This window comes from Candidatus Terasakiella magnetica, assembly GCF_900093605.1.
GTDB lineage: Bacteria > Pseudomonadota > Alphaproteobacteria > Rhodospirillales > Terasakiellaceae > Terasakiella > Terasakiella magnetica.
Genome location: NZ_FLYE01000004.1, coordinates 1 through 57,671, shown reverse-complemented (window position 1 = coordinate 57,671; position 57,671 = coordinate 1). Strand labels below are relative to the sequence as shown.

The window sequence follows — 57,671 nt, the reverse complement described above, 5'->3', positions numbered from 1 at the left end:
AAGGGCGTGCAGCACTTCAAGAAGCTTGCGCACATCATCAAAATGCAAGCCCGTTGTGGGCTCATCCAGAATATAGATGGTTTTACCCGTTGCGCGGCGCGATAGCTCTTTTGCAAGTTTGACCCGTTGGGCTTCCCCGCCAGACAGGGTGGTGGCCTGTTGCCCCAGATGGATATAACCCAGACCAACGCGCTGTAGGGTGACCATCTTATCGCGGATGCTGGGTACTGCTTTGAAGAAATCAACTGCTTCTTCAACGGTCATATCCAACACATCCGCAATGGATTTCCCGCGAAATTTGACTTCCAGTGTTTCGCGGTTATAGCGTTTGCCTTTACAGACATCACATTGCACATAGACATCTGGTAAGAAGTGCATTTCAATCTTGATGACCCCATCGCCTTGACAGGCCTCACAGCGCCCGCCCTTGACGTTGAAGGAGAAACGTCCCGGCTTATAACCGCGTGTTTTTGATTCTGGCAGGGCTGCAAACCATTCACGAATGGGTGAAAAGGCCCCTGTGTAGGTTGCCGGATTTGAGCGTGGTGTACGTCCAATGGGGGATTGGTCGATATCAACGATCTTGTCGATAAACTCGATACCTTCAAGTTTTTTATGTTCCCCGGGGTGCAGGCGTGCGCCATGGAGCTTTTTGGCAAGCGCTTTATAAAGTGTTTCAATGACAAGAGAGGATTTCCCCCCACCAGAAACACCCGTCACACAAGTAAAGGTGCCAAGGGGAATTTCCGCATTTACATTTTGCAGGTTATTGACCGTAGCACCTTTAATTTTGATGGATTGGCCTTTACGCCCTTTGCGACGTTTGGCAGGCAAGGGGATTTGTTCCATGCCTGTGAGGTACTGCCCGGTCAGGCTGTCTGGATTTGCCATCACCTCATCAGGTGTGCCTTCTGCCACCACCATACCACCATGTAAACCTGCACGTGGCCCCATATCAATGAGGTAGTCGGCAGAGCGAATGGCATCTTCATCATGTTCCACCACAATGACCGTATTATCAAGCTCGCGCAGGCGCACAAGCGTTTCAAGCAGGCGGTCATTATCACGTTGATGAAGACCGATTGAGGGCTCATCCAACACATAAAGCACACCAGTGAGGCCTGAGCCGATCTGGGACGCAAGGCGAATACGCTGGCTTTCGCCACCCGATAAGGTGCCGGAAGAACGTGAAAGCGTGAGATATTCAAGCCCGACATTGACCAAAAAGCCAAGGCGTTCGTTAATTTCGCGCAAAATACGCCGTGCAATTTCCTGTTCTTTTTGACCAAGCTTTTCTTCAAGCCCGCCGTACCATTTTGCGGCTTCATCAATGGAAAAGGCTGTAACTTCACTCACATGCAGCCCATCGATTTTAACAGCCAAAGCCTCAGGGCGCAGGCGGTGCCCACCGCAATCAGAACAGCCTGTGACCGTTTGATATTTGGACAGTTCATCGCGCACCCACGAGCTATCGGTTTCACGCCAGCGACGTTCCATATTGGGGATGACGCCTTCAAAGGGTTTGGTCACCTGATAGGATCGTTTGCCATCATTATAAGCAATTTCGATCTCTTCTTTGCCAGAACCATAAAGCACCACATCGCGTACCTTTTTGGGCAGCTTGGCAAAGGTTGTTTCAATCTCAACTTGATAATGTTTGGCAATGGCCTTTAGGGTCTGACCATAATAGACACTGGACGAATTTGCCCATGGCGCAATGGCTTTTTCCATAGGGTCACTATCGTTGGGGACAACCAGTTCGGGGTCAAAATACATTTCTGTGCCCAAGCCATCACAAGACGGACACGCCCCAAACGGGTTGTTAAAAGAAAACAGGCGCGGCTCAATCTCATCAATGGTAAAGCCGGAAACCGGGCAGGCGAATTTGGCAGAAAATGTATGGCGCTCACCAGACTTTGCATCTTCGGCAAATAAAAGCCCATCGGCCAGTTCCAAGGCGGTCTCGATACTATCGGCAAGGCGGGGTTCCACGCCTTCGCGCACAACAAGGCGGTCCACCACTACTTCGATGTCATGCTTAACTTTTTTATTAAGTTCAGGCACCCCATCAACGTCATAAAGCTCGCCATCAACTTTCACACGTTGAAAGCCTTTTTTCTGAAGCTCGATAAATTCTTTGCGATATTCCCCTTTGCGACCGCGCACGATGGGGGCAAGGATATAAAGGCGGGTGGCCTCTTCCAGTTCCATAATGCGATCAACCATTTGGGAGACCGTCTGGCTTTCAATGGGAAGGCCTGTTGCCGGGGAATGGGGCACACCCACACGCGCCCATAAAAGACGCATGTAATCATAAATTTCAGTTACGGTGCCAACGGTTGAACGCGGGTTTTTTGAGGTTGTTTTCTGCTCAATGGAAATGGCAGGTGAGAGCCCCTCGATATGATCCACATCCGGCTTTTGCATAAGCTCAAGAAACTGGCGGGCATAGGCTGATAAAGATTCCACATAGCGGCGTTGACCTTCGGCATAGATGGTATCAAAGGCAAGGGAGGATTTACCAGAACCGGACAAGCCCGTGATGACGGTCAGGGAATTTTTGGGGATATTTACATCCACATCACGCAGGTTATGTTCACGCGCACCGCGTACCTGAATTTCATCAACACTCATGTCTATCTATCCATAAGATCAAAAGGAGAACATTTGAATGTTCACAGATAGTGCGATGTGGGCCAGATGTAAAGCCTAAAAGCCAAAAAAGCCGTTTCTGATTTTATTATAGCCGCCATTTGCCTTAAGCGCGGCAAGACCCGTATTAAACTCAGACAGAAACTTCTCGCTATTTGGCAGCACGCGAGAGGCGGCAATATGCTGGTCGTTAGTGGAGATAGCAGGCTCCAGAATAACAGATTGATTGACGTTAAACTGGTCTAGTTTTGTAATTGCACTGTGATATTGATCCACATTTACAGCAAAGAGCTCTATGCGCTTGTGGAAGAGGAGCTGGATGCCTTTGGGTTCGTCATTGACGGTTACTTTTGTAAGTCCTGTATGGGATTCAAATTCTTTAGAATAAGCCCATTTGCGTCCAACGCCGATGAGGTAGGGAGAAAGCTCATTTAAGCTACTATATTGTTTGCTTTTGAACTGTTCTTTCAAGCCGACAAAAACCATTTTCGTGGTGTTGAGCGGGGCTGAAAAATGAAATGATTTCGCGCGCTCATCATTATAAAAAGCACTTAACAGGCCATCATACTTGCCTTGGGAGGCTTCTGCCAAAGCACGTGCCCAAGGGCGATATGTAATCGTCATCTCATGACCGCGCAGCTTTAAGGCTTGGCGGGCAACCTCAACAAGGAAACCGCCTTTTTCATGATCAGGATTGGTAAAAGGCTTAAAGGGGGCGGTTACCAAATTAAAAGTCCCTGCAAAGGCAGGGGCTGATAGAAATAAGGAAGTCAGTAAGACGGCAGTTGTAAGTTGTTTTTTCATCGTTCAATGCATGTGTATTCAACCAATTTAAAAAGCATATTAGCGTATTATATTAGGGAACCAAAGTATCTTTGTGGATAAATTTGTTAAAATTTTATCTATTTGAGAGGAAAAGGAAGTGCTGGTATCTTTTCTACAATGCTAGTATGTTCGGGCAAATTTGAAAAGATAACCGCGAAAGCAGTGAGGAGTTTCCATGGCGGGTTCAGTAAATAAGGTAATTTTGGTTGGTAATCTGGGCCGTGACCCCGAAGTTCGCTTCACAAATGACGGTGCGAAAATCGTCAATATGTCTATTGCAACTTCTGAAACATGGAAAGACCGTCAGTCTGGTGAGCGTCGCGAACGCACAGAATGGCACCGTGTGGTGATCTTTAACGAACGCCTTGCTGATGTGGCTGAACGTTTCTTGCGCAAGGGCTCTACGGTTTATCTTGAAGGTGCTTTGCAAACTCGTAAATGGACAGATCAAAGCGGTGTTGAAAAATACACAACAGAAGTCGTCTTGCAACGTTTCCGTGGTGAGTTGACCATGTTGGGTAGTCGCCCGGGCGGTGGTGAAGGTGGCTACTCCGGTGGGGGTGATGATTATAGTCAAGGTTCCGGCAATTCTGGCGGCTTTGGCGGCCAAGCTGACCCACAAGGCGGCAGCACGGGCCCAGAATGGAATTCTGGTGGTGGCCAACAAGGTGGCGGTGGCACTGGCGGCGGTGTCCCTGGTGGTGATCTGGATGATGAAATCCCGTTCTAGGACAGAATGAAAAAATATGAATGAAAGCCTTTGTTAGATGTTACTTCTGCAAAGGCTTTTTTCTTGGGTTTTTTAAGAACCGAAAATAATGCAAAGAATTAAAGAGGCATAAAGATGAAAAATAAACAGTATTTTGCAGTGGCTTGCCTCTTTTTACTGAGTGCGTGCCAGACCGATGGTTATAGTCTAAAGGGGGAGCAGTATCTTGAGGATACTTCTGGTCCGGGGCCCAAAGTGACTGGTGGCTATCTTGTCGATTACCAACATTGTAATATTGGTTCAGACCTATTTGCAATTAAGGGGTCGGGTAAAAGAGATCGGGTACATTTAGGGATTGATATTAAAAGTGATATTTTTGTTCCCATTATTGCAGCCGCACCTGGGGAAATCGTAAAAATTATCCGTGATGATGACAGTGATGAAGCTGTTTCAAATGGCGCACTTATTTTATTGCGCCATGGTAATATCGTTTCGACCTATGTTCATTTGGAACAAATCCCTAAAGAGTTAAAACTTGGCAGTGAAGTTAAGCGGGGGCAAGTAATCGGCTTAAATGGGTTAACAGGTCGCACACAATATCCTCATGTTCATTTTTCCACCCATTATTATGATGGCTCAAAAGGGTTTAAACGGGGGAGTTTTATCAATAGCCACTCACTTTGGTATGTTGAGGAAGAAAAAATAAAAGCCAAAACAGTAACGATACCGTTTTTTGATAAATCCCGATCCTATGACGATGATCAGAAAATGACTTTTCCCATGCGCAGTGAGGATTGTGGGAAGGAATGGGTTTCTCGGGATCATCCAACGAAACCATGGCGTGCGAGATAAATTAATAGGTCCTGACCCTAGGATAAATAGGGCCTGAATTACCTGTCTTTATAGAGGTATACTTTTGCATCTAAGTATCCATACGGGTTTTTGACCGCTTGGTCAGTCCTTATATCTTCTTTATAAGAATGAAGAGGATATTGCCGATGCATCATTTTAAAAATGTTATGATTTTTGGGGTTTCAGGCGGGTTGGGAAATGCGTTACTTGAAAGGATACTCAAAATTGATAGCGTTGAGAGGGTCTATGCAGGGGCGCGCAGTGTTTTTTCTCACGCCTCTCCCAAGGTAACACCCTTCTTATTTGATTATGATGATGAAGGTAAAATAAAACAGGTTATTGAAGTAGCCGCCATGCAAAGGCCCTTGGATTTAATCCTTGTGGCGACGGGGATTTTAAAAGAAGGCAATAGTGTTGTTCCAGAGAGGAACTTGAAGGAATTGGAATGGGAAAAATTATTAAACTATTTCCATATAAATTCCGTTGGGCCCATGCTGGTGGCAAAACATGCCATCCCAAAGCTCAACAATAAGAAAACCAGCATTTTTGCGGCGATGTCATCACGCATTAGCTGTGTTTCAGATAATCAAATGGCGGGCTGGTATGGTTATCGCGCCTCTAAAGCGGCGTTAAATATGATGATCAAATGCGCTGCAATTGAGGCCGCTCAAAATAATCAAAAGGCTGCTGTGATTGGCTTGCACCCAGGGGGCGTGGATACGGCCTTTTCCAAGCCTTATCAAGAAAATGCGGTACAAGGTGGTCTCTTTACCCCCACATATGCGGCAGGAAAGCTCATGGATGTTCTTGGCGGTGTCTGTGCAAATGACAGTGGGCGCGTGCTGGCATGGGATGGAAAAGAGATTGAGGCTTAAAGAAGAGTAGTTTAATCTTGAAAAGTCCCTGAGGCCTCACAAGATATCTTTTTATGACGCGTAACGTGAGAAAAACGATTTATCTGAGCATTGGCTGGTTCTTTACTGGCCTTGGCTTTGTGGGTGCTTTTTTACCGATTTTACCGACCACGCCTTTTTTGTTGGTTGCCGTTTGGGCCTTTAGTAAAAGTTCACCACGTTTAAAACGCTGGCTCTTTACCCATCCGAAATACGGTCATCATATCCGCAACTGGTTTGAACATGGAGCCATCGCACCAAAAGCGAAGATTCTATCTTTGTCGCTGATGACCGTTTCTGTTGGATTCTCATTACTCATGAGTGAGAATATATATGTTCCCATATCACTTGGGGTTATAATGGTTGCGGTTGCAACTTTTATTTTATCGCGTCCTAGTCCTTCAGCTGTTGCAATAAAGTCACAGTAGATAAATCGGAGTTGTAATACCACTTTATTGCAGGGCAGCATAAAAAATCGCTGTTTTCTGCGCCTTTTAGAATGCTTCGAAGCTAAGAGACCCCCTCAAAAAGCATGTCAATATTATATTTTTATAATGTTGCGCCGCATACAAAAATGCAGGGTTCGACTAATGAAGGACTTGCGGTTACTGGTATGACCAAGGCATAAAGCTCGGGTAATAAGTGAATGCAGCGTATTTTGTTTTCCGTTGGGGCTAACCAACGGAGGGCAAAGTGCGCATTACATTTCAAAGCATTTAGCTGAGAAGACCACTGACATAAACGGATAACCTCAAATGAATCGAATGAAATACTGGAGGATTTATGGATAACGGACAGATTATAGGAACGCCTAAAGAGCTTTTCCAAGGAGAAGCGCGTGTTGCAATGACGCCAGAGTCCGCTACCCAGCTTCAGAAGCTTGGATATCGCTGTGCTGTTCAATCTGGTGCGGGTGTATCGGCAGGCTTTTCTGATAAAGCTTATGAAGAGGCGGGTGTTGAGATTGTAAAAACAGCGAAAGCCCTTTGGGAAAAAGCTGACATCATTGCCAAAGTGCGCGAGCCTGAAAAAGCTGAGCTCAAGCATCTGAGCAAAGAAAAGACTCTGATCTCTTTCTTTAATCCGGCAGGTAACGAAGACGGTATGGAAGCTGCAAAAGCCTCCGGTGCCAATGTAATCGCCATGGAAATGGTCCCGCGTATTTCGCGTGCACAAAAAATGGATGCCTTGTCGTCCATGGCAAATATCGCTGGTTATCGTGCGGTTATTGAAGCGGGTAACAACTTTGGTCGCTTCTTTACAGGCCAGATTACGGCTGCGGGTAAAGTACCCCCGGCAAAGGTGATGGTTGTGGGTGCTGGTGTGGCTGGTCTTGCTGCCATTGGTGCTTCTGTTTCTTTGGGTGCGATTACCTATGCATTTGACGTTCGCCCAGAAGTGGCAGAACAAGTTGAATCTATGGGTGCTGAGTTTGTTTATCTTGATTTTGAAGAAGAGCAACAAGACGGCGCCGCCACAGGTGGCTATGCCTCTGTTTCTTCCCCAGAGTTTCGTGAAGCACAGCTTGCAAAATTCCGCGAGCTGGCCCCAGAAATCGATATCGTTATCACAACAGCCCTGATCCCCAACCGTGAAGCCCCAAAACTGTGGCTTGAAGACATGGTTGGTGCCATGAAAACCGGCTCGGTTATTATTGACTTGGCAGCAGAGCGCGGCGGTAACGTTGAAGGCACTGTTAAGGATGAGAAAGTTGTGACTGATAATGGCGTTACCATTATTGGCTATACAGACTTCCCTTCACGAATGGCAGCGCAGTCTTCTAGCCTGTATTCCACAAATATCCGTCATATGATGACAGACCTGACACCAGAAAAAGACGGTCAGGTTAACCATGATATGGAAGATGATGTGATCCGTGGTGCGACCGTGACCTTTGAAGGTGAAATTACCTTCCCGCCACCACCGCCAAAAATTAAAGCCATTGCCGCGCAGAAAAAACCAGAAGTCAAAGAACTGACACCGGAAGAAAAGCGTGAAAAAGAAAAGGCTGATTTCAAGGAAGCAACTAAAAAGCAGGTGATAATGCTTGGCGCAGGTGGCTTGTTGATGCTTGTTGTTGGGGCGTTTGCACCAGCCAGCTTTATGCAGCATTTCATTGTTTTCGTCCTCTCCTGTTTTATTGGTTTCCAAGTGATCTGGAATGTCTCACACGCTTTGCACACGCCATTAATGGCCGTGACAAACGCGATTTCAGGGATTGTTATTCTTGGTGCTGTTTTACAGATCGGTTCCAGCAGTAGCCTTGTGCTGATTATGGCGACGATTTCGGTCTTGATTGCGACCATTAATATCGTCGGCGGCTTCCTCGTAACGCGTCGCATGCTTGCCATGTTCGAGAAGTCCTAAGGAGAAATGAAACAATGACTTTTGGTGTTTTGACTGCTGCTTATATTGCAGCATCCGTATTGTTCATCCTTTCTCTGGGTGGTCTTTCAAACCAAGAAAAAGCCAAACGCGCCGTTTGGTACGGTATCGTGGGTATGGCTGTTGCCGTCTTAATGACGGTCTTTAGCCCAGATAGTGGCAACCATGCTTGGTTAATTGGTGCCATCGCCGTTGGTGCATTTATCGGTCAATATGTGGCTGGACGTGTCCAAATGACGGAAATGCCACAGCTTGTGGCAGCCCTTCATTCCTTTGTCGGTCTGGCAGCTGTCTTTATTGGGCTGAATGCTGAATTGGAACTTCAATCTGTTCTTGCCATGGATGAGTCTGTGCGTGATGCCTTAAAAGGTTTTGCCAAGAAACTTGCCCATAAGACAGAAGTAGAAATTTCAATTTTAAAGGTTGAAGTCTTCCTCGGTATCTTTATCGGTGCAGTGACCTTTACAGGCTCTGTTGTGGCCTTTGGTAAGCTGGCAGGTAAAATTGATGGTAAGCCGATTAAGCTTCCCGGCGGTCACGTCTGGAATGCGGCAAGCCTGCTCATCTCTATCATCCTTGGGATCATGTATTGTAACGATTTTGGTATCTGGACAATGGTTCTGGTCACCATCATCGCAGGTTTCATCGGCTGGCACCTGATTATGGGGATCGGCGGGGCGGATATGCCTGTTGTGGTTTCCATGCTGAACTCTTATTCCGGTTGGGCAGCAGCAGCAATTGGTTTCACGCTCGGCAACGATCTGTTGATCGTAACCGGTGCGCTGGTTGGTTCTTCTGGGGCGATCCTGTCTTACATCATGTGTAAGGCTATGAACCGTCACTTTGTTTCCGTAATCCTTGGTGGTTTCGGTGGCGATGGTGGCCCAGCCATGGAAGTTGAAGGCGAGATGATCGCAATTGATGCTGATGGCGTGGTTTCTGCCCTTGAAGATGCTGATAGCATCATCATCATCCCAGGCTACGGTATGGCGGTTGCACAAGCTCAACAGTCTGTGTCTGAGCTGACCAAGCGTTTGCGTGCACAGGGTAAAGAAGTGCGTTTTGCCATTCACCCGGTGGCAGGTCGTCTGCCCGGTCATATGAACGTTTTGTTGGCAGAAGCCAAAGTGCCTTATGACATCGTGATGGAAATGGACGAGATCAATGACGATTTCCCTGAAACAGATGTGGCGATCGTGATCGGTTCAAACGATATCGTGAACCCGGCTGCACAGGAAGATCCAAACTCGCCAATCGCTGGCATGCCTGTTTTGGAATGCTGGAAAGCGAAACAGGTGTTTGTTTCTAAGCGTGGTCAAGGTACGGGGTATTCCGGTATCGAAAACCCACTGTTCTATAAAGAGAATACACGTATGTTTTATGGTGATGCGAAAGCATCTCTGGATACGCTCTTGCAGAGCATTAAATAAAATAGGGTTGAGTTCAGTCAGCTCTTGGCTAAGTGAATTCATCCTGTTTATAGTAAGGGGCCGCTTCAATTGGAGGCGGCCTTTTTCTTTTGGTAAGGGTTATGGGTAATGGACCTAGATGCAACAACAGCTTTAGTGATTGTCGATGTGCAACAAGCACTTAATGAACCTGAAATGGGGGAGTTGAACAATCCTGAATTCACCACACGCATTTTGGACCTGCTCACATTATGGCGGGCGCGTCATTGGCCTGTTTTTCATGTTAAGCACACTTCTCATGAGCCAACCTCGCCTTACTTCAGCCTGTCGCCTTCTTGTGAGTTTATTGAAAAGAGCGCCCCTGTGGCGGGTGAGCCTGTGGTGGGTAAGGAATATGGCAGTGCGTTTTTAAACACGGCGCTGGGCTCCATGTTGCGCATGGATGGCTGCGAAAAGCTGGTTGTTTGTGGTGCCTATACCCACAATACCGTGGATGCCACCGTGCGTCACGCTGCAGGCTTGAAGTTTGACACCTATGTGGTCAGTGATGCCTGTTCAGCCGCCAGCCAAGTGGATATGCTTGGACGTGAATGGAAAGGTGAAGACGTGCATCAGCTGGCTTTATCTGTGCTTAATGGGGATTATGCCCAAGTTGTTTCTATGCAGGACATCTTTGCCTGTATTTAAGTCTTGAGCAGGGTCAAGTGCGAAAAATCGGAAAACTGTTATAAAATCGTTCAACTTTTGAATATGGGGAAAAGTGATGACCCGTTTGAAATGGAAAGACGAATATAGCGTTGGTGATGGTGAGATTGACCGCCAGCACCAGAACCTTTTCAGCCTGATTGATCGCTTGGAAGATCATGATCTTGATGCCAGTGCTTTGGCAATTACCTTTGATAAGCTTGACCTTTATGTAGGTGAGCATTTCGCTGATGAGGAAGAAAAGCTCATCGCGTGTAATTATGATGATCTGGATGCCCATATCCGCCAACATAATGAATTTCGTGATTGGTTAAATACAGCCAAGGAAAGCTTTAAAAGCGCCAATGAAGCGAATATGAGCATTGGCTCTAATGTGCATGATTTTTTGCGCGACTGGCTCTTATCGCATATTCTGACGGCCGATCAGGCCTATAAGGACTGGATTAATAAATAATCCGTGACGCTGTCATAATCTGAAAATAAAAAAAGGCGAAAGCTGCTGATGAAAGCGCTTTCGCCTTTTTTGAAGGGTAAATGAGGTGCGATTCGAAGAGACGAACCACAAGCCCACATCACCACCTTTCAAGTAGTAATAGTGTCGAATATCCCTTCAGGCATGAAAGATATCCGATAGAAAATATAGTCAGTTAAACACGGTTTTTCCCAAAATTGAGAAAGGGTGTTTAGAAGCCTTCACGCTCTAGGCGTTTGCGCTCAAGCTTACGGGCACGACGTACAGCTTCTGCGTCTTCACGAGCTTTTTTCTCAGATGGCTTTTCATAGTGACGGCGAAGTTTCATTTCACGGAAAACGCCTTCACGCTGCATTTTCTTTTTAAGTGCTTTAAGTGCCTGGTCGACATTATTGTCGCGAACTACTACCTGTACGATGGTCAGGGCCTCCTTCTCATAAATAACAACTGGGCCATATGCCCATTCCTTTGACAAAGATGTAAAAGGAAGCGGGTCTGTAGCATATGATTCATATGGCGTAAAGTAGATTCAGGCAAATTCCCCTTTGGGGACGATCTTTTTTATTGTTGGAAAGCGGCTTGAAGAGTATATCAAGAGGACTGAGTTAACCCCTTATCTTAAAGGTAACTGCTGTGATCTTGAAAATCGCGCGTATGGGCCATCCGGTCTTAAAAACAATCGCAGCCCCGGTTGAAGACCCAACAGCGCCTGAGATTGAACATCTGGTTTCAGATATGATTGAAACCATGGAAGATGCCACAGGCGCAGGATTAGCCGCCCCACAGGTGCATGTGCCCTTGCGCGTGGTGATTTTTCATGTGCCGCGCGGACGCGACGTTGCAGAAAGTTCTGAGGATGAGATCGGTCTTACGGTCTTGATCAACCCTGAAATTGAACCCATGGGTGAGGAAAAAGAAGCTGGCTATGAGGGGTGCCTTTCTATCCCAACTATGACGGGTAAAGTTTCTCGTTACAGCAAGATCAAATATCGCGGCTATGGCCTTGATGGGGAGCTGATTGAGCGCGAGGCAACTGGATTCCATGCCCGTGTTGTTCAACATGAATGTGACCATCTAGACGGTATTTTATATCCGCAACGCATGGACGACATGGGCAGTTTCGGCTATGTTGAAGAAATGCAAAAAGCAGCAAGTCAGGATTAAAGGCAATGCAGGACATTAAGGTTAAGGACGAAATCCTTCTAGGCACTTTGCCCAATGTGATTTTTGATGGCTGGACGGATAGCGCGGTTGAAGAGGGTGCGATTGAAGCTGGTTATGATGCGTCTATGGCTGTGCGTGCTTTTCCTTATGGGATCAGTGATGTGCTCGCCCATTTTGCCGATTATATCAATCGCCAGATGGCGGCAAAGCTGGAAGAAACCGATCTTGAAAAAATGGGTGTGGGCCAACGCCTAGAAGCCGCCATGCGTATCCGCCTTGAAATTGAAGGCCCGTACCGTGAAGCTGTGCGCAAGGCCATGTCCCATTACGCCCTGGTGCAAAATGCACCTGAAGGTGTTGCTGTGGTGTGGAAAGCGGTGGATGAGATGTGGTGGTGTTGTGGTGATGAGTCCGTTGACTTTAATTATTATACCAAGCGTGCCTCACTCGCGGCTGTATATAGTGCGACCATGGTCTTCTGGCTTAATGACGAGTCGGAAAATGCAGAAGAAACCATCTTGTTTTATCGCCGCCGTTTAATGGATGTGATTGCGGCGGTCAAAACCCGCAAGAAAATCTTTTCAAAAATTGAAGATGTCTTTTGTAAGCTTACAGGCCACGGCGGTGCAGCGGGCCTGATGAAACGTTAATTCGCTCAATTTTGTGAACTCCTTCACAGCGCTGGTTTTTGATTTGCCTTATAAGACACCCTCAACCATATAAGGCGCGATCATAATGGAAAAGAAACAGACGACGGGCGAGTTTATTGCGCTGATGGCATTTCTCATGTCGTTGGTGGCTTTGGCCATTGATGCGATCTTGCCGGCTTTTCACGCCATTGCGGCGAGTTTTGAGATCAAAGACGCCAATGAGGTTCAGCTGGTTGTCGGGATTGTGTTTTTGGGGATGGCAATTGGGCAATTGTTCTATGGCCCTCTTTCTGATTCCATCGGGCGCAAACCTGCCACTTATATGGGGTTGGTTCTGTTTATCATCGGCTCTTTAATCTCCGCCTTTGCCCCGACCTATGATGTGATGCTGGCAGGGCGGTTCTTGCAAGGCTTTGGTGTGGCTGGGCCACGCACGGTCTCCATTGCCTTTGTGCGCGACCAATATGCCGGGCGTGAGATGGCGCGCATCATGTCTTTTGTCATTACCATCTTTATCCTCATGCCTGCACTTGCGCCTACCTTTGGGGCTTTGATGCTGGTTTATAGCAGCTGGGAAAGTATCTTTTATCTCTTTGCCGTGCTCGCTTTTGTTAATCTCATCTGGCTTTATACCCGCCAACCGGAAACCCTGCCCAAAGACAGGCGTATCCCTTTTTCCTTGGCTTCGGTCCTGCGTGGCACCATTGAGGTGCTGAGAAACCGTTTTTCCGTGGGCTATATGATTATTGGCGGGATGGCTTTTGGCTGTCTGGTCACTTACCTCAATACCGCCAAGCTGCTCTATTTTGATATCTATGGCATTGATGAGATGTTCCCATTGTATTTTGCCATGCTGGCCTTGGCCGTGGGGGCATCCTCATTGGTTAATGGCAAGATTGTCATGAAATATGGGATGCGTGCTTTGATGCAATCTTCCTTGGCCTTGATGATCATTTCAAGTGGGACGTTTTTGACCTATTTGCTCATGGTTGAGGGGCATCCGCCCTTTGCCCTGTTTATGGGGGCGATGATCGTCATCTTCTTCTTTATGGGGATTTTATTTGGCAATGCCAATGCCATGGCGATGGAGCCGATGGGCCATATTGCAGGCATTGCCTCTTCCATCATTGGCGCAGGCACGACCTTTACCTCAATGACGCTGGGCACCATTATCGGGCAGCTTTATGACCAGACGCTTGTGCCGCTTGTGGGTGGTTTTACGGTTCTGGCTTTAACGGCTTATTTGCTGATGATGTGGGTTGAGAAGAAATAGACGGATGTATCTATTCTTTGGGGAGTTCACCAAGGGGGTAGACCAGATTAACATGACCCATCTTGCGCCCGCGCCGTGTGGAGGCTTTACCGTATAGGTGTAGCTTGGCATTGGGTTCGTTTAAATAATCCGGCCATTTTTCAACGTCAAAACCAATGAGGTTTTTCATCACCAGATCATTGCGGCGCTCAACTGAGCCCAGTGGCAGACCACAGACCGCGCGCACGAACTGTTCAAACTGGTCTGAATAACAGGCATCCTGCGTCCAGTGACCGGAGTTATGCGGGCGTGGTGCCACTTCATTAACGATCAGCTGGTCATCTTTGGTATGGAACATTTCCACAGCCACAAGGCCGATGATTTCCATTTTTTCAGCCAGTGTAACCGCAATACGCACGGCTTCTTCAATCAACCCGTCCGGAATATGCGCAGGTACCGTAGAAGTATCTAAAATACCATCCACATGAATGTTTTCAGCAGGCTCAAATGCGGTCCATTGCCCACAGGCACTGCGCGCCACCACAACGGAAATTTCACGCTGGAAATCAACAAAGCCTTCTAAAACAGAAGGGGCATTTGCCATAGATTCATAAGCGGTTGCAAGGTCTGTTTCAGGGCGGATCAAGGCTTGGCCTTTACCGTCATAGCCCATGCGCGTGGTTTTTAAGATGCTGGGGCGGCCCAATTCGTCAACTGCTTTTTCAAGGTCAGCAAGTGAGTCCACACCTTTAAAAGGCGCTGTGGCAATGCCGCATTCATTGATGAAAGTTTTCTCAATCAAGCGGTCTTGGGACAGGTGCAAACAGTTCCAGCCCGGGCGCACATCCACATGTTCTGTCAGCAGTTGCACACTTTCATGGGGGATGTTTTCAAATTCAAACGTCACCACATCACAGGCATCGGCAAAGGCGATCAGGGCGTCACGGTCATCATAATCTGCCACTGTGGCTTTATGGGCGACCTGTTCAGCCGGGCTATCTTCACCCGGGCCAAAGACATGGCACATATATCCAAGGCGTGCGGCAGCCAGTGCTGTCATGCGGCCTAACTGTCCGTTACCGATAATACCAATGGTGCTACCCGGTGGGAGTTGTTTATATGCGTTCATGTCATTTGACCTTAATGTTTTAGTCAACAGGTTCTTCTGCAACAGATGCTGTTTGTTTGGCGCGAAACTCATCTAATTTGGCAGCCACAGCTTCATCTTGCAAGGCAATGATGCTGGCTGCCATGATCCCGGCGTTTTTAGCACCCGCATCGCCAATAGCCAATGTACCAACAGGTACGCCACCGGGCATTTGTGCAATTGAATAGAGGCTATCAATACCGTTTAGGGCACGACTTTTAACCGGAACACCAAGGACGGGGAGTGGCGTCATCGCCGCAGCCATACCCGGGAGATGGGCAGCCCCGCCAGCCCCTGCAATGATAACCTGCAGGCCACGTGATTTGGCATTATTGGCATAGTCATAAAGACGTTGCGGTGTGCGGTGCGCGGATACGATGCGTTTTTCGTAAGAAACGCCCATTTCTTCTAACATATCTGCTGCGAGTTTCATGGTTGGCCAATCTGACTGGCTGCCCATAATGATACCGACACAAGGTGCTGCACTATCCATAGCGTTTTTCCCAAACAAGGTCTTAAAAAAGGGGCGTATTATATGGATGTAGGGGGGAATCGCAAGGTTTTTGCGCATAATTAGGAAAAAGATAATATTTACAGTATACTATAAGGCAGTTGAGAAAGAGAGTTGAGAGGCTATTATGCCTGTAGATGACATCAAACGTTCTGAAGGCCTGAAGCCTTATGTGGGCAATGAGCAGGAACAAAGCTCACACCGCCCGGCCTATGGTCGTTTTCAGGGAAAACGTAAATACCCCGCACCACGGCGCGGGATTAATGATGTAACCTCTTTCATGAATATTCCAGAAGGTGAACTTACCCCTGCTGTTACCGATGCCATCATTGTGTTGATGGAGGAAATGGAAGATTTGCGCGAAGAACTTGCCATGACCCATCATCTGGAAATGAAATTGTCCAGCTCGGTTGATAAACATTCGGACCTTCCCGTACTTACCCGCCATGCCTTGGCGCGCGAAATATCCGTCATTGCATCGCAAATTCAGCGCTCAGGCAGTGCGGCGACCTTTGTATATTTTCAAATCAGTAATTTTAGCGTGATTAAAGAACGTTTTGGCCTGTTGGCAGGTGAAACAGTTATTCGCGAAGCCGCAGAAATTCTTAAAACTCAACTGCGCGAAACAGACCGCATTGGCACGCTAGGCGGGGATGGTTTTGGTATTGTGATGGCACTGAGTGATGAAAAATCAGCTTTAGAGAAAATCCGTCATTTGGAAAAACGCGTTAAACAAGGCCCGATTATGTATGACGGTCATATTCTGGATGCAGAGGTTGCTTATGGGCTGCATAGCTTGCATCTCACCGAAGAAGTCGATGTGGTTTTAAAAGAAGCAGATAAAGACTTACATCGCCGTTTTGTTAGGCGATAATATCGGGGAGAATCATATTCTCCAGCTTGATGATCTGGTCTTTTAATGTCAGCTTTTTCTTTTTAAGACGTTGTAATCGAAGCTGGTCATAAGGTGGATTTTCAACCATGCGATCGATGACATCGTCCAGATCGCGGTGTTCGGTTTGTAAAATCGCGAGCTTGATGTGGAGTTCACGGGTTTCAGGCATTTTTTTCCCGACTTGTTTTGATCTTATTGAAACATTAGGCTGGGATCATAACATATAAACGCCTGTAAATAATAAAAAAGGAAGACAGATGGCTAAAAAACGTATCGGTATTCTCACAAGCGGTGGGGATTGTGCAGGATTGAACGCGGCTATTCGCGCCGTTACCCGTCGTGCTATTGACGGGTTTGGCTGGGAAGTTGTCGGTATTCGTAACGGTACATTGGGGCTTATTTCTGAGCCAATTGAGGCAGAAATACTGGATAAACAAACTTTTAGCGGTGTTTTACTGCGCCAAGGCGGGACCTTTTTAGGATCGTCAACAAAGGGCGACCCATTTGCCTTTAAAATGCCAGATGGCAGTGTGAAAGACCGCTCCATGGAATTTGTTGAAGGCTTTCGAAGCCTTAATCTGGATGGGTTGATTGGGATTGGGGGCGATGGCTCCATGAAAATCCTCAATCGTTTATGTGAGCTGGGTGATATCCCCTTTATCGGTATTCCCAAAACCATTGATAATGATGTGGCCTTAACCGAATTTACCATTGGCTTTACAACCGCGGTTAATGTGGCGGTGGATGCGCTGGATCGATTATTGCCCACAGCTGCCAGCCACCATCGTGTCATGGTGTTGGAGGTTATGGGCCGTGATGCAGGCCATATCGCCCTTCATGCTGGCATTGCAGGCGGGGCCGATGTGATTTTGCTGCCTGAAATTGCCTATGATATGGACAAGGTGGCTGAAAAAATTCGTGATGTGTATGAAAATGAAAAACGCAGCCACGCACTTGTTGTCTGTTCAGAAGCGATTAAGACAAGTCAGGGGCAAACCGTCATGCATGCCAATGAAGAAGGTAAAATGAACTACGGCGGGGTCGGTCATGAGATTGGCGGACAAATCGCAAAAATGACAGGGGCGGACACCCGTGTGACGGTGTTGGGCCATTTGCAACGCGGGGGCACACCTGCCATGCGTGATCGCCTTATTGCCTCTGCCTTTGGGGTGAGGGCCGTTGATTTGATGGCACAAGGCAAGACCAATTGCATGGTGGCTTGGCAGCACCGCGAGGTGGTGGATGTGCCATTGGATGAAGTGGTGAAACGATATAAAAAAATTGATGTGACTGGCACACTTGTGCATACCGCACGCGGCCTTGGGATTTGCCTTGGTGATTGATGAAAAGGCAAGGTTTGTGCTGCGCTGCACAACATGCAATGCTGGTAATCGAATTATAATTTAGGTATCATAAAACCTTCTTATAATTGCCTAAGGGAGGTTGTTCGCATGAGCGTCTTAGACCGTATTGAATCTCTTAAATCCAAGCACATAGAACTTGAAAATAAAATCGAAGCAGAAGAAATCAGACCTCACCCTGACGACGACCTTATACACGACCTCAAGCGCCAAAAATTGAAGCTAAAAGACGAAATCTCGACTTTAGCAGCGCAGTAGACATAAACGATCATTACATATAGATCGATATAGAGTGATAAAGAGTTCTTTTATTTATGAGAACTGGCGAATTGAGTTCGCATATTGACAGCCCTCAAGCTTTGGTAGTTTGAGGGCTTGTTTTTATTTAAGGATATTGTTCAATAAGTTTTTGATGTAAGGCGCAGTCACAGTTAACTCAGTTAAAAAAAGAAAAAGCCCTGCAATATATACAGGGCTTTTCAAAGACTTGGTAAAAGTTAGAGGCTTAGAGTTCGCCTGCTTCTTTTCTTAATCCATCACGCAGGATGAACTTCTGGATTTTACCTGTTGATGTTTTAGGTAGTTCTTGGAAGATCACGGTGCGTGGGCATTTAAAGTGCGCCAGATTATCACGGCAATGTTTGATGATATCTTCCTCAGTAACACTACCCGCACTTGGCTTCAGCTCAATAAAGGCTGCCGGGGTTTCGCCCCATTTCACATCGGGCTTGGCCACAACGGCAGCGGCAGCGACATCTGGGTGGCGATACAGTGTATCTTCTACTTCAATGGAAGAAATATTTTCACCACCAGAGATGATGATATCTTTAGAACGGTCTTTCAGCTGGATATAGCCATCAGGGTGTTTTACGCCCAAATCACCGGAATGGAACCAGCCGTCTTTAAAGGATTCGTCTGTGGCTGTTGGGTTTTTCAAATAGCCTTTCATGACGATGTTACCGCGGAAGCAGACTTCGCCCATGCTTTCGCCATCCCATGGTTTTTCAATGGTGGTTTCGCTATCGGCAATCATCAGCCCTTCTTCAAGGGTGTAGCGCACACCTTGGCGTGATTTCTGGTAGGCTTGACGCTCAATCGGCAGCTCGTTCCACTCTTCTTTCCAAGCACAGAAGACGGCAGGGCCATATGTTTCTGTTAAGCCATAAGCATGGGTTACATCAAAGCCTTCATCTTGGATGGCTTTAAGTACAGAAGCTGGCGGTGGGGCGGCTGCTGTCATGATGGAACATTTATGCTCAAACGGTTTCTTTTCTTCTTCTGTCGCGTTGATCACAAAAGACAGAACAATCGGTGCGCCACAGAAGTTGGTAACTTTATGTTCTTCAATGGCTTCATAAATGTTTTTCGCATTTACTTTGCGCAGGCAGATGTTGGTACCGGCCTTGGCCGCCAAGGTCCAAGCAAAGCACCAGCCGTTACAGTGGAACATGGGAAGCGTCCACAGGTAAACAGGGTGTTGTTGCATGTTCCAGTCAAGCGCATTGCCAATGGCGTTGAGGTAGGCACCACGGTGGTGATAGACAACGCCTTTTGGGTTGCCTGTTGTACCGGATGTATAGTTCAGGGAGATCGCCTCCCACTCATCAGCAGGGCCGGACCAATCATATTCCAAATCACCCTTAGAGATGAAATGCTCATAATCTTCCTGACCGATAAGCTCGCCACCTTCAGCCAAGGCATCATCAATATCAATGACGATTGGTTTTCTTTCAAGGCGAGCAACCGCGGCCTTGGTAACGTCTGAGAATTCACGATCAGTAAACAGAACTTTTGCTTCACCATGTTGCAAGATAAAGGCAATGGCTTCTGCATCAAGGCGGATGTTCAGGGTGTTGAGAACCGCACCACACATTGGTACACCAAAGTGCGCTTCGTATGTTTCTGGTGTGTTGTTACCCATAACGGCAACCGTGTCGCCTTTTTTGATGCCCATTTTATGAAGGGCAGAGGCCAAGCGCACGGAGCGCTCATAGGTTTCTTTCCAGGTATAGGTCTTATCACCATGGATCACGGATGGGCGATCTGGATAAACCATCGCTGTGCGTTTGATGAAAGAAAGAGGAGAAAGTGGCTCGTAGTTCGCTTCTGTTTTCTCCAGATGCATATCGTAGATGTTTTCCATGGTTATATCAGTCCCCGATGTAAAAATTCATTTGGAACGATTCATAGCAGCATCAATCGGCTCGCGGAATACCAAAATGCACTTAGAAGTGTAAAAAAAAGTAAGGATGGGGATGGAATTTTGAAATAATTTACCATGATTTAACATATAGAAGACCGGAAAATACAAAAAATCGGTAAAACAATACCAAATTAAGGCTTTTAATTTTTCCAATTTTAGGGCAGAGTCTTGGCCTAAGTTTGAAGGAGAGGGAATTCTTCAAGCTCTTATTGTAAAAATCGCTTGGAAATGGGGACGTTATGACCAACCGGTACGATGAAGCATATAAAGAATCGATGGAAAACCCAGAAGGGTTTTGGGCTAAAGCAGCTGAAGAAATCAAATGGGATAAAAAGTGGGATAAAGTTTTGGATGATTCCAACGCCCCTCTTTATCGTTGGTTTGCGGGTGCTGAATGTAACACATGTTACAACGCCGTTGACCGCCATGTAGAAGAAGGCCGCGGTGATCAAGACGCGATCATTTACGATAGCCCGATCACAGGTCGCAAAAGCAAAACAACATACAGCGAACTGAAAGATCAGGTTTCACGCCTTGCAGGTGTTTTAAAAGCACGCGGCGTTGAAAAAGGTGACCGCGTTGTCATTTACATGCCAATGATCCCAGAAGCCGCTGTTGCCATGTTGGCTGTTGCACGTCTTGGTGCGGTTCACTCTGTTGTTTTTGGTGGCTTTGCTTCTAATGAGTTGGCCGTACGTATCAACGATGCCAAGCCAAAAGTTATTATCTCTGCTTCTTGTGGTATCGAGCCGGGTCGTGTGATTGCATATAAACCGCTTCTAGACGGTGCAATTGAGCTTTCAGATCACAAACCACTTGCGACCGTGATTGTTGCACGTGAAGAAGCAGAAGCTGAGCTTAAAGACGGTTATGACTTTGATTATGCAACCGAGCTTGCAAAAGCTGAGCCTGCGGACTGTGTTTCTGTAAAAGCAACTGATCCTCTTTATATCCTTTATACCTCTGGTACAACGGGCCAGCCTAAAGGCGTTGTTCGTGATAACGGCGGTCACATGGTGGCGTTGAAATACAACATGTCTGCGCTTTATAACTGTGAACCCGGTGATGTTTACTGGGCGGCTTCTGATGTGGGTTGGGTTGTTGGTCACTCCTACATCGTATATGGCCCACTTCTACATGGTTGTACGACAGTGATGTTTGAAGGTAAGCCTGTGGGTACGCCTGATGCGGGTGTTTTCTGGCGCATGATTGAAGAATATAACATTCGTGTTCTCTTCACGGCACCAACGGCATTTCGTGCGATCAAACGTGATGATCCAGAGGCAGACTTCTTGGATAAATACGACACATCTTGCCTAAATGCGCTTTACCTTGCTGGTGAGCGTACAGACCCTGATACATTGAACTGGGCGCAAGAAATTTTGAAAAAACCAGTTGTTGATCACTGGTGGCAAACAGAAACAGGTTGGGCGATTTGTGCAAACCCATTGGGTCTGCATGAGTTTGAAGTCAAGCCGGGCTCACCAACCAAGCCAATGCCGGGTTGGGATGTGCAGGTTCTTGATGATGCAGGTCACCCTGTTGGGGCCAACACCATTGGGTCAATCGTTTGTAAATTGCCAATGCCACCGGGCACATTGCCAACGCTTTGGGAAAAAGACGACCTTTACAAGTCTAAATACTTGGAAGAATTCCCAGGTTTCTACGCAACAGCTGATGCAGGTATCATTGATGAAGACGGTTATGTCTCTATCATGGCACGTACAGATGATATCATTAACGTTGCGGGTCACCGTCTCTCAACAGGTGGTATGGAAGAAGTTCTTTCCGGTCACCCTGATGTTGCAGAATGTGCGGTTATTGGTGCAGATGATAAACTTAAAGGGCAAAACCCTGTTGGTTTCATCGTGCTGAAGCGTGGCGTTGAAAAGTCTAATGACGAGATCATTGCTGAAGTTGTTAAACTGGTTCGTGAAAAAATCGGTGCGGTTGCAGCTTTCCGTAAATGTGTTGTTGTTGAGCGTCTGCCAAAGACACGCTCGGGCAAAATCCTTCGCGGTACTATGCAAGCAATTGCAGACTGTAAGGACTATAAAGCACCGGGTACAATTGAAGATATGTCTGTTCTGCCTGAAATTGATGAGGCACTACAGTCAATCGGATATTCTTCTGCACGCTAATAAGCCAGTAGAAAACCGAATAGAAAAAGGCGGGAAGGGTGACCTTCTCGTCTTTTTTTATGTTTTGAAGAATGATCTATAAAGATATATACTAAGGAAGTATTCGTTTCGGAGAAGAGTTGCGTGAAAAGCTTTTGCTGCCTTTTGGCTTTAATGGTGCTGTTATTGTGCACAGGCAATGTGCGCGCGCATGATCCAATTAAGATTGGTATCTTTGATTTCCCGCCATTTTATAGCAAAAGCCTGCATACAGGCGCTGAAGGAATTTTGGCAGATTATGCCCGCCAAGCCATGGCAAAAGTTGGCTTTACGCCAAAATTCAAAGCCTTTCACACCCCTGTTTTGATGGAGAAGTTGCGCGAAGGTGAGGTGGATGTGGCTATGTTGATCCGCCATCCCGCCTTAACGGATAAAGTCCTTTATTCTAAGAAAATCATCGCCCAGATTAATCTGGTGTCTTATCGCGGGGAAAAAGCTGAGCCTGTTAAAACGCTGGAAGACCTTGCCGGAAAACGCATTCTTTCATTAGCAGGTTATGGCTATGGCGGTATTTTAAATAAGCTGAAAGAACTTCCCGCACCGCCCAAGTTTATCGAGATCAATGATATTTATAGCGGCTTGGAGATGTTATCAGCAGGGCGCGGCGATTATTTCCTCTCTTATCTCCAACCCTCCCAAGAAATCGCCAAAAGAAAGGGCTATCTTCAAGCCGGGACATGGCTGGTTTCTGACCCCATATCGACCTTTGATGTCTATTGGGTAGTGAGCGCAAAAGCAGCCAATGCAAAGCGCATTTTAGCCCGTTTGGAAAGTTTGCAGAATTAATTGGCAAGAACTTTTTCAAGAGCTGCTTTGGCTTCTGGTGTTGTCCATTCTGTCATGCCGATCACGCCGCCGCGCATCTGGCCTTGCTTATCAATGAGAAAGCTTACAGGCAGGTTGTTAATATCCATCTTGCGCAGGAAGTCCTGTTTTTTATCATGAACGGAAACCATGTCTGTGAGGTCGCGTTTTTTAAGAAAAGCATCAGGCTGTTCGCGGCCCTGACGCCCTGTGGCAACGGCGAGCACAACAAAGTCTTTGTCTTTAAAATCTTTAGCTAGCTCATTAAGGGCAGGCATTTCGCGGATGCAAGGCGGGCACCATGTGGCCCAGAGGTTTAGCAAAACCGTTTTGCCTTTATAATCTTCAATGAAAACCGATTTGCCATCCTGTGTTGTAAATTCAACAGTGGGCGCTTTGGGCGTATTGCTTAGGTTTCGATAGCCGCGAATATTGTCTTTTAAATCTGTAAAGCTGTCTGCTTGGGCTGAAAAGCTAAGAGAAAGCGTAAGTATAAAGACACAGAGTGAGGCAAAGCGCATTGAAATTATCCTTAATATAATCAAGTGACGCTAATCTATATTTGAAAATCGTCAAGAATGGGGCAAGTGATAGCAATCACAGCTTTTTATTCTTTCTTAACCTAGAATTTAAATAGGCGGAGTCTTGCGTTCAAGTCCTCCCTTTAGGAAGAGAAAGATGAAATATAACCTGAACCATATTGAAAAACTGTTTAAAAAACTTCGCCGTGATGAGGGCGGGAGTGTGGCGGTTTATATGGCATCTTTTGCTGTTATTGCACTGGGATTAGGCGCGATTGTGATTGATACGGGGCGCGCCAGTGTGTTGAAAACCCAGCTGCAAAACCGTGCTGATGCAGGTGCGATGGCAGGGGCAGCACAGCTTGATGGGCGCGATGGTGCACGCGATCGTGCAACTCAAATGGCGATTAATGCCATTTCTCAATCTTCAAGCCTGAGTGCTACAAAAGGTGAGCTGACTGTGCAGTCGGTTACTTTTTATCAAGAAATTTCACCCGCTTATGTTCTGGCTGATGATGATGAGAATGCAAAATTCATCCATGTTAATATGGCCCCGCAAACCATCAATAATCTATTTACACCCATTTCAACAGCCAGTGCGGTTTCGACCTCAACCACCATGGGGGCAGAGGCGGTTGCCCAGCCTGACCCATATATGTGCCATGCACCACCCTTGATGATTTGCGATATTGGGGAAAATGATGCCAGTGTTGATTTGTCATCCAATGATGTAATCGGTCGCCAAATTGTGCTTAAGCCACCCCAAGGCGGAGATGCTTGGGCACCGGGCAATTATGGCCTGTTGGCCTTGCCCGATGGGTCAATTGGCGCCAACTCCCTTGAGGCGGCTTTAGCAGCGGTCCAGCCCGAAGATTGTTATGGTCTGGAACTTGGAACCGCACCGGGGGTAAAGACAAATAAAGTGCAAAGCGGTATTAATGCCCGCTTTGAATATGAAACCTCATGGGGGAACCCAGCACCTAATGTGATTAATTACCCTCAAGATGGGGATGTGCTTTCAGGTGTTGCACAAAGAATGGGAAGTGGGACGTGGGATTTAGCTAGTTATTGGTCTGAAAAACACGACACGCCTTTACCTGATGAGCTTTTAGATGCCACACGTTATCAGGTTTATCTTTACGAGCTGGGTGAAGTCTTTGCGCGCAACGGGGAGTTGACCCTCTATCCTATTGAGGGGTCACTTCCTGCTGGTTATGAGGAAGTCACACCGCCAGCAGCTGATATTCCAACTTCTGAGAGCCATGCAGATGATCCCGCTTATGATGGGGTGCCGACAGGGACGGTTGCCAGTAATGGTGCCAAACGCCGGCTTGTGCAGGTGGCTATTTTGCAATGTATTGCCGATGAGGTGCGTGGTTCGCACAACTATCCCTCCAACGGACGGTATCTTGAAATGTTTGTGACGCAAGCGGTGCCCGATGCACCCGCAGGTGCCATTTATGGAGAGATTGTCCGTCCTTTATCAATGACTGTAACACCGGATTTTCATGCCAATGTTCGACTTGTTAAATAAGATACGTGCCAATGAGAAGGGCGATACGATTGTGGAATTTGCCGCAGCTGTCCCTTTGATGTTGTTGTTATTTATCGGTTTTGCCGAGCTGGGCCGTGCATTTCTTCAGGCCAACGCCATTGAAAAAGGCATGCGCGCAGGTGCTGTTTATGCTGCACGTATTGATAACCCAACAGAAATTGCATCAAAAACCGTGATAGAGAATCTTGTGAAAACAGGAACCCTTGATGGCAGCGGTGCCTATCTAGCTTCTGGTTGGGCCAATAGCTCTTCTAGTCTGGATGTGGCGCAATCTTATTATAATCTCAATGGGGATAATGTGCCGGTTATCCGCTTAAGTGCCTCGGTACAGTTTGATCCGATTTTGCCCGGTTTGCTGGATGTAATCGGTATGGCGGGATTCAGTATTAATCTTAGTCATGAGCAAGCCTATGTGGACCATTAAATCACGTTTTATCAAAGATGAAAAAGGGGTGGTTTTGCCCTCTCTTGGGCTTTTTTTACCTTTGTTGATGTTAATGAGTTTTGCCGCAATTGAGGTCTCTCTTATTGTGTTTGAATGGCATCGAACGGGCGAAGCAACTAGGCGTGCTGCACGTTATATGGCTATAGAGGAACCCGTGGCAGACCTATCCTCTTTTGTGCGTGGATCAAGTGTTGTGTGTCAGGGGAGTTCAGCAGGGGGGGTAAATTGCAGCAGCGGGGCAGGGGCGAATATATCTGCCTATGGTGAAATGGTTGCCCAGATGCAGGCCATTCAGCCAGCTATTCAATCAGAGCATATAAGTATTACGTACAGTGATAGCGGTTTGGGGGAGGCAACAACGCCGGGCGGGATTCTCCCCATGGTGAGTGTGCGGGTTGAAAACCTACAAAAGCCCTTGGTAGTGATCGGTGGTTTTATGGGAATGCCAGATGTATTCACCTATCCAGCGTTTATGACCAATCAAATTGCCAATGGTATTGGGCCGACGAGCTGACTTTGAAGTATTTGAAATATCTTAAAAAATCAAATAGGTGTGATAGGCGTCACAAGTAAAGTTCAAATAAAAATACATTGATGTGACTGTCATCACAGATAATAACTTTCACTTAAGGTTAAATACATATAGTCAATCAAACGATTTATTAAGTATTCGCCAAGGAGAAGAGCAATGTTTGCAACTATTAAAAATATTTGGAATGACGAGTCCGGTGCTACTGCTATTGAGTATGGTCTGATCGCCGCTTTGATCTCAGTTGTCGCTATTACAGGGATGAACCTTGTTGGTACAGGTTTAAATACTGCATTTACAGGGGTTTCTACAGAATTGAATAATGCGGTGACAAGTGAGTCAACCAGTACCTCAACGGAAACAACAACTGAAACCACGACAACAGAATAGAACAGCTCATATATAGTTTTTTAAAAAGGATGCTTTTAGCATCCTTTTTTATTTTTATATTATTTATACAAAGTGATTAGTATCACATCTTTATCTTTTAAATACTGTTTTAATATAATTAAGTTAGTTAATAATTTATTTAATAGGTGCCATTATGAGTTTAGTTATCATAAATAATATGATTATCGCAGCTTTTGTGGCCCTTCTTCTTGTCTCAGCACTGGAAGACCTGGATGATTATCGCATCCCAAATTTCATCTCCATCGCCTTGATCGCCCTTTACCCATTTTACGTTTTAACCGCTCCTCATGAGGTCTCTATCGGCTGGAGCATGGTAATCGGCCTCGTGTTTTTCATGATCGGTCTGGGCCTGTTTTCAGCCGGGATCATGGGCGGTGGTGATGTGAAATTGATCGCCCTTACAGGCCTATGGGTTGGCCCTCTTGGGCTTTTTCCGTTTTTGTTTGCAATGGTCATTGTGGGCGCGATCATGTCGATCTTTATGCTCTCCTCCTCCCTTCGCCACGGTAGTGCTTATATCTGTGTGCAAATGGGGTTTGTGAATGCCCAAGAAAAAATCCTTACCGACAAGCTGCCTTATGGCGTTGCCATTTGCGCAGGTGGTCTTTTCGCCACTTATAAAATGTTTGTCCTCTAAAGGGTAAAAGGAGCTTTATCATGTCTGTTCGTATTCTCATTTTACTGGTTATGGCCTTTTTAACAGCAGGCGCGACAGCCATGATGGCGCAAAACTGGCTGGCAACGGAGCGCGCTGAGATTATGGCTTCTGTGCCTAAGGTCCTTGCGCCCAAGGCAATTGGTTATAAGAAAGTCCTTGTGGCAAAAACAGACCTTCTTGCCGGAAGTTTTGTCTTAAAAGAAAAACTTGAATGGCAGGATTGGCCTGAAGATGCCATTGGTGAGCGTATGTTGAAAAAAGGCGATGTCTCTATGGAAGATTTCGTCGGTTCTGTCATTCGCTCGCGCATTCCTGCTGGTCAGCCTGTATTGCCCTCAGCCATGGTGAGAAAAGGTGAGCAGGGTTTCCTTGCTGCGGTTCTCACCCCCGGCATGCGCGCGGTTTCGGTTGCTTTAAGTGCCACATCAGGCGTGGGTGGTTTTATCTTTCCCGGAGATCAGGTCGACCTTTTGCTGACACTGAGCCAAAAAGTCGGGGAGGGGAAAATGCGCTTTACTGAAACCCTGCTTAAAGATGTGCGCATTATTGCCAAAGACCAGTCTGCCATTCAAGCTGAAGGCCAAGCCAAGGTTGCCAAAACAGCCACCCTTGAGGTGACGCCAAAACAGGCAGAGATTGTTGCGCTCGCCTCTCAGATGGGAAAACTCTCTTTAAGTTTAAGAAGTCTCGCCGATGAAGAATTGATGATTGCAGAAGTTTCAAAACAGTCACTGGAACATAAAATTGCTTTTCAACCCGTCGGCGTTCAACGCAAAACAAACAAAGCTCAATTGAGCCTGACAACAGATAAGCAGCTTAATTTCTATCTGCAAACGATGGCCCAAAAACGCAAAAAACAAGGCGCAAGTGCGTCGCGCAAAGTACAGGTCCACCGTGGTGGCTCCCTGAGCGTTCAAAAGTTTTAATCAGGAGGCTATGATGGTGAACTTACAAAAAATGATCCGGCTTTTCACACTGGCTTTCCTTGTGTCTTTCACACCAGTAGAAGCAAAGTCAGTTGAGATTTTGCCCCAAGCGCAACGCTCTATGGCAGTGGAACATAATAAAAGCCGCCTGATCCGTTTATCACGCCCGGCAGCCTCGGTCTTTATCGCCAATCCTGATATTGCCGATGTGCAGGTAAAATCCCCAACCTTGATCTATCTTTTTGGTAAGGCCGTTGGCACCACCACCCTTTATGCGGTGGATGGCAAAGATCGCATTATTGCCAATATGGATGTGGATGTGACCCATAATTTGAAAAATTTACAAAAAGCGGTTTATCGCGTGGCGCCCCATGCAAATGTGCAGTTTTCCAGCATCAATGGCGCTCTTGTGATGGATGGCACCTTAAATTCTGCCCGCGAGGCTGAAGAGGTTCGCCAAATCGCCCAGCGTTTCAGCCCCGCCACCTCCGGTGTGATCAATCGTTTGCGTGTGGATGCGCTAAATCAGGTGAATTTGCGTGTACGTATTGCTGAAGTGTCGCGCGATGTGGATAAACGCCTTGGTTTTGATTGGAGCGCCATGGGCACTTTTGGCAGTGTTACATCACTGGCATTGGCCTCAACCAACCCCTTTGCCCAAGCTGTCAGCACCTTAAGTGTGACCAGTAGTGATATCAGCGGTGTGATTGATGCCATGGAAGATGAAGGTCTGGTGACGATCTTGTCTGAACCAAACCTGACGGCCATGAGTGGGGAAGAAGCCAGCTTCTTGGCGGGCGGTGAATTCCCCATTCTGGTGCCCGGTGATAGCGGCCCAACCATCACTTTTCGTGAATATGGTGTGCGCTTGTCTTTTAAACCCGTGATCTTGGATGATGGGCGGATCAATTTACAGGTGGAGCCTGAAGTGAGCTCCCTTTCTGAAAGCAATTCAGTTTCGCTTAACGGCTATGTCATTCCCGCCCTGACCACACGCAAAACCAAAACCACCGTTGAACTGGCAAGTGGGCAAAGCTTTGCGGTTGCAGGTCTGCTTCAAAATAAAACAGGCCATAACTTAAATAAATTCCCCGGCCTTGGTGATTTACCCATTTTAGGTACGCTGTTTCGCTCAGACAGTTTTCAGCGCGAAGAAAGTGAATTGGTCATCATCATCACGCCTTATCTGGTTAAACCCATCACCCATGCAAAAGCCGTTGTGCCAACCGATGGGTTTTCACCACCCCATGATATGGAACGTGTCTTTGTCGGTGGGGCATATCATCAAGAAGAAAAAGCAGGCAATGGCCTAACCATTGATACAAAAGGGCGCAAGCTTATCGGCCCTGTTGGTTTTGCACTGAATTAAGAAAGGAAGATGTCATGACTAAATATATTCCAATGTTTGTTCTCGCTTCGCTCCTCCTTTCTGGCTGTCAAACCGTTCAGGATATGCAAAGCCAACGCCAAGCCCGTGAACCTGTCGTGACCCAGGTGGATAGTCGTTTTGAGGTCGGTTTTGGCTATGGTTCCAGCCAGTTATCACCAAGTGCGCGCGAAAAAATTGATAGCTTCATCATGAAACATGAAGTGAGCCGCAATGATGATATTGTGATTGCTGTGGCTTTACAGGGTGGCAAAATCTCTCAAAAACGTGCTAAAAAAGTGGCGGCTTATTTTCGCACCTTTGGGTTTAAACCTCAGCTGAGAGGCAGCAATAAACAAGAAGGGCTGCAAGCGGTTCAGGTGAATTTAAGCCGTTATAGCGTATCTGTGCCCAATTGCCCGGATTGGACGGATGAGCCAAATTCCACCTATCACAATCAGGTTCATTCAAACTTTGGCTGCGCACAAGCGGCAAACCTTGCTTTGATGATTGGTAATCCACGTGATCTGGTGCGCGGGCGTGAAAGCTCACCTGCCCAAGCCTCAGTCCTTTCTAATGCGATCATTCAATATGGGCAGCCCCGCGCAAGCACAACATCTTCTACAGGAGGGAGTGAATAATGAGCGCTCTCATGGAACATAATGATCAACATCAACAAGAGCCGTTTATGGCTTTTGTACAGGATGATATTACAACCCATTCTTTAAATGATGTGGTGTCTTTGCAAGGCTGGAATACAAACCGGATATTTGATGGCGGGATTGATCTGGCGATTAAGACACTCAGTGAAATTGATACACCGCAGTTATTGGTCATCGATCTGACAGGCTGCATGGCTCCGCTTGAAAAAATTGCAGAACTTGCAAGCGTGTGTGAGGCGGGTGTGGGCCTTGTGTGTTTAGGCACAACCAATGACGTCAGCCTTTATCGCGACCTTTTGGATATGGGGGTGGAGGATTATCTGCTTAAACCCATTGATCCTGAGACATTGGCCCATGCCATTGAACGTGCCTGTGAAGTTGAAGAAGCTCCGATTGTGCCTGAAGATGAATGTGAAGGCGATGTGGTCTCCGTTTTTGGTGCACTTGGCGGGGTGGGCGCAACGGCAACGGCGCTCAACCTTGCATGGGATATATCTGAGCGAGAAGGCAAAAGGGTTGCTCTGGTGGATATGGATTTACATTTTGGCACCATTGCCCTTTCCCTTGATTTAGAGCCCGGCAAAGGCTTTCGTGAAGCATTAGAAAACCCAAGCCGGATTGATTCGCTTTTTCTAGAACGTGCTATGGTCAAGGTGAGTGAGCGTTTCAGCATCTTGGCTTGTGAAACAGATTTGGCAACCGTGTGTCACTTTGAAAGTGAAGCACTAGACCTGCTTATTGAGCGGTTGCGCCAAAAATATGATCTGGTGGTGTTAGATGTCCCGCGCGATTTATTGCCCCGTTGTGGGGACCTGCTTTCTCGCCTTGGTAAAATGATTGTGGTAAGCGATCTTTCCTTGGCGGGTATGCGCGATAGTCTGCGCATGACCCGTTATGCCAAGGACCATATGATTGAAGATAACCTGATGGTTTGTGCGTCACGCGCGGGTGAGAATAAAGAGCGTGAATTAAGCGTGAAAGAGTTTGAAAAAGGGATTGAGAAAACCTTATCCTGCACCATTCCCTATGATGCCAAAGGCTTTGCTGCTGCGGAAATGCAAGGCAGTGCCTTGATGAAAGTTGCACCCAAATCAAAAGCGGCCCAAGCCATGGAAAGCCTGTTTTCCAACTTTGTTGAAAAGGGCGCAGATGAGGTTGAAAAAACCTCTTTCTGGCGCAAGATATTTAAAGCCAAGTGATAGCTGTCACAGCGTGATTGAGCCTTTTTCCTTTATATTTAAAGAAGATAATGGAGGTCGATCATGCCACTTGGAGAAACAGGACAGCAACGTATCAAGTTTGGTTCACGCACTCATTCAGAGGGTTTGCGAAAACCCCAACGGCGCATGGAACCATCTTCTGACGGGCAAGAAACTGAAGACGTAAGTGAGCAAGAGGCTCTGAGCCAAGCCAGCCGTGATAGTGTGGATTTGGCAAAATCCGTTGTTCAGCCCGAAATTCTCAAACGCATTGATGCAGGTAAGGCGGCCAAAATGCCGCGCAATGAACTGGCTGATCAGCTTAGTGAAATTGTCTCAGAAATCCTGATGGAAGAAGGCCAGCAGCTTAACCTGTTAGAACAACGCGACCTCATAACCATGTTGCTAAATGACATGCTCGGCCTTGGCCCGCTTGAACCACTTTTAGCGGATGAGGCTGTCACCGATATTATGGTCAATGGGCCGAAACAGGTGTATGTGGAGCGTGGTGGCAAGCTGGAAGTCTCCGGTGTGACTTTTCGCGATAATGCCCATGTGATGAATATCGCCAATCGCATTGTTTCGCGCATTGGGCGACGCGTTGATGAATCATCCCCCTTATGTGATGCGCGCCTCGAAGATGGCTCACGGGTGAATATTATCATCCCGCCCTTGGCGATCGATGGGCCGAGTATCTCCATTCGTAAATTTCCTAAAATGCGCATCACCTTAGATCGCATGGTTGAAACGCAAAATATGTCAGATGCCATGTGTCAGGTCTTAAAAATTGCCGGGCGCGCACGGTTGAATATTTTAATCTCAGGCGGGACAGGCTCAGGTAAAACGACCTTGTTAAACGCCATGAGCCAGATGGTTGATCATGGTGAGCGTGTCGTCACAATTGAGGATGCGGCAGAACTTCAACTGCAACAGCCTCATGTGGTGCGTCTTGAAACCCGCCCGCCAAACTTGGAAGGTGAAGGCACCATCAGCCAGACAGAACTGGTCAAAAATGCCCTTCGCATGCGCCCTGATCGTATTATTCTTGGTGAAATTCGTGGCTCTGAAGCGCTTGATATGTTGCAAGCCATGAACACGGGCCATGATGGCTCCCTTGGGACGTTACATGCCAATAGACCGCGCGAGGCCCTGACCCGTATGGAAAATATGGTCGCCATGTCTGGGGTGAAGCTACCTAATGAGGCAGTGCGTGCGCAAATTTCAAACGCGCTTGATTTGATTGTGCAGATTTCGCGTATGCGCGATGGGGTGCGCCGCATCACCCATATTACCGAAGTTGTGGGAATGGAAGGTGAAATCATCACCACGCAGGATTTATTTAAATATGAATTTGATGGTGAAGATGCCAACGGCAAGCTTTTGGGGCGTTATGTCTCAACCGGTTTGCGCCCAAGCTTTATGGACCGGGCGGAATATTTCGGTCTGGGCCGTGCCTTGATGGAAGCAATGGCCGTTTAGGAAAAAGTGAAAGGAAGCAGGTTATGTCACAGGAATTAATCTTACTCGCAGCCATTGGCCTGACGATCCTGTTTGCTTTACTCGCCATTGCAGAACTGGTGTTGGGCAAGAATAGAAAACTGCAATATCGCTTAAAAAAAATGCGCCAACGTATGGGCGATGAATTACCAGATGTGGAAGTGCAGGCCTCTGTCTTGCGCGAAGATAAAACAGCTGCACCCACATTGGATAAAATGCTTAAGAAAATGCTGCCAAGTGCAGAGGTCTTATCGCGCAGGCTTGCCCGCGCTGGCCTTGAAATGGGGCCAGGCAGTTTTATTGCCATGTCTGTTTTTGTCGCCGTTATGGGGGCAGGGGCTCTCTTTTTTGGGGCAAAACTATCTCTTGTTGTTGCCATCTTTGGCGGGATTGGCATTGGGGTTGGCGGGGCCCATGTGGTGATTGATCTGTTTATCGCACGGCGTAATGTAAGTTTTACCAAGTCCTTTCCCGATGCCATTGATTTGATTGTACGCGCGGTTAAATCCGGCCTGCCAGTGACAGAAGGCATATCCATTGTTGCAGGTGAAATGCAAGGCCCGGTGGCCTTTGAATTTAAGCGTATTTCAGAAGCCATGAAAATTGGCGAGACCATGGAAGATGCTTTATGGAAGGCGGCAAAACGACTTGAAAATGCAGAATTTAATTTCTTTGTAATCTCGCTTGTCGTGCAATCTGAAACAGGTGGTAATCTGGCTGAAACCCTTGAAAATTTAAGTGATATTTTGCGCCAACGCCAGACCATGAAACTCAAAGTCAAAGCCATGGCGTCTGAAGCGCGGGCCTCGGCTTATATCTTGGGTGGTTTACCATTTGCCATGTTTGCCATCCTAGAAGTCATGAGCCCAGGCTACACCCAGCCGCTTTATACCAGTGATACGGGGACCATGCTGTCCATCGGGGCGTTGATCTCCATTGTGATCGGAGCACTGGTTATGTTTAAAATGGTGAGGTTCGAGATATGAGCATGTTATCTTCAATCCCTATGGAAACCCTCATTGTCTGGGGGGCGGCATTACAAGCCTTTCTCATTGTTTTGTTTGTGTGGAATGCCTTGTTGGTGCGCGATGTCAAAGCCAAACGTATGCGCGCCATTCAGCAACAGCAAAAAGAACTTCAAAACAAGTCACTCGCTGCGGTGAAGCATGGGTTAAAGCGCCCCAAAGTGATGGGCTTTGTCAATAAAGTGGTCAAGAAACTGAATGTCTTGCGCACGCGCGAAGCTGAAAAGGTCATTGATGATCTGGCCCAAGCGGGCTATCGCTCAAAAGAGGCGCTGAATATTTATTTCTTCTTTCGCTTTTCACTGCCCTTTGCTTTTGGGGCCTTGGCGATGGTGTGGCTTTATGTATTGGGCATGGGCGATTTACAGCCCATGGGGCGTATGTTAGTGGCGATCGTTGCTGTGCTCATTGGGGCTTATGCACCGAAAATCTTTGTCATCAATCAAGCACAAAAACGTGGTGACGCTTTGCAAAAAGCCTTGCCCGATGCGCTGGATTTAATGGTTGTCTGTGCAGAGGCTGGGCTGAGCCTTGATATGGCATTAAAGCGGGTGTCAAAAGAAATGATGGGGCCCAACCCTGAAATGGCGGAAGAGCTTAGTCTAACCGCTATGGAGCTCGGGTTCTTGCCCAATCGCGCTGATGCGCTGGCAAATTTAAATAAACGTACAAATATGGAGGGCTTGCGCGCAGTTGTGGGCACCTTGCAACAAACAGAGCGTTACGGCACACCTCTTGCGCAAAGTCTGCGCGTGCTGTCACAAGAATTTCGAACCGAGCGGATGTTAAGGGCAGAAGAAAAAGCTGCGAAACTACCCGCAACCCTGACAGTGCCGATGATCCTGTTTATTATGCCAGCTTTGTTTATTGTCTTGCTGGGGCCTGCCATCATTCGCGCCGTTGCGGTATTCCCGAATTTCTAATCATTTCCCTAAAACAGCAGTTTTGCGCGCGGCCTTATTCATCTTGCGCATTTCTTCATAGATCCGCAGATTGTTTTCAACTGCTTCACGGTCAAGCAATTGGCTGGCAACTTTTTTTGCCATTTCAACATCACCACTGAGCCCATAAAGCATGGCGAGGTTAAGGCGCAGGCGTTTGGGCGCGGTGCTGTCTTTGCCATAAGGCGATAAGGTTTTAATGGCTTTGTCATAGTCTTCAGATAAAGCCAGAGAAAGCGCATAATTATTCAGCGTATCAAGGTCGCTTGCGGCCTCATCTAAAGACTTCTCATATTGATCTTGGGCATCATCATGCAGCCCTGAAAGGTCATAGGCCACGCCCAGACTGTTTAATGCTTGGGCATCATTTGGCTTAATGCTTAAGGCTTTTTTTAGCTGAATGATGGCTTGGGGCAGTTTATTCTGTTCAATGAGAATATTACCATAACGGCGCAAAAGTCCTGTATCTTCAGGCAAGTGGTTTAGCCCGTTGGTATAAACTTGCGCAACGGCGCTTAAATCACCTGAGTGTTTGGTTGTTTCAGCTAGTAAAAACAGGGCATCACGGTTTTGCGTATCCAGCATATAGGCGCGTTGATAAAAGCCCAACGCATTGGCATGATCCCCGGTTTCTTGCGTGCGTTTTCCAAGGCGCAAGAGTTGTTCCACCTGACTTTGAACTTCAGTAGAGGTCTGGCTTGGCTCTTTTTCAGATGAGCTGCAACCATTAAGCCCGATAAGGGCTGCAAGACAGCAAGATATGAACCATGTCTTTTTCATCATAGAATCTTTCAAAATGGAACCTGCTTATAGGCTATAGACCAGCACAGAATTTATCCATAAAAAAAGAGGGCCATTTGACCCTCTCTTTTTCATTTTCAGCTTTTTAGCTTTATGCAGTTTGTTTTTCTTGGACTTCTTCAGTTGCGGCACGTACAACCCGGTTAAGATGTTCCACAAGGCCTTCAACGCCTTGAGAGATTGTTGTGGCACCATTGCTTACTGTATTGGCTTTATCTACAGAAACAAGTGTCTGATCAGACACTTCTGAAATTCGATGCGCCACAGCTTTTGAAGCTTCAGTATTATCATGCACATTGGCACTGATCTCATTTGTCGCCTGAGATTGCACATCCATGGTGTCTTTTACTGTTTGTGTTGTTTGCATCATTTCCTGAAGAATTTGAGAAATGGAACTAATCTCTTCTACGCTGCGGTTACTATCATTTTGAATAGCCCCCACATGAGCAGAGATTTCTTCAGTCGCGCGACTGGTTTGGACAGCCAAGTTCTTCACTTCAGAGGCGACAACGGCAAAACCTTTACCTGCTTCACCTGCACGTGCCGCTTCGATCGTCGCATTAAGGGCGAGCAGGTTTGTTTGGGCTGCAATGTCTTGAATGAGAGTGACAACACTGCCGATATTGGAGGCTGCTTTATCCAGACCAGAAATAGTACTTACGGACTGTTCTGCCTGAGAGCTTGCCCGATGGGCAATATCAAACTGGGTTTCAATTTGTTTTGAGATTTCATTGATTGAAACGCTCAATTCTTCAGTTGCAGCCCCAACACTTTGTGCATTTGAAATGGATTCTTCAGCAGCAGAGGCCACCGATGATGAGTGTGAATTGGTGGAACTTGCTGAATGGCTCATCTCTTCAGCAGCCTGTAGCATCTGCTGCATTTCGGCTGTAACTTGGGATAAAGCAGCTCTTGATTCTTCTTGAACATTGTCCGCCATATTTTTTAATGCCTTTTGGCGTTCAATCTCAGCTTGTTCTTTAACAATCTCTTGTTCGCGTTTTAATTCATCATTCTCAAGTGATTTTTGTTTGAAAACATCAAGCGCACGTCCCATTTCACCAAGTTCGTCTTTTCGTGAGGCTTCTGTAACCGAAAAATCATAAACCCCTGTGGACAGTTGTTTCATTTTCTGCGCCATGTGAACAATGTTTTTACTGGTGGTGTTTGCTGTCATAAAAGCAATTGCGCCGATGATAATAGCAAGCGCTGCGGGCAGATATGACATGTTTTCAGCATTTGTAATGATCTCTTCGGTCTCAATTATATGGCGATCTGCTGCAACGGTTCTTTCTTGAATGTCTTTGTCGATAATGCCTTGAAACTTATCCATAGTTTCTTGGATGGCAGCGGCAACTTCATCAAAGGCCGCCATAGTTTTATTGCCTGAAGCTGGACCGCCTGCAATATAGGCTTGTGCCATGATGATGCCTGTTTGGTAATAGGGGTCAAAGACACTATTGAGGCTGGCAATGATGTCGTTAAGCTCTTTGTTTTTGAAAGGCGCAGATAGCTCTTTGGCTTTTTTTACATTCTGTTTGAAAAGTTCAGCATTAGCCTGTGCTTCATCAAATCCGTCATTTAGACCGTCTAAACCACGTGTTGCAGAAATATCAGTGAGCCATTGTTGGACCTGAACCACATTGAGCTTTAGGTCTTTTGCGACAATAACCAGTGGTAGTATATCGTGAGAAATTACCTTGCTATCTTTTTCAATATTTGCCACATTTTTATGGATCTTAGTAAATTCAGTAAGGGTGAAAATAATAGACCCTAGAATCATTAAGGTGAGTAATATTGAAGTTGTCAGTAATTTAAATCTGATTGTCATGTCTATCCGCCATTCATTTTATATGATTTTGCGGAAAAGCGTACATAACTTTAAATAGAAACAAAAGTAAAAATTAGTATATTGTAATATATTGAAATGCGATTAATGTGTAGTTGCACATAATTGTAATTTTATAATTGAAAGTCATTTAGACCTATTTCTGCTGCTTAAGTATGAAGGGCAGCATATTGGATATATTCGTTCCAGCGGTGAGACAGCCAGAGGATAAATTCATCACGGTGTTCCAGCTCATTGGAGAAGGTCAGGCCGATTTTATCGCCCCTCATATGGACCACGGTGACAGGGAGGGTATCATCAAGATCAGATAAGGTCAGGGATGCTTTTTCACCATTGGCGAGGCTGATATCACCATGGATGAGAGCACCACTATTGGAAATGTTATCAATCTCAATAGAGGCGCCGTTCAAAGTAGCTTTAATGTTGAGGTGGTCCGTTGGCAGGCGTGTGTCATGACGACGATCCACATCTTGTGTGGCTGTGCGCACAACATGGTTAAGATGGTGTACAAGCTCTTGGATACCTTCTGCAATCGCATCGGCTTCTGTGGTGACGACAGTCGTTCTTTCAACAGAGGAGGCCGCTTCGTCAGACACACCTGAAATACGTTGGGCAACCTCTTGGGAAGCTTCTGTGTTTTCCTGAACGTTCTGGCTGATTTCAACGGTTGCATCAGATTGTGACAACATGGTGTCTTTGACAATCTGAGTGGTTTCTGTCAATTGATGCAGGACAGTTGAGATAGCGCTGATCTGTTTTACACTGCGCTCACTATCGGCCTGAATGGCATTGACTTGGGCTGAGATTTCTTCCGTTGCCTGACTTGTCTGTACGGCCAGGTTTTTAACTTCTGAGGCCACAACAGCAAAGCCTTTACCCGCATCACCTGCGCGTGCTGCCTCAATCGTGGCATTCAGGGCAAGAAGGTTGGTTTGGGCGGCAATATCTTGAATGAGAGTAACCACATTACCAATGTTAGAGGCTGCTTCGTCAAGCCCGGCAATGGTGCGCGCTGACTCTTCAGCTTGGGTGCTGGCATCTTGCGTAATGGCAGACTGGGCATCAACCTGTTGGGAGATTTCACGAATGGAAACACTGAGTTCTTCGGTTGCAGCACCTACGCCTTGGGCATTGGTGATGGATTGGTCAGCTGCGGCTGCCACGGATTGGGAATGATCGTTTGTGCGGTGGGCTGAATCGCTCATTTCCTGAACGGCTGTTTGCATATAGCTGACTTTTTCAGAAACTTTTTGAAGGGCCAGCTGTGATTCAGTTTGTACGTTATCCGCCATATTTTGCAGGGCGAGTTTTCGCTCTTCCGTGGCTTTAATCTGGGCCAGTTCTTGTTGGCGTTTCAGCTCTTCATTTTCAATGGCTTTTTGTTTGAAAACATTAACCGCACGACACATGCGACCCATTTCATCTTTGCGATCAATCTCAGTCAGTTCAATATCAATGTCGCCATTTGAAAGGTCACGCATACGCTCAGACATAGAGACGATCAAGCGGCTGACGTTGAGCACAACAAAGATGGTCAGGCTGGCAATGATCAACCCTAAAACTGTGGGGATAATGGCAAGATTGGTGGCTGAATTAATAATGTCATGAGTTTCTTTTTTATGAAGGTCAGCCTGTTTGGTGATTTTGACAATGTCTTTATCAATTACGGCTTGAAAACGATCCATCATATCTTGCATGGCAGCAGCGACCTCATCAAAAGAGGCCATGGTTTTATTACCTTGTGCAGGTCCACCCGCCACATAGGCTTTCGCCATTATGACACCTGTTCCGTAATAAGGATCAAAAGTGCTGTTGAGCTTGGCAATAATGTCATCAAGCGCTTTTTCCTTAAAAGGGGCAGCGAGTATTTTGACTTTTTCTACATTGGCTTTAAACAGTTTTGCATTGGCTTCAGCCTCATCAAACCCATCATTAAGGCCATCAAGACCGCGGGTCGCAGAAATGTCGGTCAACCATTGTTGAACCTGAACTACATTAAGCTTGAGGTCTTTTGCGACAATAACAAGGGGGAGAACATCATGACCGAGGAAGTCGGTATCAATGGCGAGTTCTTCAACATTTTCGCTAATTTCTGCCAGCTCAAAATAGGTAAAGGCAATTGAACCCAACAGCAGAAAAGCGAGTGCAATGGATGATGCAAGTAGTTTAAAGCGAATAGACATAGCAGGCCCCGAAAATCAACCTAATGGTTTAGTGATTATCGGGGTGTATAAATTAAATAAAATTTTATTAAAAGTGAATTCTTAATATAATAATATTCTAATTACCTTATATAAATGACCGTATCTTGTTTAATACGTATGTATACCTATTCATACAATTGTAGTAACTAATTGATTGGGCGATATGTTTTTATTTAGATGTCATCACCCAGACGCCATCCCACTCGTCAGGGTTGACTGTTTCTTTTAGGTGCTCACAGCGTTCAATATAGATTTCTGAGGCTTTATCTTTAGGATTGAGCTCAAGAACCTTCTTAAACTTCTCGATTCCATCGTCAAATGCACCTTTGTGATAGCATTCAATACCATCACGGAAATGGGCAAGCCCATCAACCATGTTGGGGAAGGTTTCTTCTGTGTGATAATCCAAGACCTCGTAAATGCCCACGGGTTCGGTTTTTCCTTTTACCACCACATGGTCCATGGCCCGTGTGCGATAGGTGCCTTTAAGCTGTTTGAAAGTAAATTCAGAGATCAGAATATGGGCGCCATATTGTTTCGCACCACTTTCAAGGCGAGCAGCCAAGTTAACGCCATCACCGATCACGGTGTAATCCATGCGTTTTGGTGAGCCGATATTACCAGAAACCACATTGTCGGTATTAAGACCAATGCGAATATCGATCGGCAAGAGGCCTTGGGCTTTGCGCCCGGCATTAAATTCATTGAGTTTGACCATCATTTGGATCGCACAACGAACAGCGCGGTCCGGGTCATCCTCATGGGGGAAAGGTGTCCCGAAAATGGCCATGATGGCATCGCCGATGAATTTATCAAGCATGCCGCCTTCATCATTGAGGCAATCCACCATCAAGGTGAAATATTCATTAAGCAGTTTTACAATGCCTTGTGCGCCAAGTTCTTCTGAAAGCGTTGTAAAGCTGGCAACATCTGAGAATAATACGGTTGCTTCGGTACTTTGGCCGCCAAGGAAATCTTCACCACCGCCCATCAGCTGATCAGCAAGGCCCGGATCCATGTAACGTGACATGGTTGATTTCATGCGTTTTTCTGAACTGATGTCTTCCATCATGATCATGGTACCGATGGGTTTTGAATCTTTATCCAGCAGGGGCAGGGTGGTGATGTTGACCGAGGTTTCTTCTTTTTCTTCCCCAATTTTCAAGATGGCATCAAGGAAGATATCGGCTTCATTTTCATCACGCACGGTGCGCAGGCGCTCAACGATAAAGACATTTTCATCCACAAAGAAATCAGCATCTTTTTGGCCGATGATTTCATCAGCCTTAACTTGAAAAATCTTAAGGCCTGCGGCGTTACAAGTCACAATGGTTCCTTCTTCATCGAAGGTGACCACGGCGTTACTCATACTTTCCAGCATGCTTTCATTATAGTTTTTCATCTGTTGCACGTCGGCAAAGAGCTGGGCGTTTTCCAGCCCCACGGCAATCTGAGAGGTAAAGGCTTTTAGGCGCTGCTCATCATCATCAGAAAAGGGGCCGCCTTTTTTATTGAGTACCTGCGTTACACCAATGACTTTGCCATCTTTGTTTAAGACAGGGCAACATAGGATGGAGCGGGTGAAATAGCCCGTTTGTTTATCAAAGGCCGGATTAAAGCGCAGGTCCGCATAGGCATAAGGGATATTTACGGTTTTTGCCGATGTAAATACGGCGCCCGCAATCCCAAGGTGGTTGGGTAGGCGGATGTTCGTTGCGCCAAGGCCTTGACCGATCTGGGTATAAAGCTCGTTAGTTTTCTCATCATTAAGGAACAAGGTGGAACGATCAGCCTGCAACATCTTGGTGATGGCATTCATGATCATTTGCAGCAAAGGGCCAAGGTTGATCTCTGATGACACATCAGACACAACGTTGAGGAATTCTGCTTCTTGTTCGCGCAGTTTTTCCATGCGCTCAATAAAGAGGGTGCCTTGCAGCGCGATGGAGGCTTGGGTTGTGATGGCTTGCATGATGGCAAGGTCATCGTCAGTAAATTCGCCTTCATCATGTTTATTTAGCGTTTGGGCAACACCAAGGATATCACCACGTACCGTACGCACAGGGGCACAAAGAATATTGCGCGTTTTATAGCCTGTTGCATGGTCAACACTATGGTTAAAGCGCTTGTCTGCATACGCATCCGGGACAATTTCTGGATCACCGCTGGTATAAACCGCACCGGCAATACCAGAGTTATTCAGGATGCGGATTTCGCGTTTGATATCACCCAAGGCAATGCGCGAATAAAGCTCATTTGTTTGTGAGTCATTCAAAAACAAGGTGCCACGATCTGAGTTGGTGGCCTCGGTCACCGCTTCCATAATGATGCGAAGCTGCTCATCCAGACTTGTGGCCCGTGCAACATCATGAGAAACCCGCAAAACCATTTCGGCTGTGCTGGGGGTCACATGGATATTATTTGCGAGCTCTTCTGCTTTTGAATTACTTTCCGGCATGTTGTGCCTCCAAGGATTCCCTTAAGGTCGTGATTGTATCACGTAATTGCTGATTTTCATCGTGAAAGCTACTTTCCATTTCCTGGCGTTCTTCATCAAAACGATGTTTCATCAGTTCCATTTCATCGCGCAAACCCCCAACGGTGCGTTGAAGCTGAAGGGCTTCGCCGTGACCGTCGGCTTTTGTGCGTTGTACGCTTTCATCTTTGTCTTGTTTTAGGTTTTCGAGTTCATCACGCAAGGCTTGCGTGGTTTTAATCAGGGTGCCTGCTTCTTGTTTACCATCGGCTAAGGTGCGCTGCACTTCAGCATCTTTTTGCGTGCGCATATTTTCCAGCTCATCACGCAGGGCCTGTGCGGTATTGGTCAGTTGCACAATCTCGCCATGGGCATCGGCCTTGGCTTTTTGCACAGCATCAGTCATTTGGCGACGGACCTCTTCCATCTCGTCGCGCAGGGCCTGAACGGTATTTTGCAGTTGTAAATGTTCCTGATGTCCATCGGCCACGGCTTTTTGCACGGCTGCTGTCTTGGATGCATTGACCGTGTCAAGTTCATCACGAAGCGCAGAAATCGTGTTCTTTAAATGCCGTATTTCGATTTGAGCCTGATAAAGCTCGCTTTCTTCTTTTGTTGTCATGTTTGATCCAGATGGACGTGGAATTATTGGTAATTATCCCAAAGGAATCTTAAAAAAACATTTAAGAAAATTACTCTACCACAAATACATCTTCCAAGTCTTCAAATGAACCATCCGTATTTTCAGGTGTAATCAGTGCAAGCCCATCCAGAATAATCACGGCATTAAGGGCTGCATCGCGCTCCACCCCATCGCGCAAACGTTCAGCTAAGAAGCCATTGACGATGGAAAGCTGGGCATAGTTTTTGTTGAGCTCATCAAAGTTAAGCGCCTTTTGCCCGCCGTTGTTGGAATTTTCAACATATTGGGCAAGCAGGTTGGCCGCAAGGGCGCGAAAAACCGTTTCCTGCTCATTAGCAAAAGGCAGGTGAAAACGTGCTAAGGGCCGCAAGAATTTAGTGTGCGGGCAACCGGATGTGGCACAGACAAGTCCAAGCAGGGAAGCAATACCGGTTTGAAAGGTCGATTTCGTGATGATAGAGCGCAAAGGCGTTTCAACCTCAATCACGGTTTTCTCGTAAGAAAACTTCTCTGTGAAATGTGGGAGGAACTGGGCGATAGACACGGCAGTTGGACACCATTCAACATCTGCGCCCAACGGGCAGTTGGAACATTTTTGATGTTCAAGCTTAGCCCAGCTTGGTTTTTCAACAGCAGGATCAGGCTGGATTTGAAAGGTGTGGTCATCAAAATTCAAATCAATATGAACGACTTCTTCTTTTGCTGCGAAGAATTTATAGGTGATGGTCTGTGTCATTGGTCAGCTTGGCCCTTGGCTACTAAGTCGTTATTTAATGAAAACAATATGTTAATCTATGTAAACATACGTCATCAATTTGGGTGAGATGCCCGAAATAAAGTTTTATGTCTTTTTTTAAATTCTGCCTGATTGTTGACGTTGCCACAATCATCTTTTCAGACAATAAAGGCCTCTTTTTTCGAGTCGGGTTTTATCAACAAGAAAAAATAGTTATTTAATGTTTTGTAATATATGACAAGAAAAATTCAACTCAATGATGAGATGTTGCCTGTTTTATAAAACCTATGAAATATAATACTTTTGCCTACTGGTATTACCCCTTTTCACTTCCTAAATAATATGGCAGACTTTTTTTGTTGATATCATTTAGGTGATATTTTCTTATTCATAAATAACGGCGGGGAAAAACAATGGCAGAAGAACATATGGACGGTCCAATGCCACCGGAAGGTGATCCACTTGGCGAGGCGGCAGGTGCGGCATTTAAAGATGCAATGGATAATGGTGCAAGTCCTGACGAGGCTTTAGATGCGGCAATGGGTGCAGCTCAAGCAACGGCAACGGAAATGGGAATGCCAGCAGAAGAGTTTGAAGCAGGCGCGACTGAATTCCAGACAGCCTTTAATGATGCAATGACTGATGGAGCTTCACCCGAAGAAGCCTTCAGTGCGGGAATGGATTCGGTCGCCCCAGAGGGTGGCATGGCTCCTCCACCAGAAGGCGACATGGCTCCTCCACCAGAAGGCGACATGGCTCCTCCACCAGAAGGCGACATGGCTCCTCCACCAGAGGGCGACATGGCTCCTCCACCAGAGGGCGACATGGCTCCTCCGCCAGAGGGTGACATGGCTCCTCCACCAGAAGGTGATGCGATTGGTGAGGCTGCGGGTGGTGCTTTTAAAGAAGCACTTGATAATGGTGCAACACCGCAGGATGCGATGGACGCAGCTATGGACGCAGCTGCGCAAACAGCAGAAGATTTAGGTATTCCACCGGAAGAATTTGAAGAAGGTGCTGCGGCTGTTCAAGAAACCTTTGATACAGCAATGGCTGATGGCGCTTCACCAGAAGAGGCGTTTGGCGCTGGTTTAGATGCTGCAGGTGGTGATGGCGAACATCATGATCATGAGCATCATGATGAAGCTATGGCGCCACCACCAGAAGGTGATATGCCACCACCGCCAGAGGGCGATATGGCTCCGCCTCCAGAAGGTGATATGGCGCCACCAACTGATGGTGGTTGGGGTGATGGTCAAGCTGCAGCAGGCCCAGATGATGGGGATGTACCTATGTTTGATCAGCCAACTGATGGCACAATGCCACCACCGGGCGGGGATATGGCGCCACCGCCAATGCCAGAAGGCGATATGCCACCACCGCCACAAGATGCAGAAATGGCAGCCCTTGATGATGCGATGGGACATAGTATGGATGAGCATATGACGGATGCCCCCCCACCGGGTGGTGATATGCCACCGCCGCCAGAAGGTGACATGGCAGGCGATATGCCACCTCCTCCAGAAATGGATGATACTGACGTCGTCTAAGGTCGGTACAAAATTAAGGGAGAACTCTTTTTTGAGTTCTCCCTTTTTTGTCTAATCTAAAATAGCTATAATAATCAATAAGTTGATTCGACTCTTAGAGGGACTATGCATACTGCATTAAAAAGCATGGTGCTGGCTGCACGCCAGCGGGGTATTGAGTTGAGTGTGGATACGCTTGTTCATACCTTTAATATCGGCGAAGAAGAGGCCGATAATGATGTGCTGATTCGTATTGCACAGGAAAATGGCATGAAAGCCAAGCTCGCTACATTCGGGCTTGATAAGCTTTCCTCATTAAGTGATGCCATTCCCTTAGTTGTTCGTCTTAAAGATAAGCGCTGTGTTGTGGTCAGTGGGTTTGAGCTTGATGAAGATAAGAAAACCATTAAAGCGCTGACTGTAATTGATCCTGCAGCAGCAAACCCACAGGCTGAAACGGTTGAGCGCGAAGCGTTTTTAAAACATTGGGCTGGACAGGCCATTCTTATAAAGCGTAAATATGATTTCTTTGATGAGGATCGCCCGTTTGATTTCTCATGGTTGATGTCAGGCTATTTTCGCCATAAATCCTTGATGGGGCAATTACTCGTCATCGCCCTAATCCTTCATGCCTTTGCAGTACTGCCTGCTGTCTTTATCATGATCGTGCTTGATAAAGTGGTGAATTTTGAAGCGACATCTACGCTTTATGTCATCACATCCGGTATTATCATTGCTTATCTATTTAATGGCTTTTTGGGATATTTGCGTCAATATATTGTGCTCTTTGCCTCTGGTAAGGTGGATGTGCGCCTTAATGCCAAATTGTTTTCAAAACTACTGGATTTACCGCTTTCCTATTTTCAAAAAAGGTCCATTCCAGAAGTTTCAAAAACCCTGCAACAGACCATCTCTTTGCGCCAAGCTTTAACGGGGCGTTTTTTCGGGGCGGTGCTGGATGCCACTTCTTTAATGGTGTTTATTCCCATCCTTTATATGTACAGCCCGTTGTTATGCGGTGTTGTGATTTTATTTTCCTTTGCAATTTCTGCCAATGTCATCATTGCCTCAAAACTGCAAAAACGTCGTTTGCAGCGCGCTTCAGCTGCGGATGCGCGAAAGCAAAACATCTTGATGGATTCCATTTCAGGGATTGAAACAGTCAAGACACTGGCACTGGAACCTGTTCAAAAGAAAAATTGGGAAGATGCGATTTCTGATCATACGGTTGCCCATTTAAAACTGGGCAGTGCCAATGCCATATCCCAGCAGATCAGCTCAACCCTGCAACAATTGATGACGGTTGCGGTGATTTTTGTTGGGGTGCAGCTGGTTTTTGCTGGTGACTTAAGTGCGGGTGTATTGATCGGTGTTAATATGCTGGCTGGTAAGGTTACGGGGCCTTTAGTGCAGCTTGTAACACTGGTGACAGATATTGAAAAAGTGACCCGTGCTGTGGATAGTATTGGCTCCGTCATGAATACACGCGGTGAAATGCGCCGCCGTGGCGAAGTGCCAGAAATTTTGGGTGATGTGACTTTTCATAATGTGAACTTTGGCTATGATGACGGGGCACGTTCTCTTAATAATTTGAGCTTTAATATTCAACCACGCCAAAAGGTAGCAATTGTCGGGCCAACAGGCTCAGGTAAAACCACGATTGGGCGTATGATCCAAGGCATTGTGCGCCCCCAAGACGGCACGGTGACCATTGATGGTCATGACTTGCGCTTAATGGATCTTGCGCATTTGCGCTATAATGTGGCGTGCGTTACTCAAACCCCGCATTTCTTTAAAGGCACAATCCGTGAAAATATCATGCAGCCTTTCCCCGGTGCAGGTTCTGCCCGTGTGATCTGGGCGGCGGAGATGGTTGGCCTTGATGCGGATGTGGATGGGTTAAGTGACGGTTATGAAACCCAGATTGAAGAAGGCGGCAGTAACCTTTCGGTCGGGATGAGGCATAAAATCGCGCTGGCGCGTGCCTTAATCCGCAATCCGCGTATTTTGATACTGGATGAAGCCTTTGCCCATTTTGATCTGGATACGGAAAATGCGGTCCGTCAGAGAATGCCCGATATCGCCAGCGGTCGGACCTTGCTGGTGATTGCGCATCGTATTTCTCATGCGCGTGAATGTGACCATATTCTGGTGATGAAAGATGGCCATCTGGTTGAAAATGGCAAGCATGAGGACCTGATTGCCAAAAAAGGTGTTTATGCAGAGATGTGGAAGCGCGAATTAAACTTGATTGGCTTGCCTCAAACCCAAATTGAGAAACCAGAGCCTGAAAATGCCAAAGTTGAAACGGCTGCAAAAGTTGACCAGACAGCAAAAACCACTCAATCAACCCCGCCTAGAAAACGCGGATGGGGCGCGCGACGAAAAACACCACAACCCACACCGAAGAAGGAGGCCTAAGTCATGAATACACCGTCTCCTCAAAACCAAGAAGACCTCAAGAAAAATGAACGCCCTTATGCGGCGGGTGATTTTATCTTCCAAGAAGGTGAAGTGGGCAATGTGGCCTATGTGGTTGTTTCTGGTACAGTTGAGGTCTGTAAACTTTCAGCAGGAAAACTGATTACTCTTCAAACCCTTGAAGAAGGCGCGCTGTTTGGTGAAATGGCGATTATTGATAAATCACCACGCAGTGCTTCAGCGCGGGCTGTAACAGATGTTGTGGTGAGAGAAATTGATGAAACCGCCTTGATGGGCCATATTAAAAAGGCACCAGAAGTGGCGATGAACATGATGTATCGCCTTGCCAGTTATGTGCGCACATCCAATAAAAACTTAGAAAGCAGCAGCTTTGATAAAGATGTCGAAGGTGATCAAAAAGAAATAAAGAGCGATAAAAAACCGTGGCGTCTGTGGAAACCCGATGAAGAAGCTATTGTCGATGAGTTTCGCGCTGGTGCAGAAGCGATTGAACATCAGGGCTTACCCCGCGTGATCAGTATGTCATTTCTGGGTATCCTTGGGGTGTTTTTTGGTTTTATTATCTGGGCGTCTTTATCGGTGATTGACACCACGGTTTCTGCGCGGGGTCGTTTAACAACCACTGTGCCAACAATTGAGGTGCAATCAACAGGCAGTGCCATGGTGAAAAAGCTCCATAGCACGATTGGGAAACATGTGAAAAAGGGTGATGTTCTCGTCACCTTGGATGCAACCTTTGCCCAATCAGATTTAACCCGTGCAAGACAGGAAGTTGAGCAACTCGATACTGAAATTTTCAGGCTTGAAGCAGAGATGAATAAGCTTGGTATGGATATTGCCAAAGATATTCCAAGCCGTATCCAGCGCGATATCTATCTCAATCGTCAAGACGAATATCGATCACGTATTACCTCGTTTGATCAGGATTTGCGCAACATTGCCTTGAAGTTGAAATCTGCAAAGAGTGATGCTGGCTTGGCAGCGCAACAGCTTAAGATTAAGCAAAAACTTGAAGCAGCAAGAAAGCGCCTCTTTGTTAAACAAATTGGCTCAGAAGTTAATTACCTTCAGGCACGTAATGAACGTTTAATGGCTGAACGAGAACTTACTGAACTGCAAAACTCCATGAATACATTGCGCGGCGAAACCAATGCGCTAAAAGCTAAGAAACAGGCTTTTGTGAGTGAATGGTTCTCCAGTATTGGTGAAAAATTAGCGGCTGCAACAAATAAACGTGATGCGCAGAGCGAAGGCCTCGTCAAGCTTCGTCGTCAACGTAAAAACATTGAAATTCTTGCTCCGGCAGATGGGGTGATTATCGCCCTTGAAAACCTTTATGAAGGTGGTGTGGTGAAAGAAGGTGCCACGGTCATGACCTTGGTGCCAAGCAATGTACCGCTGAACATAGAAATCGACATTGATCCACGTGATATCAGTAACCTTTATCCAGGGGCTGAAATGTCGGTAAAGCTTGATGCCATTCCTTATCAGAAACATGGCGATCTCGCAGGCGAAATTACCTTTATTTCTGAAGATACGGTTGAGGAGTCTTTAACAGGTGAAAAAGGGACTTATTATCGTATCCATGCTGCGATCCAAGCCAACAACCTGCATGATCTGCCAGAAGACTTTAGGCTTGTGCCGGGAATGCTGTTAACAGGGGATATCCGTGTTGGGCGTCGTCGTTTAATTACGTATTTCATCTATCCGGTCATCAGGACGATTGAGACCAGTTTTACTGAGCCTAATTAGGTATGAACCGATAAAAGAAATTCTGTGTTCTCCTTGAAAACCCATTGCCATTTTACCTTATGTTGTATCAGGTAACTATGTTACTGTTTTTATCAGCCTGTGGATGTAAATCACTTTAAAAAAATGAAAACAGGCGGTTTTAGGGAGTCTTGATAAAGGGACGTTAATCAATGCAAAAAGCACTCAATATCAGTCCAGACAAATGTACTGGATGTCTGCAATGCGAAGTGGCTTGTTCATTTGAACATACAGGGGCGTTTAACCCGTCCAAATCGCGCATAAAAGTTTTTAAATTTCATGATGAGGGGCGCTTTGTTCCTTATACCTGTACCCAATGCGCTGAAGCATGGTGCATGCAATCCTGCCCCACAAGCGCGATCAGCCTTGATGGGGAAACAGGGGCGAAAGTTGTGGCAGATTCTGCCTGTGTCGGCTGTAAGGTCTGCACCATCAGCTGCCCGTTTGGCACCATCAATTATGTGCCTGATACGGGTAAAGTTGCCAAATGTGACCTGTGTGGCGGGGACCCAAAATGTGCAAGTGCCTGCCCAACAGATGCCATCACCTTTGTTGATGCAGAGGCAACGGGCTTAGATAAAATGCGCAGCTGGGCGGCGAAAACCGACAGTGGCGCACAAGCAGAAACTTAAAAAGGGAGGCTCTTACATGTCATGGGCACGTAAATTATTGCGGGTGGACCTTTCTAAGGGAACCTGCGCATCAGAAGATTTAAATATGGAATGGGCGCAAGAATATCTTGGCTCACGGGGGCTTGCGACCAAATATTTTATTGAAGAGACCGACGCAAAGGTCGACCCACTTTCAAAAGACAATAAACTGATCATGGCAACAGGCCCTCTAACGGGGACCTGTGCATCCACATCTGGGCGCTACACCGTTGTCACCAAAGGCGCGCTTACCGGGGCAATTGCATGTTCCAACTCCGGTGGTTTTTTCGGTAACGAGATGAAAAATGCCGGATGGGATATGGTGATCTTTGAAGGTAAATCGGACAAGCCTGTTTATCTCTCTATTGAAAATGACAAGGCCGAACTGCTTGATGCATCCAAATATTGGGGCAAATCCTGCTGGGATACGGAAGAAGGGATCAAGGCCGATCATCAAGACCCGCAAACCCGCGTCGCCTCCATTGGGGTATCGGGTGAAAAGGGTGTTCTTTATGCCTGTGTGGTTAATGATATGGACCGTGCTGCGGGGCGCTCTGGCGTGGGCACCGTCATGGGGTCCAAAAACCTGAAGGCCGTTGCCATTCGTGGCACACTTGGTGTGAGGGTTGAAGACCCGGCAGCCTTTTTGGAAACCACAAATGCGGGGAAGGCCGTTTTGGCTGAAAACCCGGTGACAGGCCAAGGCTTACCAACATATGGGACCCAAGTCTTAATGAATGTCATCAATGAGATGGGATCACTGCCCACGCGGAACTTCAAAGAAGTTCAGTTTGAAGGGGCTGCCAATATCTCTGGTGAGAAAATGCATGAGGTACGAGCTGATGGCACCAAGAACCTAACGACAAATGCGGCTTGTTATGGCTGTACCATTGCCTGCCAGCGTGTTTCAACAATTGAGCGCACGCATTATACGGTTAAGGATCGTCCAGAATATCAAAAAGCTTCAGGCGGGCTTGAATATGAAGCAGCATGGGCCTTGGGTGCTGCAACTGGTGTGGATGATATTGAAGCTCTCACATTTGCAAACTTTATCTGTAACGAGCAGGGCTATGACCCAATCTCCTTTGGGGCCACCGTTGCTGCGGCGATGGAACTGTTTGATATGGGGGTGCTGACAACAGAGCATACTGGCGGGATTGAGTTTAAATTTGGCAATGCCAAGGCCCTGACAGAGGCTTGTGAGCTTGTGGGGCGTGGTGAAGGTTTTGGGCTTGAGTTGGGCATGGGCTCTGCGCGACTTTGTGAAAAACATGGTCATCCTGATCTTTCCATGTCGGTTAAAAAACAGGAATTTCCGGCTTATGATGCGCGCGGTATTCAGGGGATGGGGCTGACCTATGCCACCTCAAACCGCGGGGCGTGTCATCTTCGTTCTTATACGGTGGCTTCTGAAGTTTTGGGTATTCCTGAAAAGACGGACCCGTTGGCAACTGAAGGCAAGGCGGGCTTGGTTATGGCTTTCCAAGATGCAACGGCGGCGGTTGATGCTTCTGGCTTATGTATCTTCACCACATTTGCCTGGTCCCTTGAAGATATTGCCCCGCAAGTTAATGCGGCATGTGAAGGTGATTGGTCCGTTGAGAAAATGCTCGAAGTTGGTGAGCGTATTTGGAACATGGAACGCCAATATAACCTTGCAGCAGGCTTTACAGGTAAGGATGATACCTTGCCCAAACGTCTGTTGAAAGATGCGGCCAAAACAGGCCCTGCCAAAGGCAAGGTCAGCGGGCTGGATCAGATGTTACCTGAATATTATGAAATTCGCGGTTGGGATAAAGAAGGGGTGCCGACCTCAGATACCCTGTCTCGATTGAGGCTTTCTTAAGTGAAGGAGTAATTAAAAAGGCGGCTGTCATAAAAAACAGTCGCCTTTTTTTTAGAAAATTTCTGTGCTGAGAATGTAGGATGCGTATTTGCGATCTTCCAACAGGATATGCAGCAAAATCCAACGTTTCAGGAAGCTGTGAATTTCTTCAGCTTCTTGCGGGCTTACAGGCTTTGCACATCTCTCCATAAGGGCAGAGACTTGTGCGGCAAGTTTGATATGCTTTTCTTTATGGGCTTGGGATTCTGAATAGCCTGCATCAATAAAGATTTCTTCCTCTTTTTGGAAATGTAAAACCGTATAGTCAGAAAGGGCTGTGACCAGCTCTTGGATTTCTGCAACAGTTTTTTGCTCTTTCAAGGCAGCCATAAGGTCTGTTGTCAGGACAAGCAGTTTTTGATGCTGTTGATCAATTTCTTCAATGCCGACACTATATTCATCGCGCCATTTTAACAAAGAGTCATCCCATTGGGTGGAATTGGCAAGTGCGCGCATTTGCTTGGCAACGCGCTCGAGAAGCTTCCATTGCACGATGGGGATTTCTTTAATGACAATCAGCGGGATCAGCGCAATGGCGCAGTTTTTGGAAAACTCCATATCAAAGATATTTTCCATCCCATAAACGCCATGATCTTCAAAGAGGGTTTCACCGGGCTCTAGCACCTGAAATACATGATCACCCAGCTTTAAGGTGACTGTACCTTCTTTGATCAAACCAATGTAATCGCGTGTGTTGCCAAAATCCTTGAACTCTTCAATATCTTTGGTGACATGCATGCTTGCGGCGATGGCATTTTTAATCCCATCAGAGATCGATCCGCCAAAGAGCCATGATTTTTGCAGCAATTCACGTTTTTCAGCGAGCATGGAGATGGCTGAAAACATCTCATTGCGTTTCACAAACTCGATATACATATTCATGGGGAGCTTGAGCGCTTTTACAAAGCTCATGGCGCGATAGGTCTCAGTCGAGCTTGCTCCACAAAGCCCATGCATATCGGCAATGAAACTACCCGCAGACATGCGATGCGTGATGTTTGTATCAGGGGCGATAATTTCAACCGCACCAGACAGCACGAAATATGTATTTTCAATCTTGTCACCGGCTTTAACGATAATCTCTTCTGGATTAAAGTTGACGACTTCATGATTAAGAAGCAGGTCAAACTGGTCTTTGGGCAGTTCAGGGAAGAAAGATTTCAGATACGTGTTGGCCCGTGAAATTAGATAATCATAATTGCTTGGAATAAGCACATCTTCCGTACCAAACGGGGCGCCGCTGCCAATTTGGCGCTCTTCTTCATTAAGCGCTCTGGCCGTATGGGCGAAAATGATTTTGTTTGAGGCATCTTGCTCGAAATCTGTTGAGACACCGTGAATGAGACCACCCCCGTTATCAAGCTTCTTCACATCGCAAGGTTCAAGATACTGTTGCTTGACCTCATCACAATAGGATTGGGAAATACCCGGTGCATTGTCATCGCCAGTGACCATCCCGCCAAGCACTTGGAAAGAGGCAATATCTGCCAAATGCCCATAGGTCTTATACCCATCGCTCCATTGGGTGCGGAAAAACAGAATGGTTGTTTCCATAGGGTGGGGGGAGTTGATCGGTTTGACTTCCAGCCCATCCACATTATTCCAGTGGTTTTCTTTAAGGTCATAGACATCAAAAAACTGTATAAAACGGCTTTCATCCAGTGACATGAGAGCGGAGAGTTTTTTAACCGTGGCATGGCGCACAAGTGGGGTTGCAAAAAACTTGATGCGATGGTCTGAACGGATCAAGGCGGGCAGGCCTGCAAAATGGTCATCATGGCAATGGGTCAGGAAAATACCTTCAACCTCACTGATATCAATACCAAGCGAGCGCAGCGTGGTTTCAATATTTGGTCCGGCATCAATCAGATAGGTCTTGCCCTGAAAAATGATAATACTCGCCATAGACGGGCGTTCAATATCCCAGCCATCGCCTTCACCGGAATGAATAACGCTGAAATATTCCCGCCCAACCTGATAATGACCAAGATTGTAAGACGGCATATAGTTTTCATCTTCAGCCAAGTTCAGATCAATCGTGACCTTTTCACCCTCATAAGTGAATTCAAACAGATTGATAGAGAGGCGTTCAACCGACACGCCATTGCGAATGGGGGTCGGGCCATTTTCAATCACAAGACTGTCAAGGAGCTCTTTAGGGTCCGCAATCTTCCCAAAGGCAAATTTGAGCTTCATGCGCATGAGGTCTTTTGCCAGCTTGGGCGTTGCACCTGCACGCAAAAGCTCATCCTCATTCGCAAGGCCGTAATTGCCGCGATGGATATATTGGATTTGGGCGGCAAGCTGGTCAGGGTTGCCAATTAAAAGCGGCTTGACCCCGGTATTGCCGGGGTGACCGGGCAGGATCATACCTTGGCGATAGAGCATCTGGAGAACAGGAAATTCACCAAGGTTTGAAAAGCTGCTTTTTTGAACACTTAAGTCAGAAAGCAAAATGGCGTTGGGGCCGGATTCATGAAAAACATCGCTGGCGTCATTGGCAAAAATGACGCCGCGTTTCATCATATGTTTAACCGCATCAGCAGGGCAGCCGCACAGGATGCGCAGGTCCGCTTTGGGGAAATCCAGCCAGAAGACACCGTTTGCCAGTTTTGATTTGATGATCTGACCCATAGGTGTCTTCCCTTTAGCTAACCGTTTACATCCTTACAGTTTGACATAAATTGTAAGCTATGCACCACAGCATTTTTTATATTTTTTGCCAGACCCGCAGGTGCAGGGATCATTTCGCCCCACTTTATTGGCAACGATGCGTTGTTCTTGGGCCGGATTAATCACACCGTCTTCATAATACCAGCGGCCATCAACTTTTTTAAAGCTGCTGCGTTCATAATGGACCTGTTGTTGACCGTTCATTTTGAAATGGGCGCGAAACTCAACAATACCTTCCTCGTCGCCTTCTTCACCTTTTTCGGTTTTGACGATTTCAAGCTTGTTCCATTTGGCTGTGCTTGCCCATTGCTCAGTTTCAACCGGATCATAGTCTTTGCGGCTGGCCTCTGTGAGTGTGTCAGACAAATAAGTCATTTTGCCCTTTTCAAAGGCACTATAGCGCGAGCGCATCAGTTTTTCAGCCGTTGGGGCAACTTCACCATTGTGGAAAGGTTCACAACAGTTTGCATATTCGATATTTGATCCGCAGGGGCATAGAGACATAAGCTTGGTCCTTATCATAATAATTTCTTGCAAAGGGTGATCCCATTTGCACGGCGCAATGTCAAGGTAGAAGGCATGAAAAAAGCCCCTCAACTTATGTGAGGGGCTTTCGTTTGCATGCTCTAGATGAAAGAACTTACCATTCGAAACGTTCAATACCATCAAAGGTCAACTCTGATCCATCAGAGAAAGTGATGGTCCCATCGGCATCATCAGACAGTTCAATATAGCCATCGGCCTGTTCTTCGATCGTCCCGCTGGTTAAGTTGAGTGTCCATTCGTTTTCAGCTACGGCTGAACCATCTTCATCTTGAAGGTGGACCGTATCTGTCCAGCCTGAACCGTCACCACCAGAGATGATATCATCACCTGAATCATCACCAAAATAGAACAAATCATTACCATCGCCGCCGTCTAGTGTGTCATCACCGGTGCCTCCACTTAGGGTATCGTCACCATCGCCGCCTGTGACCTCATCGTTACCTGCGCCACCATAGACTTCGTCGTCGCCGTCTTCACCTTTGACTTTATCATTACCGTCATCGCCATAGACTTTATCGTCGCCTTTGCCGCCAGCTGCCGTATCGTCGCCAGAGCCACCATAGACTTCGTCGTCGCCGTCTTCACCTTTGACTTTATCATTACCGTCATCGCCATAGACTTTATCGTCGCCTTTGCCGCCAGCTGCCGTATCGTCGCCAGAACCACCATAGACTTCATCGTCGCCGTCTTCACCTTTGACTTTATCGTTGCCATCACCGCCATAGGCTTTATCGTCGCCATCGCCGCCTGCAACCGTATCATCGCCGGATCCGCCGTTGATGTAATCATCACCATCGTTGCCTTTAAGCTTATCGTTACCGCCGCTACCATCTATATATTCATTTGATGATGTGCCAGAAATAGTGTCGTCGCTGCTTGTGCCTGTCAGTGTGCTGTCATAAGCAATAGGCATTTCAATCGCAATGGTTTGGGTTGTTGTTGACGTATCGCTATTTGCACTTTCGGTCGCTGTAGCTGAAACACTTAAGTTAAAATCAGCCGCTGTGCTTTGTGGTACCGTAATCGTCAAGCCACTAAGGTCAGAACTATTGACAGTCCAGCTACCATCCGCATTTTCAGTCCCCGCAGAAAGAGTCGCATCAGAAGGAATACCGCTCAGGGTAATGCTGCTGAGTGTTTCCGAACCATCCGTATCTGAAAGAGAAGAGCTAATGGTAACCGGAATTTCATAGGTGTCGATTGTGCTTGAAGAAGACCCGCTGTAGGTACCCGAAGTGACACTGCCGCCTGAGGCAAAATCGGATGCCGTGATATAACCATCACTAAATTGCAGGATTTCTACATCGGTTATAACATCATTACCGTCGCTACCGTTTTCATCTTTGATCGTGTAGCCATTGTTGCCCGTTGAGTTAATGGTGTAATCACTGGATGAGCCGCTTAAAACAAAGACGTCGGTATCTGCACCACCATCAAAGTTATCATTACCTTCACCGCCTGTGAACGTATCATTTCCGGCACCGCCATCGGCATCATCATTACCATTTTGACCAAGAATAATATCGTTACCATCACCGCCAAACAGGTTATCGTTACCATCCCCACCATCAAGGGAGTCATCATCGGCCTCCCCATAGAGATGGTCATTACCGTCACCACCCTGGATATAGTCATCACCGGCACCGCCATAGGCTTTATCGTTGCCGTCGCCTGCATCCATCTGGTCGTTGGCTGATGTACCTTGAATGTTATTGTTATTTTTTGAGGTACCATTAACGGTACTCGTATACGTACCGTCATGACTGCTCGCAGCGCTGCTACTGCCCCCTGAACTGGTTGTGCCAGAGGTAATGCTGCCAGATGAAACGGTGACTGTCGGTGCATCTGCATCTGCTGTCACTGTAACCGTCGCATCAGCCGTTGACGTCGTTGTGCCATCAGAAACAGTATATTCAAAAGTCTCAGACCCACTGTAGTTGGCATCTGGGGTAAAGGTCACGGTGCCATCTGCATTGAGCGTTACATTACCATAGCCCACATCAACAGACCCACCTGTGGAGATGTTTTGTCCATCGATTTGTGTGATGCTCAGGCTGTCGCCGTCTGCATCCGTGTCATTAGAGGTCAGGTTCAGCGTAACCGCATTATCTTCTGTAGTTGAACCCGTATCATCGTTTGCAACAGCAGCGTCATTTGTATTGGTTACGTCAACGCTCGCACTGCCAGAGGCCGTCGTTGTGCCATCAGAGACAGTATAGTTAAAGCTCTCGCGACCATCATATTCATCATCTGCGGTAAATTGAACTGTGCCATCAGCATTAAGAGTGACTGTACCGTTGCCAACATCAACCGTATCACCTGCGGAAACATCCACGCCATCAATCTGTGTGATGTTCAGGCTATCACCATCTGCATCTGTGTCGTTTGCAGTGAGATCCATTTGAACACTGCTACCATCATTTACAGTTGCAGTATCATTCGTTGTTGTTGGACCATCATTGACTGATCCAACAGTTACAGTTGCATCAGCAGTTGAGGTCGTTGTGCCATCAGAGACAGTATATTCAAAAGTCTCAGAGCCATGATAGTTGTCATCTGGCGTAAAGGTCACTGTGCCATCTGCGTTCAGCGTTACCGAGCCATTATCCACATCAACGGAACCGCCTGTTGAGATGTTCTGTCCATCAATCTGCGTGATGGTG

At 46.7% G+C, this 57,671-nt stretch carries 50 protein-coding genes (1 of these 50 running past the window's edge); 33 read left to right on the top strand and 17 right to left on the bottom strand.

Annotation, left to right across the window (positions count from 1 at the left end; all coding sequences use genetic code 11):
* Positions 1-2,634, bottom strand: partial view of an excinuclease ABC subunit UvrA gene (uvrA, locus tag MTBPR1_RS04915; protein ID WP_069186454.1) — the 5' portion only. 192 nt of this gene lie to the left of the window's left edge; the window shows 2,634 of its 2,826 coding nt (coding positions 1-2,634); it begins with the start codon at positions 2,632-2,634; the stop codon falls past the left edge of the window.
* A gap of 75 nt (positions 2,635-2,709) precedes the next feature.
* Positions 2,710-3,456 carry a substrate-binding periplasmic protein gene (locus tag MTBPR1_RS04910; protein ID WP_069186453.1) on the bottom strand — a complete coding sequence of 249 codons (747 nt, stop codon included), beginning with the start codon at positions 3,454-3,456 and terminating at the stop codon, positions 2,710-2,712.
* Between the two features lie 196 nt (positions 3,457-3,652).
* On the opposite strand from MTBPR1_RS04910, the gene ssb reads away from it, so the two are divergent.
* The 8 genes from ssb to MTBPR1_RS04870 all read left to right on the top strand — a co-directional run bounded on the left by ssb (position 3,653) and on the right by MTBPR1_RS04870 (position 10,884).
* A complete protein-coding gene (ssb, locus tag MTBPR1_RS04905) occupies positions 3,653-4,207 on the top strand; it encodes a single-stranded DNA-binding protein (protein ID WP_069186452.1) in 555 nt (184 codons plus the stop codon).
* Positions 4,208-4,321: 114 nt separating this feature from the next.
* Complete coding sequence (locus MTBPR1_RS04900) at positions 4,322-5,038, top strand: M23 family metallopeptidase (protein ID WP_069186451.1); 717 nt, start codon at positions 4,322-4,324, stop codon at positions 5,036-5,038.
* A 146-nt stretch (positions 5,039-5,184) separates the two neighbouring features.
* Entirely contained in the window at positions 5,185-5,913 is a 729-nt protein-coding gene (locus MTBPR1_RS04895) for an SDR family NAD(P)-dependent oxidoreductase (RefSeq protein ID WP_069186450.1), read from the top strand.
* Positions 5,914-5,966: 53 nt separating this feature from the next.
* Positions 5,967-6,359 carry a YbaN family protein gene (locus MTBPR1_RS04890; RefSeq protein ID WP_069186449.1) on the top strand — a complete coding sequence of 131 codons (393 nt, stop codon included), beginning with the start codon at positions 5,967-5,969 and terminating at the stop codon, positions 6,357-6,359.
* Between the two features lie 355 nt (positions 6,360-6,714).
* Positions 6,715-8,298, top strand: a complete 1,584-nt coding sequence (locus MTBPR1_RS04885) for a Re/Si-specific NAD(P)(+) transhydrogenase subunit alpha (RefSeq protein WP_069186448.1) — start codon at positions 6,715-6,717, stop codon at positions 8,296-8,298.
* A gap of 14 nt (positions 8,299-8,312) precedes the next feature.
* On the top strand, positions 8,313-9,746 hold the full coding sequence (locus tag MTBPR1_RS04880; RefSeq protein WP_069186447.1) for an NAD(P)(+) transhydrogenase (Re/Si-specific) subunit beta: 1,434 nt from the start codon (positions 8,313-8,315) through the stop codon (positions 9,744-9,746).
* Positions 9,747-9,854: 108 nt separating this feature from the next.
* A complete protein-coding gene (locus tag MTBPR1_RS04875; protein WP_069186446.1) occupies positions 9,855-10,412 on the top strand; it encodes a cysteine hydrolase family protein in 558 nt (185 codons plus the stop codon).
* Positions 10,413-10,488: 76 nt separating this feature from the next.
* Entirely contained in the window at positions 10,489-10,884 is a 396-nt protein-coding gene (locus tag MTBPR1_RS04870; protein ID WP_069186445.1) for a bacteriohemerythrin, read from the top strand.
* 229 nt (positions 10,885-11,113) lie between these two features.
* Here the strand turns inward: MTBPR1_RS04870 and rpsU are convergent, their stop codons facing one another.
* Positions 11,114-11,320: a 30S ribosomal protein S21 gene (gene rpsU, locus MTBPR1_RS04865; protein ID WP_083222901.1), complete on the bottom strand. Its 207-nt coding sequence runs from the start codon at positions 11,318-11,320 to the stop codon at positions 11,114-11,116.
* 215 nt (positions 11,321-11,535) lie between these two features.
* Here rpsU and def point away from each other — a divergent pair, with 215 nt between their 5' ends.
* The 3 genes from def (at position 11,536) to MTBPR1_RS04850 (ending at position 13,989) form a co-directional block, all read left to right on the top strand.
* On the top strand, positions 11,536-12,066 hold the full coding sequence (gene def, locus MTBPR1_RS04860) for a peptide deformylase (protein ID WP_276204533.1): 531 nt from the start codon (positions 11,536-11,538) through the stop codon (positions 12,064-12,066).
* Between the two features lie 5 nt (positions 12,067-12,071).
* Entirely contained in the window at positions 12,072-12,716 is a 645-nt protein-coding gene (locus MTBPR1_RS04855; RefSeq protein WP_069186444.1) for a COQ9 family protein, read from the top strand.
* 85 nt (positions 12,717-12,801) lie between these two features.
* Complete coding sequence (locus MTBPR1_RS04850) at positions 12,802-13,989, top strand: multidrug effflux MFS transporter (protein ID WP_069186443.1); 1,188 nt, start codon at positions 12,802-12,804, stop codon at positions 13,987-13,989.
* 10 nt (positions 13,990-13,999) lie between these two features.
* On the opposite strand, the gene MTBPR1_RS04845 is transcribed toward MTBPR1_RS04850, so the two are convergent.
* Both MTBPR1_RS04845 and purE read right to left on the bottom strand, forming a co-directional pair.
* Entirely contained in the window at positions 14,000-15,097 is a 1,098-nt protein-coding gene (locus MTBPR1_RS04845; protein WP_069186442.1) for a 5-(carboxyamino)imidazole ribonucleotide synthase, read from the bottom strand.
* A 19-nt stretch (positions 15,098-15,116) separates the two neighbouring features.
* Positions 15,117-15,608: a 5-(carboxyamino)imidazole ribonucleotide mutase gene (gene purE / locus MTBPR1_RS04840; RefSeq protein ID WP_069186441.1), complete on the bottom strand. Its 492-nt coding sequence runs from the start codon at positions 15,606-15,608 to the stop codon at positions 15,117-15,119.
* A gap of 145 nt (positions 15,609-15,753) precedes the next feature.
* Between purE and MTBPR1_RS04835 the strand changes: the two genes are divergently transcribed.
* On the top strand, positions 15,754-16,500 hold the full coding sequence (locus tag MTBPR1_RS04835) for a GGDEF domain-containing protein (protein WP_069186440.1): 747 nt from the start codon (positions 15,754-15,756) through the stop codon (positions 16,498-16,500).
* Here the strand turns inward: MTBPR1_RS04835 and MTBPR1_RS04830 are convergent.
* Positions 16,490-16,690, bottom strand: coding sequence for a YdcH family protein (locus MTBPR1_RS04830; RefSeq protein WP_069186439.1), 201 nt, complete (start codon positions 16,688-16,690; stop codon positions 16,490-16,492). The two genes, MTBPR1_RS04835 and MTBPR1_RS04830, sit on opposite strands and share 11 nt — an antisense overlap.
* A gap of 88 nt (positions 16,691-16,778) precedes the next feature.
* Between MTBPR1_RS04830 and MTBPR1_RS04825 the strand changes: the two genes are divergently transcribed.
* Both MTBPR1_RS04825 and MTBPR1_RS17740 read left to right on the top strand, forming a co-directional pair.
* Positions 16,779-17,864 carry an ATP-dependent 6-phosphofructokinase gene (locus MTBPR1_RS04825; protein ID WP_069186438.1) on the top strand — a complete coding sequence of 362 codons (1,086 nt, stop codon included), beginning with the start codon at positions 16,779-16,781 and terminating at the stop codon, positions 17,862-17,864.
* Between the two features lie 108 nt (positions 17,865-17,972).
* Complete coding sequence (locus MTBPR1_RS17740) at positions 17,973-18,140, top strand: YdcH family protein (protein WP_083222897.1); 168 nt, start codon at positions 17,973-17,975, stop codon at positions 18,138-18,140.
* Between the two features lie 247 nt (positions 18,141-18,387).
* Here the strand turns inward: MTBPR1_RS17740 and MTBPR1_RS04820 are convergent, their stop codons facing one another.
* The gene (locus MTBPR1_RS04820; protein ID WP_069186437.1) at positions 18,388-20,025 is read right to left on the bottom strand and encodes an acyl-CoA synthetase; all 1,638 of its coding nucleotides are present in this window, start codon (positions 20,023-20,025) and stop codon (positions 18,388-18,390) included.
* Positions 20,026-20,324: 299 nt separating this feature from the next.
* On the opposite strand from MTBPR1_RS04820, the gene MTBPR1_RS04815 reads away from it, so the two are divergent.
* Complete coding sequence (locus MTBPR1_RS04815; RefSeq protein WP_069186436.1) at positions 20,325-22,226, top strand: propionyl-CoA synthetase; 1,902 nt, start codon at positions 20,325-20,327, stop codon at positions 22,224-22,226.
* A 123-nt stretch (positions 22,227-22,349) separates the two neighbouring features.
* On the top strand, positions 22,350-23,051 hold the full coding sequence (locus MTBPR1_RS04810) for a substrate-binding periplasmic protein (RefSeq protein ID WP_069186435.1): 702 nt from the start codon (positions 22,350-22,352) through the stop codon (positions 23,049-23,051).
* On the opposite strand, the gene MTBPR1_RS04805 is transcribed toward MTBPR1_RS04810, so the two are convergent.
* Positions 23,048-23,590 (bottom strand): TlpA disulfide reductase family protein, encoded by a 543-nt coding sequence (locus MTBPR1_RS04805; RefSeq protein ID WP_069186434.1) that lies wholly within the window; start codon positions 23,588-23,590, stop codon positions 23,048-23,050. The two genes, MTBPR1_RS04810 and MTBPR1_RS04805, sit on opposite strands and share 4 nt — an antisense overlap.
* 157 nt (positions 23,591-23,747) lie before the next feature.
* Between MTBPR1_RS04805 and MTBPR1_RS04800 the strand changes: the two genes are divergently transcribed.
* The 12 genes from MTBPR1_RS04800 (at position 23,748) to MTBPR1_RS04745 (ending at position 34,786) form a co-directional block, all read left to right on the top strand.
* Positions 23,748-25,124, top strand: a complete 1,377-nt coding sequence (locus tag MTBPR1_RS04800; protein WP_069186433.1) for a TadE/TadG family type IV pilus assembly protein — start codon at positions 23,748-23,750, stop codon at positions 25,122-25,124.
* On the top strand, positions 25,099-25,569 hold the full coding sequence (locus tag MTBPR1_RS04795; RefSeq protein ID WP_083222896.1) for a TadE/TadG family type IV pilus assembly protein: 471 nt from the start codon (positions 25,099-25,101) through the stop codon (positions 25,567-25,569). Before MTBPR1_RS04800 ends, MTBPR1_RS04795 begins: the two co-directional genes overlap by 26 nt.
* Entirely contained in the window at positions 25,556-26,104 is a 549-nt protein-coding gene (locus MTBPR1_RS04790; RefSeq protein ID WP_069186431.1) for a TadE/TadG family type IV pilus assembly protein, read from the top strand. The genes MTBPR1_RS04795 and MTBPR1_RS04790 overlap by 14 nt, the downstream gene beginning before the upstream one ends.
* A gap of 174 nt (positions 26,105-26,278) precedes the next feature.
* Entirely contained in the window at positions 26,279-26,509 is a 231-nt protein-coding gene (locus MTBPR1_RS04785) for a Flp family type IVb pilin (RefSeq protein ID WP_069186430.1), read from the top strand.
* 154 nt (positions 26,510-26,663) lie between these two features.
* Positions 26,664-27,167: an A24 family peptidase gene (locus MTBPR1_RS04780; protein ID WP_069186429.1), complete on the top strand. Its 504-nt coding sequence runs from the start codon at positions 26,664-26,666 to the stop codon at positions 27,165-27,167.
* A 20-nt stretch (positions 27,168-27,187) separates the two neighbouring features.
* Entirely contained in the window at positions 27,188-28,114 is a 927-nt protein-coding gene (gene cpaB, locus MTBPR1_RS04775; RefSeq protein WP_069186428.1) for a Flp pilus assembly protein CpaB, read from the top strand.
* A 10-nt stretch (positions 28,115-28,124) separates the two neighbouring features.
* Positions 28,125-29,483: a type II and III secretion system protein family protein gene (locus MTBPR1_RS04770; protein ID WP_069186427.1), complete on the top strand. Its 1,359-nt coding sequence runs from the start codon at positions 28,125-28,127 to the stop codon at positions 29,481-29,483.
* 14 nt (positions 29,484-29,497) lie between these two features.
* A complete protein-coding gene (locus MTBPR1_RS04765) occupies positions 29,498-30,121 on the top strand; it encodes a CpaD family pilus assembly lipoprotein (protein WP_069186426.1) in 624 nt (207 codons plus the stop codon).
* Positions 30,121-31,341: a CpaE/TadZ family protein gene (locus MTBPR1_RS04760; protein WP_069186425.1), complete on the top strand. Its 1,221-nt coding sequence runs from the start codon at positions 30,121-30,123 to the stop codon at positions 31,339-31,341. Before MTBPR1_RS04765 ends, MTBPR1_RS04760 begins: the two co-directional genes overlap by 1 nt.
* Before the next feature lie 63 nt (positions 31,342-31,404).
* Positions 31,405-32,820: a TadA family conjugal transfer-associated ATPase gene (locus MTBPR1_RS04755; RefSeq protein ID WP_083222895.1), complete on the top strand. Its 1,416-nt coding sequence runs from the start codon at positions 31,405-31,407 to the stop codon at positions 32,818-32,820.
* A 23-nt stretch (positions 32,821-32,843) separates the two neighbouring features.
* Positions 32,844-33,824, top strand: coding sequence for a type II secretion system F family protein (locus tag MTBPR1_RS04750; RefSeq protein WP_069186424.1), 981 nt, complete (start codon positions 32,844-32,846; stop codon positions 33,822-33,824).
* On the top strand, positions 33,821-34,786 hold the full coding sequence (locus MTBPR1_RS04745) for a type II secretion system F family protein (protein WP_083222894.1): 966 nt from the start codon (positions 33,821-33,823) through the stop codon (positions 34,784-34,786). The genes MTBPR1_RS04750 and MTBPR1_RS04745 overlap by 4 nt, the downstream gene beginning before the upstream one ends.
* Here the strand turns inward: MTBPR1_RS04745 and MTBPR1_RS04740 are convergent, their stop codons facing one another.
* From MTBPR1_RS04740 to MTBPR1_RS04715, 6 genes are all read right to left on the bottom strand, one after another.
* Positions 34,787-35,587: a tetratricopeptide repeat protein gene (locus tag MTBPR1_RS04740; protein ID WP_083222893.1), complete on the bottom strand. Its 801-nt coding sequence runs from the start codon at positions 35,585-35,587 to the stop codon at positions 34,787-34,789.
* A 109-nt stretch (positions 35,588-35,696) separates the two neighbouring features.
* Complete coding sequence (locus MTBPR1_RS04735; RefSeq protein WP_165602614.1) at positions 35,697-37,331, bottom strand: methyl-accepting chemotaxis protein; 1,635 nt, start codon at positions 37,329-37,331, stop codon at positions 35,697-35,699.
* A 272-nt stretch (positions 37,332-37,603) separates the two neighbouring features.
* Complete coding sequence (locus MTBPR1_RS04730) at positions 37,604-39,637, bottom strand: methyl-accepting chemotaxis protein (RefSeq protein ID WP_069186420.1); 2,034 nt, start codon at positions 39,635-39,637, stop codon at positions 37,604-37,606.
* A 190-nt stretch (positions 39,638-39,827) separates the two neighbouring features.
* Entirely contained in the window at positions 39,828-42,116 is a 2,289-nt protein-coding gene (locus tag MTBPR1_RS04725) for a GAF domain-containing protein (protein WP_069186419.1), read from the bottom strand.
* Positions 42,103-42,756, bottom strand: a complete 654-nt coding sequence (locus tag MTBPR1_RS04720; protein ID WP_069186418.1) for a GumC domain-containing protein — start codon at positions 42,754-42,756, stop codon at positions 42,103-42,105. The genes MTBPR1_RS04725 and MTBPR1_RS04720 overlap by 14 nt, the downstream gene beginning before the upstream one ends.
* 70 nt (positions 42,757-42,826) lie before the next feature.
* Complete coding sequence (locus tag MTBPR1_RS04715) at positions 42,827-43,513, bottom strand: DUF6901 family protein (RefSeq protein WP_069186417.1); 687 nt, start codon at positions 43,511-43,513, stop codon at positions 42,827-42,829.
* A gap of 413 nt (positions 43,514-43,926) precedes the next feature.
* On the opposite strand from MTBPR1_RS04715, the gene MTBPR1_RS18275 reads away from it, so the two are divergent.
* From MTBPR1_RS18275 to MTBPR1_RS04690, 5 genes are all read left to right on the top strand, one after another.
* Complete coding sequence (locus MTBPR1_RS18275) at positions 43,927-45,063, top strand: hypothetical protein (RefSeq protein WP_069186416.1); 1,137 nt, start codon at positions 43,927-43,929, stop codon at positions 45,061-45,063.
* 105 nt (positions 45,064-45,168) lie between these two features.
* Positions 45,169-47,463: a peptidase domain-containing ABC transporter gene (locus tag MTBPR1_RS04705; RefSeq protein WP_069186415.1), complete on the top strand. Its 2,295-nt coding sequence runs from the start codon at positions 45,169-45,171 to the stop codon at positions 47,461-47,463.
* A 3-nt stretch (positions 47,464-47,466) separates the two neighbouring features.
* A complete protein-coding gene (locus tag MTBPR1_RS04700) occupies positions 47,467-49,236 on the top strand; it encodes an HlyD family type I secretion periplasmic adaptor subunit (RefSeq protein WP_069186414.1) in 1,770 nt (589 codons plus the stop codon).
* 170 nt (positions 49,237-49,406) lie between these two features.
* Positions 49,407-49,886: a 4Fe-4S dicluster domain-containing protein gene (locus MTBPR1_RS04695; protein WP_069186413.1), complete on the top strand. Its 480-nt coding sequence runs from the start codon at positions 49,407-49,409 to the stop codon at positions 49,884-49,886.
* A 16-nt stretch (positions 49,887-49,902) separates the two neighbouring features.
* The gene (locus MTBPR1_RS04690; protein WP_069186412.1) at positions 49,903-51,750 is read left to right on the top strand and encodes an aldehyde ferredoxin oxidoreductase family protein; all 1,848 of its coding nucleotides are present in this window, start codon (positions 49,903-49,905) and stop codon (positions 51,748-51,750) included.
* A 51-nt stretch (positions 51,751-51,801) separates the two neighbouring features.
* On the opposite strand, the gene MTBPR1_RS04685 is transcribed toward MTBPR1_RS04690, so the two are convergent.
* The 3 genes from MTBPR1_RS04685 to MTBPR1_RS04675 all read right to left on the bottom strand — a co-directional run.
* Positions 51,802-54,423 carry a bacteriohemerythrin gene (locus tag MTBPR1_RS04685; RefSeq protein WP_069186411.1) on the bottom strand — a complete coding sequence of 874 codons (2,622 nt, stop codon included), beginning with the start codon at positions 54,421-54,423 and terminating at the stop codon, positions 51,802-51,804.
* Between the two features lie 57 nt (positions 54,424-54,480).
* The gene (locus tag MTBPR1_RS04680) at positions 54,481-54,966 is read right to left on the bottom strand and encodes a YchJ family protein (RefSeq protein ID WP_069186410.1); all 486 of its coding nucleotides are present in this window, start codon (positions 54,964-54,966) and stop codon (positions 54,481-54,483) included.
* Between the two features lie 136 nt (positions 54,967-55,102).
* Positions 55,103-57,671 (bottom strand): calcium-binding protein (locus MTBPR1_RS04675; protein ID WP_126465024.1); only part of this gene is annotated, 2,569 nt, incomplete at its 5' end.

Bases quoted from the DNA above. Each gene is read 5' to 3' on its own strand.
- MTBPR1_RS04855 (WP_069186444.1), top strand. From the start codon at position 12,072: ATGCAGGACATTAAGGTTAAGGACGAAATCCTTCTAGGCACTTTGCCC.
- MTBPR1_RS04910 (WP_069186453.1), bottom strand. From the start codon at position 3,456: ATGAAAAAACAACTTACAACTGCCGTCTTACTGACTTCCTTATTTCTA.
- MTBPR1_RS04830 (WP_069186439.1), bottom strand. From the start codon at position 16,690: ATGCCTGAAACCCGTGAACTCCACATCAAGCTCGCGATTTTACAAACC.
- MTBPR1_RS04725 (WP_069186419.1), bottom strand. From the start codon at position 42,116: ATGCCGGAAAGTAATTCAAAAGCAGAAGAGCTCGCAAATAATATCCAT.
- MTBPR1_RS04895 (WP_069186450.1), top strand. From the start codon at position 5,185: ATGCATCATTTTAAAAATGTTATGATTTTTGGGGTTTCAGGCGGGTTG.
- MTBPR1_RS04760 (WP_069186425.1), top strand. From the start codon at position 30,121: ATGAGCGCTCTCATGGAACATAATGATCAACATCAACAAGAGCCGTTT.
- MTBPR1_RS04790 (WP_069186431.1), top strand. From the start codon at position 25,556: ATGTGGACCATTAAATCACGTTTTATCAAAGATGAAAAAGGGGTGGTT.
- MTBPR1_RS17740 (WP_083222897.1), top strand. From the start codon at position 17,973: ATGAGCGTCTTAGACCGTATTGAATCTCTTAAATCCAAGCACATAGAA.
- MTBPR1_RS04795 (WP_083222896.1), top strand. From the start codon at position 25,099: ATGCCAATGTTCGACTTGTTAAATAAGATACGTGCCAATGAGAAGGGC.
- MTBPR1_RS04780 (WP_069186429.1), top strand. From the start codon at position 26,664: ATGAGTTTAGTTATCATAAATAATATGATTATCGCAGCTTTTGTGGCC.
- ssb (WP_069186452.1), top strand. From the start codon at position 3,653: ATGGCGGGTTCAGTAAATAAGGTAATTTTGGTTGGTAATCTGGGCCGT.
- MTBPR1_RS04695 (WP_069186413.1), top strand. From the start codon at position 49,407: ATGCAAAAAGCACTCAATATCAGTCCAGACAAATGTACTGGATGTCTG.
- MTBPR1_RS04765 (WP_069186426.1), top strand. From the start codon at position 29,498: ATGACTAAATATATTCCAATGTTTGTTCTCGCTTCGCTCCTCCTTTCT.
- MTBPR1_RS04770 (WP_069186427.1), top strand. From the start codon at position 28,125: ATGATGGTGAACTTACAAAAAATGATCCGGCTTTTCACACTGGCTTTC.
- MTBPR1_RS04870 (WP_069186445.1), top strand. From the start codon at position 10,489: ATGACCCGTTTGAAATGGAAAGACGAATATAGCGTTGGTGATGGTGAG.
- MTBPR1_RS04745 (WP_083222894.1), top strand. From the start codon at position 33,821: ATGAGCATGTTATCTTCAATCCCTATGGAAACCCTCATTGTCTGGGGG.
- MTBPR1_RS04885 (WP_069186448.1), top strand. From the start codon at position 6,715: ATGGATAACGGACAGATTATAGGAACGCCTAAAGAGCTTTTCCAAGGA.
- MTBPR1_RS04900 (WP_069186451.1), top strand. From the start codon at position 4,322: ATGAAAAATAAACAGTATTTTGCAGTGGCTTGCCTCTTTTTACTGAGT.
- MTBPR1_RS04715 (WP_069186417.1), bottom strand. From the start codon at position 43,513: ATGACACAGACCATCACCTATAAATTCTTCGCAGCAAAAGAAGAAGTC.
- MTBPR1_RS04875 (WP_069186446.1), top strand. From the start codon at position 9,855: ATGGACCTAGATGCAACAACAGCTTTAGTGATTGTCGATGTGCAACAA.
- MTBPR1_RS04720 (WP_069186418.1), bottom strand. From the start codon at position 42,756: ATGACAACAAAAGAAGAAAGCGAGCTTTATCAGGCTCAAATCGAAATA.
- MTBPR1_RS18275 (WP_069186416.1), top strand. From the start codon at position 43,927: ATGGCAGAAGAACATATGGACGGTCCAATGCCACCGGAAGGTGATCCA.
- cpaB (WP_069186428.1), top strand. From the start codon at position 27,188: ATGTCTGTTCGTATTCTCATTTTACTGGTTATGGCCTTTTTAACAGCA.
- MTBPR1_RS04835 (WP_069186440.1), top strand. From the start codon at position 15,754: ATGCCTGTAGATGACATCAAACGTTCTGAAGGCCTGAAGCCTTATGTG.
- purE (WP_069186441.1), bottom strand. From the start codon at position 15,608: ATGGATAGTGCAGCACCTTGTGTCGGTATCATTATGGGCAGCCAGTCA.
- MTBPR1_RS04685 (WP_069186411.1), bottom strand. From the start codon at position 54,423: ATGGGTCAGATCATCAAATCAAAACTGGCAAACGGTGTCTTCTGGCTG.
- MTBPR1_RS04845 (WP_069186442.1), bottom strand. From the start codon at position 15,097: ATGAACGCATATAAACAACTCCCACCGGGTAGCACCATTGGTATTATC.
- MTBPR1_RS04805 (WP_069186434.1), bottom strand. From the start codon at position 23,590: ATGCGCTTTGCCTCACTCTGTGTCTTTATACTTACGCTTTCTCTTAGC.
- MTBPR1_RS04740 (WP_083222893.1), bottom strand. From the start codon at position 35,587: ATGATGAAAAAGACATGGTTCATATCTTGCTGTCTTGCAGCCCTTATC.
- MTBPR1_RS04690 (WP_069186412.1), top strand. From the start codon at position 49,903: ATGTCATGGGCACGTAAATTATTGCGGGTGGACCTTTCTAAGGGAACC.
- MTBPR1_RS04800 (WP_069186433.1), top strand. From the start codon at position 23,748: ATGAAATATAACCTGAACCATATTGAAAAACTGTTTAAAAAACTTCGC.
- MTBPR1_RS04815 (WP_069186436.1), top strand. From the start codon at position 20,325: ATGACCAACCGGTACGATGAAGCATATAAAGAATCGATGGAAAACCCA.
- MTBPR1_RS04705 (WP_069186415.1), top strand. From the start codon at position 45,169: ATGCATACTGCATTAAAAAGCATGGTGCTGGCTGCACGCCAGCGGGGT.
- MTBPR1_RS04700 (WP_069186414.1), top strand. From the start codon at position 47,467: ATGAATACACCGTCTCCTCAAAACCAAGAAGACCTCAAGAAAAATGAA.
- MTBPR1_RS04755 (WP_083222895.1), top strand. From the start codon at position 31,405: ATGCCACTTGGAGAAACAGGACAGCAACGTATCAAGTTTGGTTCACGC.
- MTBPR1_RS04785 (WP_069186430.1), top strand. From the start codon at position 26,279: ATGTTTGCAACTATTAAAAATATTTGGAATGACGAGTCCGGTGCTACT.
- MTBPR1_RS04850 (WP_069186443.1), top strand. From the start codon at position 12,802: ATGGAAAAGAAACAGACGACGGGCGAGTTTATTGCGCTGATGGCATTT.
- MTBPR1_RS04820 (WP_069186437.1), bottom strand. From the start codon at position 20,025: ATGGAAAACATCTACGATATGCATCTGGAGAAAACAGAAGCGAACTAC.
- MTBPR1_RS04825 (WP_069186438.1), top strand. From the start codon at position 16,779: ATGGCTAAAAAACGTATCGGTATTCTCACAAGCGGTGGGGATTGTGCA.
- MTBPR1_RS04730 (WP_069186420.1), bottom strand. From the start codon at position 39,637: ATGTCTATTCGCTTTAAACTACTTGCATCATCCATTGCACTCGCTTTT.
- MTBPR1_RS04750 (WP_069186424.1), top strand. From the start codon at position 32,844: ATGTCACAGGAATTAATCTTACTCGCAGCCATTGGCCTGACGATCCTG.
- MTBPR1_RS04880 (WP_069186447.1), top strand. From the start codon at position 8,313: ATGACTTTTGGTGTTTTGACTGCTGCTTATATTGCAGCATCCGTATTG.
- MTBPR1_RS04890 (WP_069186449.1), top strand. From the start codon at position 5,967: ATGACGCGTAACGTGAGAAAAACGATTTATCTGAGCATTGGCTGGTTC.
- MTBPR1_RS04680 (WP_069186410.1), bottom strand. From the start codon at position 54,966: ATGTCTCTATGCCCCTGCGGATCAAATATCGAATATGCAAACTGTTGT.